Below are 57,671 nucleotides of genomic sequence, written 5' to 3'. Positions count from 1 at the left end.
ATGAGACATTTCCCTGTATACTTAACTTATCACTGATTGTATAAGTGGGTCTTAAGTTCACTGTACTTCTATCATGCAAAGCATGCCATTCTCCACCACGATTCATGCTAGCCACTGGGTTCAAGTTATCGTGGAGAATATAATGGTCCTCAAGATCCGAATCATATTCTACCGCCTGAGTTGGATTCATCTTCCAGGCTTCGTTATAAAGACCATGTCCATTTGTAGCCGCATATAAGCGGTCTACCTGTAACTGATGCGCATAAAAATCCGCTAAGAGTTCGAAATTATCACTAATCTGGATATTGGTATTAAAACGCGCACTGAATTTTTCAGAACCTTCTAATTCATTCATACCCGCTTCTTCCATATAGCCAACCATCAGGTTAAAAGTCCCAATACCTCCTCCACCTGAAATACTTGCGGAAGTATTGTGGGAATAGGAGGTTCGCTCCATTATTTCCTCCAACCAGTCAGTTTCGGTATATTCCCCAGCCTCAGCCAAACTGATTTCTTCCTCGGTAAACCTCAAAGATTCACCCTGGTAGCTTCTTGCTTCATTATTAAGACGCATATAATCCGCAGACCCAACTAAATCCGGTAAATCAATAGGATCATTTACTGCAAACCAAGAATGGAGATCTACTTTAAACTCTCCAGTTCCTCCACGTTTTGTTTCAATGATTATTACCCCATTAGCACCCCGCGATCCATACATGGAGGCAGAAGCCGCATCCTTTAAAACTGTAATACTGGCAACCTGGTTAGGGTCTACATCCGTTAAGGATTGTTCCATTCCATCTATAATAACCAATGGATCAGAATTTCCTAATGTTGCTATACCTCGGATGTTAATATCTCCAGGAACAGAACCTGGTAAATTATTACCTTGTAACATTGTCACTCCGGGGATTGTCCCGCTGAAGGCTTCCTGTAGTTTCGATATAGGGCGCTTATTGATTACGTCCATATCCAACTCTGCCACAGAGGAGGCAATATGCTCCCTATTCACTGTGTTATACCCTACCAGTACCACTTCGTCCAATTCAGAAGCCTGAGGTTGCAGGGCGACTTCGATCTGAGTTTCACCATCAACTTCTATTTCAGCAGTAGCATAACCAATAAAGCTAATTTCTAAAACGGCATCTGGAGAAACACTAAGAGTGAATTCTCCATCAAAGTTGGATTGAACCCCATTGGGTTTTCCCTTTTCAATAATATTTGCCCCGGGAACAGGAATGCCAGATTCAGCATCGATAATCTTTCCGTTGACCGTTATCCGTTGCTCTGGTATACCCTGACCTTTTACTGGTAAAACCAGAAAAAAGCCCAGAATAAATAAAAAATATTTAAAAAGTAATTTTGTCTCCATTTTCTATTTTTTCATTAATAAATTATTAACACTCCCAAATGTAAAAATATAATAGAAGGAAACAAATAAAAAGCAAAAAAAATTAAATGAAACATTGATATTTTAATAATACCAACAAAAACAATAAAGAATAAATCTAACGGAAGAGAAGCCCTTAATATCATTTCTTACCTTTAAAGGGATCGGGGGAAAGAAAAATTCCAAGAGAAATCATATCTTAATTAATGATCTAATAGTGTTGAATCCAAGGCATAAGAGGCTGGCATTAACCCCAAAAAAATCATTGAAAGCTTCTTCTAGTTAGCATGCACTCGATTTAATCTGCCTCTTTCTAAATTATTAGAACTTCTTTTCTTCGAAAGGTTAACACCTTAGGACTCTCAGAAAGGTTCAGGAATAAATTAAGCATAGAAATCTTATATCCATTGTATTCGACCTGTAGGAAATCTAAAATTTGAGTTATCTTCTCTGGTAAAGCCGCTATTATTCCTATTATTTCCCTAAAAAAGAAAACATAAAAATGCTTTAAAAAATAAAAAAAGCACATCTTTGAAATTCAGTAAAGATTTAAACAATGGGGACCATAGAAAGACATCAAAAAATTATAGAACAAATCAATCAACATGGTCAGGTAAAAGTACAGGACCTATGTAATGAATTTGAAGTTTCGTCAGTTACGATACGAAAGGATCTGAAACTCTTGGAGGACAAGGGAATCCTTTATCGCATGCATGGGGGAGCAACCAAAAATAATCCCTATACGACAGACAGACACATTAAGGATAAGGAAAAATTGCATTTTTCCGAAAAAAACCAGATTGCAAGGATTGCTGCTGATATGGTTACCGCCAATGATTCTATATTAATTGGTTCGGGTACTACGGTCCTGGCATTGGCTAAATTGATTGAGCCCCAGGAGAATTTAACGGTTATTACCTCGGCCTTAAATGTAGCCCTGGAATTAAATAAGCATCTTGAAATAGAGGTAATTCAACTGGGAGGAATCTTACGTAAAAGATCTTCTTCAGTAACCGGATTATATGCTGAAAATAATTTATCAGATTTCTCCTGTTCCAAATTATTCCTGGGAGTAGACGGTATCGATCTCGAGTTTGGACTTACTACAGCCAATATCATGGAAGCCCGTCTTAACAGAGAGATGATAAAGATTTCTCAGAAAACCATTGTATTGGTGGACTCCACAAAATTCGGAAAAAGAGGCTTTGGCCGCATATGCGGTTTTGAGCAGGTAGACCAAATAATTACAGATAATGGAATTTCAGAATTTACCAAGGCTGAATTGGAAGAGCATGGTATTAAAGTTACAGTGGTGTAATTGATTTACTGCTTCTATGGTTCCTAAACATCAGTTTTCCCCCAGCACAGTTTGCAACTGACCAAAAATACATTTTACAAGTTTTATTACCTCCAAAAAAAAATAAACAAAAAAACTGGAAAACCCCACTATGAGATCTTCCAGTTTCTAATCTTCTTAATTTAAAAAATGGTTATTTAAAGGAAATTATTCCTTAGCTACCCCCGTACTCTTGGTATTTTGTCCTTTCATTGGCCATGCGGAATCCGCCGGACCTTCACCTTTGTTAATAGCAATTTTATAAAGCTTTATAGCGTTCGAATCAAAAGCTTCGACAAAAACAGTTCCGTCACTTGCAATGGTCGGAGAGTTCACTGATTTATCTCCTAATTGAAGTTCGATTTCAAGTTCTCCATCTGGATCCACAATTACCAATCTTCCATCTTCTGTACCTACATATATATATCCATTGGCATCTACTGCTGGTACACTCTCGGAAACAACCGCATTTAAATAGGTCCATTTAATGCTGCCGTCTTCAGGGTTTAATGCGATCAATCCTCCTGTTGTTCCGACATAAAGATCACCTTCAGGCCCAACGACCACACCGGACTGAGCGGCATTGGCTTCATATTGCCATTTAACAGACCCGGATTCCCCCTCATCAGTTATGGCTACAATATAAGCTTCATTTGTATAATAAATCGTACCATCGGCATCAATAGATAAGGAAGAACCATGTCTCCGACCTCCTGGTCCGACCGGCGCGTCCCATTTATCTGTTCCGTCTTCAGTATTAATTGCGCGTACCTGTCCACTACCAGTATTCAAATAATATACAGTTTGTTCATCTGCACTGATGACCGGGGCAGAATACATGGAATTATTACCATTGATTTCCCAACGAAGATTACCATCGGAATCCCAGGAATACATTCCTCCTACTCCTCTAGTCAATCTTGTAGAGTGGTATACATTCCCTTGTGAATCAACAGCCGGGGTACTATTAGATTGATCTGCACCTGTAGCTCCACTCCACATTAAGGAACCATCGGCAGAATTCAATTTATTAATAGCCCTGTCTTTGCTCCATGCATTAATTAAGATATTTCCATCAGGAGCAATTGAAGGAGAATTCGGAAGGTCGGCACCAACTGCATTGGATGCCCATTGTAATGAAGGACTGTCCCCTTCATCTTTAATAGCTATTACTTTACTTTCTTCATTTGCCCGTGATTCTAAGTAATAAATGATGCCATCATCACCAATAACAGGAGCACTAGACCCGTCGTTAACCCCCTTAACTTCAGTTCCAGTAGTGTGCTCCCAGATTATTGATGCCATATCAGGTTCCCCTAAAACCGTTACGGATTTTGAGGTGCTGTATTCCTGGGTACCATCTGAAACGACAAGTGTAACTTCATAGGATCCTTCTCTTTCGTACACAAAAGTAGGATCCATCTCCGTTGAGGTACTGCTATTGTCATCTCCAAAATTCCAATTCCAGGAAACTATTTCAGTGGAGCCCGTTAATTGTTCTCCATAGAAGTTCATTTCCTCTTCAATAATTGGTTCCTCCGGGGAATAAGTAATCTCGGCTAATGGACCAATGTCGGTATCAAGAGGAAAATCATCATTTTCGCATGCTAAAAAGCCGATGGCTATTATAAAACTTAACAGTAAAATTTTTCCATTTTTCATTCTATTATGGTTTTGGTTGAAAAATCATTTTGATGAAAATCAAAAAGGTTTCTTAATTTTTTTAAGACTTACAGCCAAATATAAAAACAAAAACCAATAATATGAAATAAAATGAAATAAATAAAGGGAATGTTTTTATTACAATGACTTCTATATTAATTTGGTTTTGTTTTACTTTTTATAAAGGCAGGCAAATAAAGGAAATGTTACAGCTGTAAACTTTTCTTAGAAGAATGGTAGTGAATATTATTTAAAATCTCTTTGTCGCATGAAAGGTATCCGGAAAAGCCATATTATTCCGATAACTTTTCACCATTAGAAAGGAACAAAGGTTCTCGGAGGTATTTAATAGGAGGCAAAAAATTTAACCGACCAATTTTAATTCAAAAGGGAGGTCTATAGAATGCTATAGTACGGCCCCGAAAATTACCGGGGACTTTTTATTTTCAGGGTTTTTCGATCACTCGTTCCGGGTAATCGGTAATAATACCGTCTACTTTTAGCTCGAGCATCCTTTCTATATCCTCCTCTTTATTTACCGTCCAGGGAATCAGTCGCATCTCCAGGGCTTTTACAGAATCCACAACTTCCTGGTTTTTAAGAAGTTTAAAATTAGGGCTGTAAATTTCAGGAATGAATTCAAGTTTTTCCAGGTTTTCCGCTATTCCTTCTTTAGATACCAGGTAGGCAACTTCAATATCCGGATAAGACTCATTCAATTCATTTAAAATATTGACATCAAAGGACTGCACGTTAGCCCTGTCCTTTATCCCTTTTTCTTCGATGAGCTCAACTACGAGTTCAACAAACTCTGCCGGTTCAGGCTGGTAGGTCCCGTATTTACTGGCTGTGGACTTGATCTCGATATTATACTTAATCTTATCCAAATTATTGGCTTGAATATAATTTTCTACCGTATCGATAAGCTCGCTCAGTAAAGGTTTGTAGGTCTTCTGGGTTTTTTGATCCGGGAACCTACGGTTTCCGCGAGACCCGCTGTCATACTGCTTGATACTATCATAATCCATCGTATACAGATTATACTTATCCTGGTCCTTTTTGGAGATGCTGTCTCCTGAAGGGGTGAGCATATAAAGACTCAACATGATTGGTTCGTGGGAAACTACAATTTTTTTATCCCGGGAGACCACTACATCCAGCTCAAGCACATCAGCTCCCTTTTTAACGGCACTCAAAAAGGCGGGGATGGAGTTTTCAGGAAAATTCCCCCGGTCTCCTCGGTGTCCCTGAACTTCCACCCTATTATTAGATATCATGTCCTGATCGGATGTGGATTTCTCATCGGATTTCTCATTTTCCTTACATCCAATGACGGAAACAAGAGCTATACATAAAAGTGATTTCAAGAAATTCATTTTCAAATTGTTTTTGTGTTTTGTTTGGAAATAGTCTTAATGATTTTTAAAATACAAGGTCTGCAAAGGAATCGCTTAATATTATATTATCATAACCATAAGATGCTCCTGAGGTCCAGGTATTACCAATCCTAATTCTATTGAAACCATATTTACCATCCGGCCATTCGATCGAAACATCAGCATCCTCAATATCAGGTGTCCCCTGTGGATCAGGGTTTCTCCATACGTGTAAATATGGATTTTGATCAGGGCCTTTCATTTCAATTTTAGCCACAAACCAGGTTTTATCGGTATCTTTGCTATCCTCAATGATCACCCTCCCTTCAGACATTCCACCAATTCCTTGTTTTTGTGTTTTGTATGGTGTACCAATAATTAGCAGCTCATTACCATCTTTATAGAGGCCCAAGCCCGCCCAGGTCCCTACTTGTTTTGGGGAAAATTGAAAACCTAACCAATAGGAAGCATTTGCTGTATTTTCCCAGGTACCTGCTAGCATTCTGTAATAGTTAATATTTTTATCGTCACCCGCTTGAATGGTATAAGCATGCTTAGCATTTTCCGAATCATCTTCAGGCAGGTTACCTTCTGCGATCAAAAACTTACCGGAGCTTTGTTCCCATGGGCCTCCCCAGCCATTTGAATTTCCTCCTAACCCGTCAATATCCATTGTTTCCCCATTGAGGGTATAACTGTCAAAATCTTCTATAGCATAGGTACTGTCAGCTATGTTTTCCTCACCGCTACAGCAAATTACCGGAAACTCTTTTAGACTTTCAAAATAATCGTTGTATTGATCATATACCTGGGGATCTTCAAGAATCAAACTGGTCTCGTTATTGTATTTGTAGGCATTATTGGTAAAATTCTGGCTCCCAGTCCATACAAATTTCGAATCTGTACCTTTCCAGGCCCCCTCTATGAGCATAAATTTAGAATGAATATTTGCCCTCTGAGACATGTCAAATATAAATATATCCACATTATCTCTCTTGGCAAAAGTCGCCAGACGGTCCTGGATTGATGAAGCAATATTGCTTTTAGTAACGATTTGTATCTTAGCTCCAGCAGCTTCGAGTTCCTGTAGTTTATCTATAATAGAGGATCGAGAGGCGGACCAACCGGACATACCTATTTTTATTATAGCATTACCCAGGTCATCAATTTCATCCAGAAGATCAATCACGTTATCACTTCCTATTTCACCTCCATTTCGACGAGGATAAAAATAGGCATGAACCCCTTGAGCTTCATCATGAAATTCCCGGTATTCATAATTCTCCATCCCCCCTGCAGCATATTTTTTCATATCCTCCCAGTACTCTTTATAAGCTTCATAAAGCCCAGTATGGGTAAGGGTAACTGCATCCTGAACTTTTCGAGTTCCAAAAGCGGTATAGTTATGAGAAGATTGATGGACCACATTTTCGACCAATCCTCCAATAGTTTCAATTTCACTAAACAACATGAACTTATTATGATTGATTGCAATGGCCCCTGCTGTATTATTAACTTTTACTAACTCAACATTTTCTACATTGACCAAAGCGTCAGCATATTCACTATTATTTTCAATAAGGTCCGTCCCATGATCGCTGAAATCCATCATTAGTTTAATTTGCACTCCTCTTGCGGCTGTTCGTTTCAAGGTTGAAAAAAAACCGGGTAAATCATGAAAAGCAAACACTGCTATATGAACCGTTGATCCTTCTGTAGCGGCATTTAAGAGTGAAGTCATATGGTCTACAATTTCATAAGAATCTTCTCCATTCAAAATTTTGTCTACATTGTTAAAGGTAACATCGGGAGATTCAAAATCAATCGCTTCCACCTCTGATGGAACTTCCTTATCAGGAATTTCTGTTTCCGAAGGTTCATCTTTACTACAGCTTAGGCTGAGGGTAAGTAAAAATGTAAAAAAAAGACTCTTAAATATTGGTGACTTCATCATTCCTAAAAAAGTTTAACTGTTTAGTTTTGAAACTGAATCAAATAAACAAACAAAATTAAAGATAATCAAAAATAATATAAAAAAAGTTCATTTTATTTGTTTTAGTTTCAATTAATAATATATTTGAATAGGAGGCCATAGTTGTAAAGGTCTCTGATCGAATAATTAATAAATAGGCAACACTTAAAACATCCATTGAAAATGAAACACTTCCTCCCATTATTCTGCATTTTATTTTTAAGTACATCAGTTATGGTATCCCAGAATACTGAAATTGATAGTTTACATAGACCCAGAAATTATCACATTAAAGTAAATCAGTTTAAAGGTTATCCAGATTCGAATGAGGATGTGATATTTCTTGGTAATAGTATAACTGCTGGCACTAATTGGAATGAACTGCTGGGCTTGGAAAACGCCAGAAACCGAGGAATTTCAGGAGACACTACATTCGGGATTCTAGAAAGACTTGATGAAGTAACCCAGGGAAAACCTTCAAAGGTCTTTATCCTTATAGGGATCAACGATATTGCAAGAAATTATCCTGATGAGACCATTATCCGAAATTATAAAAGAATATTAAGCAGGATAAAAAAAGAAAGCCCGGATACCGAAATCTTCATCCAAAGCATCCTTCCGGTCAACAATACCTTTACCAGGTATAAAAACCATTATAACAAGGATAATCATATATTGGCAGTGAACAATGCCCTGGAAGAAATGTCCAAAACGTATAATGTTCACTTTATTGATATACATCCCCACTTTTTGGATGAGGAAGATCGTTTGGACAGGAAGTTCACCGAAGAAGGTTTACACCTAAATGCTCTGGCCTATAAAACCTGGGCTAAAATTTTAAAACCCTATCTTCAATAACGCAAAAAGGCCCCGAAAATTCCCGGGGCCTTTTTATTTTCAGTGTTCTTCGATCACTCGTTCCGGGTAATCGGTAATAATACCGTCTACTTTTAGCTCGAGCATCCTTTCTATATCCTCCTCTTTATTTACCGTCCAGGGAATCAGTCGCATCTCCAGGGCTTTTACAGAATCCACAACTTCCTGGTTTTTAAGAAGTTTAAAATTAGGGCTGTAAATTTCAGGAATGAACTCCAATTTCTCCAGGTTTTCCGCTATTCCTTCTTTAGATACCAGGTAGGCAACTTCAATATCCGGATAAGACTCATTCAATTCATTTAAAATATTGACATCAAAGGACTGCACGTTAGCCCTGTCCTTTATCCCTTTTTCTTCGATGAGCTCAACTACGAGTTCAACAAACTCCGCTGGTTCAGGCTGGTAGGTCCCGTATTTACTGGCTGTGGACTTGATCTCGATATTATACTTAATCTTATCCAAATTATTGGCTTGAATATAATTTTCTACCGTATCGATAAGCTCGCTCAGTAAAGGTTTGTAGGTCTTCTGGGTTTTTTGGTCCGGGAACCTACGGTTTCCGCGAGACCCGCTGTCATACTGCTTGATACTATCATAATCCATCGTATACAGATTGTACTTATCCTGGTCCTTTTTAGAGATGCTGTCTCCTGACGGGGTGAGCATATAAAGACCCAACATGATAGGTTCGTGGGAAACCACAATTTTTTTATCCCGGGAGACCACTACATCCAGTTCAAGCACATCAGCTCCCTTTTTAAGGGCACTCAAAAAGGCGGGGATGGAGTTTTCAGGAAAATTACCCCGGTCTCCTCGGTGTCCCTGAACTTCCACCCTATTATTAGATATCATGTCCTGATCGGATGTGGATTTCTCATTTTCCTTACATCCAATGACGAAAACAAGAGCTATACATAAAAGTGATTCCAAGAATTTCATTTTCAATTTGTTTTTGTTTTTTTTTGGAAATAGAATCGCCGAAACATAATGCTTCGGCGAATCCTGGCTAATCAAAACATTTAAAATTTATTTTGGCGGTACAAGGGTATATTTTCTGGTTTGTTGAAAGGTTTTACCGAACATGTCTTCCGCTTTAACCTCTATAATGTGCACTCCTGGAGCCAAATTGGTAGGAATACTTCCCCGCCAGAGGTGGGTGCTTTCAATAGGATTGGAAGAACGTCTTCCCTGCAGCAATTCATCAGCAAGATCCCACTCAAAAATATCCTTTACAAAGGATGGATCGTAATCAACCAAATAGCTCATTGGCTTCCACTCCCCGTCATCTACCCGGTACATTACCTTATCGTACTGGCTTCCTATGAAGAAATTCACATGGATGCCAGCTTTGGTTCTACGACCTTGGGCCACAACTTTGGGAGCAAAAATTTCCATTCGGTAATCCTCCGGTTTTCCCGCTACCTTATAATCCAGGCTATAGGAATTTCCTTTAAAATTTAATTTGGCATAACCCTTAGGAGTTCCATCACGCATGGTGGATATTGGTATTCCATTTTTGTCAAGGGTACCCGAGTACCAGTCACCACTAGTTGTTCCTACATTAAAATGATGATGTGGTTCATCTTTGTCCCATCCATACTCCTTTCCTAAAAATTCCTGCCTTTGAATATGGGTATGTGCCGACAATGAAAGGGTATGTGGATATTCCTCCAATAATTCAAACAGTCTCTCCCTATCTTCATCCCTAAAGTTATCAGCATTGGGCTCGGTAAGTGGAATATGGAAGGCCAGAACGATCAGATGATCCTTAGGAACATGTTTAAGATCATTTTCAATAAAATCCAATTGATCCTCTCTAAAACCTCCCCAGTATCCCTTATTATCCCTAGGGTCAGGATAAAGAATATCATCCAAAATAATGAAATGTACTTTCCCCTCATTAAAAGCATAAGTTGCAGGGCCAAAATGACCTTCAAAGGTTTCATCTGAAAGATGATCGCTTTGGGCATCAAAGTTAAGATCATGGTTACCCATTACATTGTACCATGGAACGCCAATACTTCGGACGGCATCTATATATGGTTGAAATAAGTCCAGGTCATTTCCTACAAGATCTCCCAGGCTGATACCAAATTCGAATCCCTCGACTCCTTTGAGTTCGACTACGATTCCCCTGGCAAAGTAATCAACCTCTTTTTCATTATAGGGTTGAGGATCACCAAAGACCAATATGGAGAACTCCTCTTTTACTTCCTTGGGAATTAAACCAAAATTCACCTTTCCAGGTAACTTTCCGGTTGGCGATACCCCCGGGAATTTCATTTGCGGGGAACCATTAGGTTTATGGATGTAATAGAATTGTGGTAAATTATACTGATTCACCGGAAATTCATAACCTGCAGGTTTTATTACAGAAATTATATGATCATCCCCAACCGGTAATACATAATTACCCTTATCATCTGTGGTCACCACTTCTTTCCCGTTGGAGATGGCTACCTTAGATAGGCCTTTTTCTCCTTGATCAAGAATTCCATTCTCATTGTCATCGAGATATACTACCCCAGTGACTTCCTGGGAGATAACACTGAATGAAAGCAGTCCAAAAAGAATTAAAAAATAGTTTTTCATTGATCTTTAATTTTAATATCCTAAATCCAATTGAGATTTCACCGGCTCCAGGCTAAGCTGATGCTCCTTATATATCCTTTTTATTTCTTCAATCTTTTCCGGAAATTTCGCCCCAACTTCATATTTTTCAGAGGGGTCTTCATCAATATTATACAATAAAGGTGGATCATGAGCCTTCGGTGCTTCCTTTGAATAGGAGGCTTTTGTAATAAAATGGGCTTTCCAACTTCCCTTTCTAATAGCATATAATTTATCCCTTAAGTAGTAATAAATTACGTCATTAGCCTGCTTTTTTTCGCCCTTTAATAAGGGCATGATATTTACTCCATCCAATCTTCGATCCTTGGGCAATGGACTTCCTGCAAGTTTCATTATTGTAGGGAAAAAATCCATTGTGCTTGTCAGGGCATCTGTGATCTGATTGTCTGGAATTTCACCAGGCCATCGAACAACGGCGGGTACACGGAATCCCCCTTCGTAAGTGGAGGCCTTTCCTTCATATAATAAACCGGCAGATCCTCCATTTTTTCTTCTCTTAAGCCACGGACCGTTATCACTGGTAAAAACCACTAAAGTGTTTTTATCAATTTCCAATTGCTTGAGAGTTTTAAGAATCTCCCCGACACTCCAGTCGATTTCCTGGACAACATCGCCGTATAAACCTCTTTTACTGCTATTTTCAAATTTATTGGAAGCGTGTAAAGGTGTGTGAGGAAAATTATTAGGATAATACAGAAAAAAAGGCTGATCCTTATTCTCTTTTATAAATTCAATAGCTTTTTCTGTATATCTTCGGGTCAGTAAATTCTGGTCAGGATCGCTTTCAATGATCTTGTGATTTTCATACAGTGGTAATTCAGGAGCTTTTTTGTACCTGGGAGGAACCATATCATTAGAGTATGGGATGCCAAAGTAATAATCAAAACCGTGATTAAGCGGTAAGAATTCAGGTAGGTGTCCTAAATGCCATTTTCCGATTATTCCTGTGGTATAACCTTGTTCCCGGACCGCTTCAGCAAGGGTGATCTCTGATTGTGGCAAACCACCGGTGGAACGAGGATAAAGGACATTACCGCTGTTTTCGGACCCAGCCATACCACTTCTAACGGGCAATCTTCCTGTAAGCAAGGCAGCCCGACTGGGAGTACAAATACTGGCTCCCACATAAAACTGGGTTAGCTTTACACCTTCCTGAGCCATCTTATCTATATTAGGCGTTTTAATAGTAGGGTGCCCAAATGAGCTCAAGTCCCCATATCCCAGATCATCTACAAATATTATGATCACATTGGGCTGAATTTGATCGGCTTCTTTGCTTTGCGCACTGGAATCCATCCCAAAAAGAAGGATTAACCATAATAAAAGAAAGAGTCTATTTGGTCTCATAAAAATCATAAGTTTTTTCTCTTTAAACATGCCCGAAATTTTAATCAGGAAATTTCTCCTGAAAGCAATCCAAAATAAGGATTAGTGCCTTCAAGCCTGATTCAGGGAGTATGAACAATCGGTCTTCCATGAGTGTTGCATTAAACCTGGAAAGCTATACTGTCCTATTTGCTTCCCTGAATACATCACAAAAACCAAGGGGTTTTAATTTAATACCAGGACATTAATTCGAAATGTCCTGGTACCAAAGTTTAATTTAAATCCAAAGGCTATTTACCATCCAGGATTCTGTTCAAGATTGTCATTAAGTTCCAGATCCTCAATTGGGATTGGATAATAATAATCCCTTGGCTCTTCAAAGGAACCGCCGGGGAACAATAATAGGTTTCCAGAGGTGCCATTGGTAAGTGGTCGCTCATTGATGTCAATAGTCGAAGTGACCTCTCCTGGTGCTCCAGAGGCATCTCCATCATGTACATATACATCATAGACCCCATCATTGTTGAAATCATGAGCACCTAATTCTGAGAAATATAATCCCTCGATGGGTTGTTCCACTTTCTTCCCTTCTTTCCATCGCATTAAATCATCCCAACGGAAGCCTTCGTTAAACAATTCGATCCTGCGTTCACGCCGAATTTCAAGGATAACTCCTTTATTAGGCCCCTGATCCACATTGGCATACAAGGCTTCCTGATAAGGGTCTGGATTGGCATTGGCTTCAGCCAAGTTCAAATGAGGCATTCCAACGCGGTCTCTAAGCTTGTTAATCGACATATCCAAATCAGCCTGAGTGATCGTTCCGAGTTCCGCCTTTGCTTCCGCATAAATCAATAATGCCTCAGCATAACGAAAAAGGATAATATCATTAAAAGAACCACCAGCACCCCATTGAGGCCCTTTAGGAGGCAGGGCTTTTATCACCCTGTAACCTGTTCTGGTGATATCCAGATCTACAGGTTCACGATCCTCCGCACCATAAGTCTTAAATTCAGGTCCAGCCGTAGTTTGTGTTAACCTTGGGTCCCTATTTTGCATTTCCTCATAGAATTCCATGGTATCATAACCAGCCTGTGCTGTAAAGGGAGTACCATCCTCCATGAGATAACTATTCACAAGATCTTTCGTAAGTCCCCATCTTCCCAGAGTAGGGGCGGTCATTCTATAAGCTAAATCATGCGTTCTTAAGCCAAATTCATAATCTACTGCCAAAATAGTTTCCGTCATATCCTGATTACTTCTTGCAAAGAGATCCCGATATGCTTCATCCTCACCTCCAGCTACATATAGCGAATAGGCTCCGGAATCCATAAGTTCCCGAGAGGCGGAGACTGCTTCCTCTAGAAATCTTTCATAATCTGCTATACCGTGATATTTTCTAAAAGTTCCTTCAAACAGGGCAATACGAGCTTTTAATAAAAGAGCGGTATATTTTGTAATTCGGTTAAGTTCCTTTTCAGCTGGAATATTTTCAATTGCATAATCTATGTCAGCAAGTACTGAATCCATAACTACCTCTCTTGGGTCCCGGGCTTTATTCAATAATTCTTCATCATCCTGTTCAATGACTTCACCATACCACGGTACATCACCAAATCGCTTTACCTTATCGAAATAAAAATAGGCTCTAAAAAATCTGGCTATTCCAGAATATTTGGCTTTGGCCTGTTCATCATCAACTTTATCATAATGTTCCAGGAAATAGTTGATTCTACGCAGATGGCCCCAAGACCATCCTCCACTGCCCCGGTCTGTGGGAACAATACGGACTCCCCTTAGTCTTTCGGCAGCACTCACTCCCAAAATATTATCCGAGGCGGCATCGTCGGTATATACCGATTCTGTTTCCAATACTGCATACAGGTCATTGGTATAGGCTTCCAGGTCAGCACCTGTATTAAAAAATTCATCTGCCGTTATAGCGTCCCCCGGCTGTTGATCAAGTATATCGGGTTCGCAGCTGGTAACTATTAAGGACAAAATTACTATCGTTGAAATTTGAATTATCCTTCTCATTGTTATACTTATTTTTTTCATTTTTTTCATTGTTAATTAAAGTAAAGGCGGTGGATTTGCTTCGAAATTCAAGCGGAAAACCTAAAGGTTAATTTCCACACCTGCTGAATATGTCTTACCCATAGGGTATAGCTGTGTATTTCTTGCAGGTCTTGCACTTACCCCATTGGGGTTCGAAAAACTAACATGCGCCCCTACCTCTTCTGGATCCAGATAATCTGTTAAACCTCCAAAAGACCAAGTGAATATATTTTCTCCACTTAGAAACACTCTTAACCTTTTCACATTGACTTTCTCCGTAAGGCTGGTTGGAAGTGTATAACCAACAGTGAGGTTTTTTATTCTCAAGTAACCAATATTGGTTAAAAAGTGATCATTAAGATTGTATGACATCCGCCCTGAACTCAGCGCATTATACGCTCTTTGTCGTTGTGGGAAGATTCGTTCCGGATCATTAGGATGTGCCGGGTCCCAAACCTTATTCAAAAGATCTTTCCTTAGGAATGATACATAAGGTCTATGAAAAGTACCCCAGTACAAGGGACCTGATGGGTACCAATCCTGTTTAGCTACTCCCTGTCCAATTAAAGAAAGGTCGAAATTTTTCCAGTTAGCATTAATGTTGAAACCAAATGGAAATTGTGGCATTGCATTCCCGATAGGCACCAAATCTCCGTGGTCTGCCAGGGTATTATTACCATTGTTAATTTCACCATCTCCATCAACATCAACGTATTTGAGATCTCCCCCTTTTAGGTAGTTCCAATCAGAATTTGATCCATAGTCAAGAATTCCTCTATATACCCTGACAAGATTCTCCCTTCCAAATTGGTTCTGAAATGCAGCTGCTTCCTCATCGGACTGAAATTGTCCATCGATACGATATCCCCAAATCTCACCAACTTCCTGACCTTCCCAGAAAGTACTTAGTAGCCCATTCGGGTTGTCAAATTTGGTAATTACAGCCTTGTTATTGGATACATTGGCCTGGATACTTAAAGAAAGATCAGATCCCAATACATTGAATTGGTCATTATATCCGGCGGTTACCTCAAAACCTCTATTACGCATAGCAGCATAGTTTCTGCGAGGCTCAGATGCACCAAATACAGCCGGAAGCGGTCTTCCTGGAAGATACATATCACGGGTATGACGCTCATATACATCCAATGAGGTCGTTATTCTATCCTGGAGGAAACCAAGGTCAACCCCCACATTGGTAGAGGTGATTTTTTCCCAACCAATATTTGCCGGAAGTGGTGAGGGCACTCTTGCATAATTTGCCTGCTCTCCATTAAACAACCAGGAGGTTCTGCCCATTCCTATTAACTGTCGGAAGGTATTTACGCCAACATTTTGATTTCCGAGTTTACCGTAAGACCCCCTTAATTTAAAGGAAGAAACAACGCTTTCAAGGGATGAGTCCCAGAAATTCTCCTTATCTACAATCCAACCGGCTCCCACCGAAGGAAACAGTCCCCATCGATTCCCCTCAGGAAACCGTGAAGACGCATCATATCGCGCATTAATCTCTAACAGGTATTTTCCGGCAAAATCATAATTAAAACGTCCGAAATAACCCTGGATGGCCCATTCTAAAGTAGAACCTTCCATATCTAGCATTTCGGTTCCAAAGGCGATATTACCCTTGGTTCTTGTCAATAAATCCTCAATTCGCATTCCCACTCTATCACGGTCAAAAACTTCCTGGTTAAAACCGAGCATAACCTTAAAATTATGGTCATCTCCTAGCCTTTCATCATAGGTTCCATAGATATTCCAGGCGGTATAATAATCCTTCCAGCGGTACTCATTATGCCGATTAAGCCCCGCGTTCTCAACCAATTCTAACTCATCTCCCGCCAGGTAACTAAAAGGTTTATAGGAAAAAGTACGATCTGTTCTATCGATACTATAACTATAATCCATATTAAGGACAACTTCTTCAATGGGGCTAATTTCAGCCCGTAAAGTATTGGTTTGTTTTTCGTACTGCCATTCCCGATGAGCCGCTCCTTCTTTTAAAGCGCCTAATCGGCCTACGTATCCGTTTCTGGTTCGGCCCACACTCACACCATAACCATCGACAAAGGCAGGATGATTAGGAAAAAGATCACGCCATTTACTCACTCCAAATTCATCACCCCAACCGTTCTTAGTTCCGGCATATTGCTCATCAAACCTGCTACTGAATCTACTGATAGCTGTAAGCTTCAACCAATCATATGGGGTAGCACTCAGGTTTAACTGAAGATTGTAACGTTTCATTTCCGCATCCTGGATATTCTGAATTTTTTCCCTTTCATAAATTCTCCCGGATATGGACCCGGTTAATTTGTCCGATCCTCCAGAAACAGAAATATTATTGATCTGATGCGAACGACGGTCCTTAAACAGAACGTCATAGAAATCAGTACTTTCATAGAATTTATATGTTCCATCAGGTTGTTGTTCGTAGAAAGGTTCTCTTTCTCCATTACCTACTTGCCTGGCAATCTCCCAATCCTCATCATCATAACACACATAACAACCACTATGATAGGAACCAATAGCACCATCTACCCACTGGGCATAGGTGTAAGGGTTAGTAACAAAATCGGTACGGGCCGTATTGGTAGTAAAGCCGGTATTATTGGTATATCGGACATTGAACTGCCCGGCTTTTCCGGATTTGGTCGTGATCAGAACCACCCCGAAGGCACCACGGGCCCCATAAATAGCCGCAGCCCCAGCATCCTTTAAAACGGTAACGCTTTCAATATCATTAGGATTGACATTGGCAATATCTTCTTCAATACCATCAACCAAAACCAATGGAGAACCGCCATTGATAGAATTAAAACCACGAATATTTATCTCAGGTGTAGTAGAGGGATCACCACCGGATGCCGAACGAATATTCAAACCAGGTACGGCTCCTTGTAAAGAACTCGCTATATCCGCTGAAGGACGTGTGGCAATATCGCCGAGCTCAGCAGTACTGACTGCACCAACGAGATTCTCAGCTTTCTGAGTACCATAACCTACAACTACAATTTCATCTAAACTCTCGGAATCCGCCTCCATTTGTATGTCAAAATTAGACTGATTTCCAATAGAAATTTCCTGAGTTTTATACCCTAAAAAGGATAATACTAAAGAGGTAGCAGCATTATCAGAAACAGACAAGCTAAACTCCCCGTCAAAATTAGTGACTGTCCCATTAGAAGTTCCTTTTTCCTGTACAGTGACTCCAGGCAGAGGCATCCCTTGCTCATCAGAGATCACCCCCGACACCTGGCGTTCCTGTGCCTGAAAGGAGAAGGACAGGAAAGAAAATACTATTAAAAAAATTTTTGTCATTGTTTTTTTCATAATGATTAGTTTAAAGTTGAAAGTTAGGTTTGCAAATATTTTTATAAGTTTTCAATTCCTTCGCTAATTTAAAGTTGTCCTATTATTATATTAAGGTTACCAAAGTTCCTATAAAGCCTCGTTTTTTCGGACGAAATCGATATAGTCACACAGTAAAAAATCTGCACAGATATCTTCTTTGCATTAATTTAACAGTTCCAAATGTAAAAAATAATAATAAAAGAAAACAAAAAATAACAAAAAAAACCCTTTTTACCTTTTTATTTATTACATTTAATATTAATTTTGACCCATAAGCAGGATAATAATGAACAAAAAAACTAGTCAAAATACCTTTAAAAGGGAAAAGTCGTTAACAAAACTTAAAGATGCTGGAAAGGTTTGGGATGTACTTGTTATCGGTGGTGGAGCTACCGGTTTAGGGGTTGCCCTGGATTCCAGTTCCCGGGGCTTAAAAACATTACTCATAGAACAAGCCGATTTCGCTAACGGCACATCAAGCAGAAGCACGAAGTTAGCCCATGGAGGAGTAAGATATCTGGCCCAGGGTAATATAAGCCTGGTATTTGAGGCCTTGAAAGAAAGGGGACGCATGATCAAGAATGCACCTCATCTGGTAAAAATGCTTCCTTTTATTATTCCGGGATATTCATGGTATCAGAAATATTTTTACGGAATAGGATTGAAAATATACGATTGGATGGCCCGTAGCAGGAGACTGCAAAAAACGAAAATTCTAGGCGCCCAATCTGTCAGGAGGCTGCTTCCCAATTTAAAGGAAGAAGGCTTACAAGGAGGGATCCTCTATTTCGATGGTCAATTTGACGATACCCGCTTGGCCATCAATATGGCGCAAACCGCCTCAGAACAAGGGGCTACCTTAATCAACTATATGAAGGCCCTGGATTTAATAGAAGATAAAAAGGGTAAAATTGCAGGAGTTAAAGCGAAAGATATCGAAACCGATCAGGTTTTTGATCTTCAAGCAAAAACTGTAATTAATGCTACCGGAGTTTTTGTTGACGATATCTTAAAAATGGACGAGATCAAGAAAAACCCTCTGGTCAAAGCCAGTCAGGGAATTCATATCGTGCTGGACAAATCCTTTATGGATGGTGAAAATGCCTTGATGATACCCTCCACCTCTGATGGCCGCGTTTTATTTGCCGTCCCTTGGCATGATCATTTACTCGTGGGGACAACGGACACACCTGTTGAAACCCATAACCTTGAGCCTGTTGCCCTACAAAGTGAAATCGACTTCATTCTGGAAACTCTTCAAGGTTATTTAAAGAAAAAGCCTTCCAAAAATGATATTTTGAGCATTTTTGCTGGTCTGCGACCGCTAGTGCAGCCAGATAAAGAAAAAGGCACTAAGGAGATCTCACGGGATCATAAATTAAGTATAAGCGCCTCAAATCTTATTACCATAACCGGTGGGAAATGGACGACATACAGGAAAATGGCAGAAGATGTAGTCGATGCAGCTATTGAGACGGGTAATTTAACCAGGTCTTCCTGTAGAACCCAGGATTTAAAAATTCACGGGTACACCACTGATATTCAAAATGATGCTTTGAGTATTTATGGAAGTGATGCCGGTCATATTACTGATTTAACAAAAAACAACCCGAAACTAAAGGAAAGAATTCACCCAAAATTTCCTAATATTAAGGCGGAAATTGTCTGGGCTGCCAGAAATGAAATGGCCAGAAATGTGGAAGATATCCTGGCACGAAGACTTCGGATGTTGTTTTTGGATGCTCGTGCCGCTATCGATTCCGTGGAAACTGTAGCAGGTATTCTGGCCGTAGAACTTAACAAGGATAAAACCTGGGAAAAAGAACAAATTAAAAAATTCACCACAATGGCTCAGCGTTACCTTGCCCAGGAGTATGTCCCAAAGCAAAATAAAAGTAAAAAATTAGAATTAAAATAAACCTACAATATGGAAGAATACATCCTTGCCCTGGATCAGGGAACCACAAGTTCAAGAGCAATAATCTATGATAAAAATGGAAAGTCTGTTTCTGTGGCACAAAAAGAGTTCACCCAACATTTTCCAAAACCAGGCTGGGTGGAACATGATCCCGAAGAGATTTGGTCCTCACAAATAGGGGTTGCCGCCGAGGCGGTTTCTAAAGCCAAACTGAAATCGGATAATTTAAGAGCCATCGGGATTACCAATCAACGGGAAACCACTGTGGTTTGGGACCGCACCACTGGGGAGCCTATATACAATGCCATTGTATGGCAGGATAGGCGAACTTCTGATTACTGTGATCAGTTACGCAATGAGGGGCATGAGAAAATGGTGCAAGAGAAAACAGGCCTGGTACTGGATTCTTATTTCGTAGCCACTAAAGTCAGGTGGATACTCGAAAACGTTGTAGGGGCTAAAGAAAAAGCAGAGGCAGGTCAACTTGCCTTGGGGACTATCGATTCTTGGTTGATATGGAACCTCACTGATGGTCAAAAGCACATTACCGATGTTACTAATGCCTCCAGAAGTTTAATTTATAACATTCATAGCCTTGACTGGGATGAAGAATTATTAGCTCTTTTCGGGATACCAAAAAGCATGCTACCCGAGGTTTGTGATTCAAGCGGAGAACTTGCTTTAACTTCAGGAGCTATTTTTTCTAAACACATTCCTATTACAGGAATCGCAGGTGATCAGCAAGCGGCTTTATTTGGCCAAATGTGTATTGAAAAAGGAATGGCTAAGAATACTTACGGGACAGGCTGTTTTATGTTGATGAACATCGGAGAAAAACCAATTATTTCGGAAAACAAGCTGGTAACCACCATTGCCTGGAAAATCGGGGATCAGGTGCACTATGCCCTGGAAGGAAGTATTTTTATCGCAGGTGCTGTAGTACAGTGGTTACGCGATGGCCTGGAAATAATTAGCTCTGCAGCGCAGGTAGAAACCCTTGCTGCCCAGGTCGATAGTAGTGATGGCGTATATGTGGTTCCGGCCTTTGCAGGGTTAGGTGCTCCTCACTGGGATCAACATGCAAGGGGTACTATTGTAGGGGTAACCAGGGGCAGCAACCGAAGTCACATCGCACGTGCAGCCCTTGAAAGCATTGCCTATCAAACCCTGGATGTAGTCAGGGCTATGGAAGCAGATAGCGGCGTGGAAATTAAGGAACTCCGTGTTGACGGAGGAGCCACGGCAAATGCCCTCCTTATGCAAATACAATCCGATATTCTTAATACACGAATAATCAAATCTGAAAACAGTGAAGTGACCGCCCTGGGTGCGGCTTATTTAGCCGGGCTTGGAAGTGGAATATGGAAAGATATTGAAGAGATTAACAAAAAATGGGAAACCAAAGAGTGCTTCTATCCCGATTCCTCCACCCCTACCAAGGAAATGATAAAAGGCTGGGAACGGGCTGTAAAAGCAACAAAAAATTGGTCTGAAAACTAAATAGATAAATCGATATGACGGAATTTACAGCCGAATTTTTAGGCACGATGTTTTTAATATTAATGGGAAACGGTGTAGTAGCAAATGTTGTATTAAAGGGCACCAAAGGAAATAACGGGGGTTGGATGGTCATTACCACAGGTTGGGCGCTCGGTGTGTTTACCGGCGTTGTTATCGCAGCCCCATATAGCGGGGCCCATATCAATCCGGCGGTAACACTAGGTCTATCCATTGCAGGAGAATTTCCATGGGCTAAAGTACCAATATTTATCACCGCCCAAATGCTCGGAGCAATGGTCGGAAGTTTTCTGGTCTGGGCCATATACCGACACCACTTCAATTGCACCCAGGATTCCAACCTTCAATTGGCGGCATTCAGCACAGGACCAGCCATTAGAAATAAATTTTCAAATGTGTTAAGTGAACTCCTGGGAACTTTCACCCTGATCTTTGCGATCTTCTATGTGACAGAACCAGTAATGGCTAATGCCAGTGAAACTCCCATTGGCCTTGGATCATTAGGTGCAATCCCGGTATCTTTACTGGTTTTGGCCATCGGGCTTTCCCTGGGAGGGACAACCGGATACGCCATTAACCCGGCACGAGATCTGGGACCCAGAATTATTCATTCTTTTGTACCTATAAAAAATAAATGTAAAAGTGACTGGAGTTATGCCTGGATTCCTATTGTGGGTCCATTAATTGGTGCAGGCCTTGCAGCAATAGCTTATCTAGCCCTACACTCCTAAAAGGCGCCCCTATGATGAAGAAATTACCGCTATTGATGGTTATCCTGTTCCTTACCGGATGCCAGTCCCTTGACCAGGAAGAGAATAGCCCTGCTCCACCCCAAGGAGAAATAAAAAAGGTAGTGCCCTTAACAGAGTCCCCCGATTTACCCGGGGTGATTTTTACAGATATCTCCAAGATCAAGGAAGCTGAAAAATCCACGGTCATTATGGACGAGTTAATTAAATTTGTCCACGCTACCCCGGAGAACGAATCGATTTATATCTCTATTTATTTATTTGAGTATGCTCCTTTGATTACTGCGCTAAAAGAAGCCTATTCACGGGGAGTAGATATCCATATAAGCCTTGACAGGAGTGACCGGAGCAACAATCAGGCGACTATTACGGATTTAGCAAGCCTTGGTGAAAACATAGAAATAATACCGGTCAATAACAATGCTAGTTCCATTGCTATCAATCACAATAAATTCGTGCTCTTTTCCAGTGTTGAAACTGCGGAGGGAGCCTTGAATGAGGTGGTTTTTCAAACCTCTCATAATTTTACCAACAGCGGAACAAAGAAGATCCAGGACGCCCTCCTCTTTTCCCATTCAGCACTCTATAATGCCTATTTGAATTATTGGGAACAGATCAAAAATCATGCTTCAGATTCGATGGACCAGTTTACCTTTACCGAATATAAAAATGAATCCGGTAATATTCATGTTCAGTTCTACCCTAAAAGAAAGGATGGTGAACCCCTTGGTGAAGATAGCATCCTTGAAATATTAGATAAGGTTACTAACCCTGGACAAAGTACTATTACTGTCGGGATGTCCGATTGGTCTGATTCCAGAGTCTCTATTCTAAACAAATTGGAAGAATTATTAGAAAAAGGCTCAAAAATAGAAATCATCACAAAAACCGGAAAAGGTCCTCAGGTCACTGATATGCTAAAAAAGTTGGAAGCCAAAGGGGCATTGATCAAGGTTTTTAACATGAACAGAGACGCCCAGATCCCCGTGATCAATATTCATACAAAAATACTTCTGATTGATGGGGAGTATGAAAATAAGGACCAAAAGGTTCTCATTACCGGCACCCAGAATTTTACCAATAATGCGCTCTGGAACAATAATGAAGTCACTTTAATTCTAAAAGACGAAAATATTTTTAATGATTACCAGGAATACTTTCAACAATTAAAGAAGCTTCCAGGAATTGATTTAACCCAATAAATTACCAATTGATGAAACTAAGATATTTAATAGCTATTTCTCTGCTTTTAACGCTTAAAACTTACGGACAGGACAACCCATTAAAAGAAAATCCAAAACTTGTTGTGGGCATTGTAGTAGACCAGATGCGGTATGATTATTTAACCAGGTTCTGGGACCGTTTCGGTGAAGATGGTTTTAAAAGACTGATAAACAACGGGTTTAATTTTAAAAACAATCACTTTAATTACATCCCTACCTATACCGGCCCCGGACATGCTTCGGTTTGGACTGGTACTAGTCCGATGAACCATGGGATTATTGGAAACAACTGGTTCAATAAAACTCAAGGACAGTCTATTTATTGTACTGATGATGCTTCTGTTGAGCCCGTTGGGACCAATTCAAAAGCTGGCAAAATGTCCCCTAATTTACTTAAAACCACCACCCTGGCTGATCAAAATAGGTTACACACCCAGATGCAGGGAAAAACCATAGGAGTTGCTCTTAAAGACAGGGGGTCTATCCTTCCTGCCGGGCATACTGCCAATGCTGCTTACTGGTTCTATGGAGGCCAGGAAGGAAAATTCATTACCAGTTCCTTCTATAAAAATGAGCTCCCCCAATGGGTTAAAGAATTCAATAATTCAGGACAAGCAGCATCTTATTTTAAAACCTGGAACACGCTTTACCCGATCGAATCATATACAGAAAGCGGTACGGACCATAACAATTTTGAAAGAGGTTTTAGCGGAAAATCAAAAGCCACTTTGCCATATGATCTTGAAAAATTAAAATCAGAAAACGGGAATTTTAGTCTATTAAGTCAAACTCCTTTTGGGAATGACCTGACTACTGATTTTGCCATGGCTGCTATCAAAGGTGAAGCCCTTGGTCAGGATGAGATCACTGATATTCTCACCTTGAGTTATTCAAGTACGGATTATATAGGCCATAATTTTGGGGTGAATTCAAAAGAAGTACAGGATGCCTACCTGAGATTGGATAAAAATCTGGCAAGTCTCCTCCAATACCTTGATAAGAATATAGGTGAAGGTGAATATACCATCTTTTTGACAGCAGATCATGGAGCAGTCGATGTTCCGGCATACCTCCAATCTGTAAAGATACCCGGAGGGTATTTTAATGATGAAGCATTCACCGAATCACTAAAAGCTTTTGTTAAAAATCAATACGGTAGTGATGATCTGATCCAGGACGTATCCAATGCTCAAATCTTTTTTAATTACCAAAGCCTTTTGGAGGAAGGAATCGATGCAAAAGAATTAGAGGATGCTGTAGCCAGCTATGTCCTGCAGTATAACCAAATGGATAAGGTTTATACCCGACACGATATGATGAGTACAGGCTTTACCGAAGGACTCCCCTATTTATTGCAAAATGGATTTAACCAGCGTCGCAGCGGGGATGTACTCTTTGTTTTAGATCCCGCCACAATCATCTATCCAAAAACAGGCTCTACCCACGGAAGCGGATTGAATTATGACACCCATGCACCATTGATTTTCTATGGTGCCGGGATAAAGAAAGGAAGTACCACTAAACGTTCTGAAATTATCGATATCGCCCCCACTATGGCAGCCTTATTAGGTATTCAGTTTCCTAATGGAACAACAGGAAGGCCCTTATATATCATGCTCGATAAATAGTTCCAGCAATGTTATTAAAAAGAAGGCTAATTGTGATCCTGTTTTTCTTGATCACTTTTTCTGGAAAATCCCAGGATATAGTGGACATGGAATTTGGGAACGGGCTTGTAAATACTGTCGCCAGGGATAGCTCCTTTAGTGTAAAGTTTGGAGCAAGATTTCAGAGCTTGTTCACTTCAGCCTGGAGCCTTTCTGATCCTCAAACCTCCGGATCGCCACAAACCAATTTTCTTATAAGAAGATCGAGGTTAAAATTCAGTGGTTTTGCTCTTTCCCCGGCCTTGCGCTATAAATTAGAACTGGGCTTATCCAACCGGGATATCTCGGGAGCTAATCCCTTTACGGGAAAGGCTCCTCGCTATATACTGGACGCCGTATTAAAGTGGAATTTCCATGAAAATTTTGTCTTATGGGCCGGGCAGACCAAACTTCCGGGGAACAGAGAAAGGGTTATTTCTTCTGGTGATCTTCAACTGGTCGATCGGTCTATTCTAAACAAGCACTTTAATATCGATCGGGATATGGGCATCCAACTCCATCATTACTTTATCCTTGGCAAGGAATTTACCGTCAAAGAGATTGTTAGTTTGGCCCAGGGGGAAGGTCGGAATATTATGACAGGAAATCTGGGAGGCTTTCAATATACAGGCAGGCTTGAAATACTTCCATGGGGTGAATTCCAGGATTACCAACCAGTAGATTTTGAAAGACTCAATTCCCCGAAACTTGCTTTAGGCTTGAGTTACGATTACAATAATAATTCGGTGAGAACCCGGTCAAACAGCGGAAGTTTTATGCAAACCGATTCCGGGTTCTTTGAAACAGATATTAAGACAATTTTTGTTGATGCGATGTTCAAGTACTCCGGAATTTCTTTTATGGGGGAATATGCCAAGAGAAAGGCGAAAAATCCTATTGCAGTAAATTCAGATGGTAGTCCAACCGGCGATGTTGTAAGTAGCGGAGAAGGTTTAAATCTGCAAATGGGATACCTCTTCAAAAATAATTATGAAATCGTTGGCCGGTACTCCCAATTAAATCCTAAATTCGATACCTATAAGGGAATCGAACAACAGTATACCCTTGGCTTTTCCAAATATGTTGTAGGTCATAATCTCAAAATACAAACGGATATCAGTTTAAATGATTTATATAATAAGCCTTCTGATCAATTGATGTATCGACTTCAAATTGATTTTCACCTTTAATTTTATGTTATGATAAGAATAAATATTTCCTTTTTTCTTCTCCTGTTTTGTGCTACAAGTCTTGTCGCTCAGCATTCTGATAAGCAGGATGAACAAAAAAAAGAAAGACCCAATATCGTTTTTATAATGTCCGATGATCACGCCTATCAGGCGATAAGCGCCTATGATAGTACGCTGATCAAAACGCCGAATATTGATAGAATAGCCGAAGAAGGAATTTTATTTACCAATGCCAGTGTGACCAATTCCATATGCGCTCCATCGAGAGCGGTGATCCTAACTGGCAAGCATTCCCATCTAAATGGTAAGATCGATAACAGAAGGCCCTTTGACACCACCAATGTAACTTTCCCCCAACTCTTCCAGCAGGCCGGTTATCAAACTGCGATGTTCGGTAAACTCCATTTTGGAAACAACCCCAAGGGAGTCGATGAATTTAAAATATTGCCAGGCCAGGGAAGTTATTACAATCCCCGGTTTATTACCAAAGAAGGCGATACCATTATTGAAGGCCATGTCACTGATATCATCACTGACCTAACCATAGACTGGCTTGAGCAAAAAAGGGATCCCGAAAAGCCATTTATGTTAATGTATCTTCATAAAGCGCCTCATCGTTCCTGGATTCCTGCTGAAAGACATTATAAGGAATTCACTCAAAACAAGTATGAACTACCGGCCACACTTTATGATAATTACAAAAGAAATCCAACGGGAAGAAATACCGGTAATGAACTCAATAAAAGAGTGAATATGAATCCTTATAGCACAGCAGCGAGAACTGCTGAAATGAATATCAGGAAACATATGACTCTGGGCTATGATAATAAAATAGATACCACGACCCTAAGGAAGTTAGGCATTAAGGAACCCTATATGAAAAATACCCCGGTAAAACGGATGACTGAGGAGCAAAGAAAGGCCTGGGAGAAGGTTTATAATCCCATATCTGAGGATTTCGAACAAAGGTATCCTACTATGAATGATTCTACACTTATGGCCTATAAATATCAGCGATATATGCAGGATTACCTGGCCACTATTGCCGGGGTGGATGAAAATGTGGGCCGTTTAATGGATTACCTGGAGAAAAAGGATCTTGACAAAAATACAGTAGTGGTCTATACTTCAGATCAGGGCTTTTATCTGGGAGAACATGGTTGGTTTGATAAGCGTTTCATGTATAATGAATCCTTTAAAACGCCTCTTTTGATCAAATGGCCCAATGAAATAACCCCGGGAACCACTGAAGATGAAATGGTACAAAACCTTGATTTTGCACAGACCTTTCTAGAGATGGCCAGCATCGATGCTCCCGAAGATATGCAAGGGAAAAGTCTCGTTCCCCTTTTAAAAGGTGAGAAAGAAGCCTGGGACCGAGATGCAGTTTATTACCACTATTATGAATATCCTGGAATCCATGCGGTTAAACGTCATTATGGTATTGCGACCAAACGGTATAAACTAATTCATTTTTACTATGATATCGATGAGTGGGAACTGTATGATCAATACGAAGATCCCCAGGAAATGAATAATGTTTACCATGACCCTGAATATGCCGAGGTAAGAGAAATGATGAAGGAGAAATTAAAAGAAATTAGAAAAAAGTATAAAGACTCTGAGGAATTGGACAACTATTATATCGAATTATATAATAAGGATAAAAAGTAAATCGGAGCGAATCCAAAAATTGATTTAAGCAGAAAATATCGGGAAGTAAACCTCCCGATATTTTTTTAATACCCTATCTGAAATGTCCTGGAATAATGCCTGCGATTTAAATCTCGAGGAAGGGTTTTCAAAGCAGGATTAGCTTAAGAAGTAACCCAAAAATTTATTCATAATACCAGTGGGGATGCTAGGCCTTGGAACTTAAAAAACCAGCCAAAGACCTTATGATAAATCAAACGGGTATTTTATAATTAATTTACCGGTAATCTTTTATACCGCTTAATTACCTTCAAGAAAGTTATTGCTAAACAACGGTGACTTTAATGCCGTATTCTTCCAGCGTTTCACGGGTAAAATCAGAGATCCCGGTATCGGTGATGATCTCATCTATACTCTCGAACCCACATATTCTTCCAAAACCTCTTTTTCCAAATTTGGTCGAATCGGCAAGGACAATGGTTTTCTGAGACACTTTAATCATTTCTCGGTTGAGACGTGCTTCCATAACATTTGCCGTGGTAAGTCCGAATTCTAGATCAATCCCGTCTACCCCAAGAAAAAGTTTGGAACAGGAAAAATCCGAAAGATTATTCTCGGCATACATGCCGGTTACTGAAGAAGATCTTTTTCGAAGGATTCCTCCCAGCTGAATAACATCGATTTCCAAATGTTGATTTAATTCAAGGGCCACATTTAATGCTGAAGTAATCACCGTTAAGTTTTCCTGAGGTTTAATATGCTTGGCCAAGGATAATACTGTGGTCCCCGAAGCAATAAGAATAGAATCATTTGCAGTAACCATACTCGCAGCTACTTCCCCTATTCCCATCTTTTCTGAAAAATGGATTTTTTCTTTCTCACTTAAATGCCTGTCCGTTGCATAGGGATTGGTCAGGGTAGCGCCGCCATGCATGCGGTAAAGCATACCTTTTTCTTCCAAAAACTTCAGATCCTTCCTAACAGTGACCGAGGACACGTCAAATTCATCACAGAGATCCTGGACTTTTACCTGCCCGTCTTTTTGAACTTTTTCAATAATTACCTGATGCCTTTCAACTGTGTTCATCCAAGTTTTTTTGGTGGGTATATGCTTTGATTATCATACAAAATACAATAAAATCCCTTAATAAACCAAATTAAGGAATTCGGCTTACTTGTATAATTATCTAGGATCTAGGTTTAGAAATAAGGTAATCAGGCCCGTAAGGATGGAACTATTTTTCTGCTACCGGCCTTGGAAAACTATAAAAAGAAGAGTCAAAGGCGTATAAACAATTGAAAAATTACCTTAAAAGTAAAAGGGAAGAAAAAGGAAGTTGGGTAAATTCATTAAAACCTTCTTTCCAAAGAGAAGGGTTCCAGCTTAACATTGGGTCTTTTCGAGGCTATAATTTGACTGACTAATTTCCCGGTGATGGGGCCCAGGCTCCAACCAATCATCGCATGACCAGTGGCAATGGTCATATTTGCGTATTTATTAGGCCTGCCAATATAAGGTAATCCATCAGGAGACACAGGCCGAAGCCCTGAGCGAGCATTGCTCATCTCCTTATCGCTAATCTCTACGTCTTTATAATAAGTTTTAGCGGCCTTTCTAATGGCGGATACCCTTTCAGACCGTATAATTTCATTCTGACCGGAAAACTCCATGGTTCCAGCAAAACGCGTAAAACCCTTCATAGGTGTTACGGCTACTTTTGCTTCACTTAAGATAGTAGGAATACTTATCCCGTTGGATTTAAATGCATCAATACTGTATCCTTTCCCGCCCTGTAAAATAATATTTAAGTTTAGTTTCTTCGCTAAATCCGAGGTCCATGTTCCTGCGCACAAAAGGAATTCTTCACCGGAATAAAATGCTTTTGATGTTTGCACTCCCACAACCCTATCCTTTTCAGTCTTTATTCCTGTTACTTCTTCCTCAAGTTTAAATTCGACCCCCTGATCGAGCAACCAACTGTAAAAGTTTTTCATAAACTGATTTGGCGTGGAATGCGAGTTATTTACATAATGAACAGCCCCAGTGATGTGATCTGATAGGGAAGGCTGTAAATCCAGGATCTCCTGGCGTGAGAGAATATCCACTTGAATTCCTTCCATTTGTAGTTTTTTTGCTTTCTCTATTTCTTCCCTGGCTGATTTTTCAGTAGTATATACCGATAAAAGCCCTTTTTTTTCATAATGGGTCTCCAGGCCAACTGATTTGAGTAATTCTTCATAAAGGAATTGGCTTTTGGAAAGCATCTCTTTTAGGATAGGAATGGATCGCTCTACCCTTGGGGGTGTTGCAGATTTTTTAAATTTCCAGGCCCACTCAAAAAATTCCAGATCCCACCTTGGTTTGATATAAAATGGGCTGGATTTATTCCACATCATTTTTAATCCTTTGTTTATCATTCCTGGAGATGCCAGAGATAGTATATGACTGGGTGCGATGAAACCTGCATTAATATTCGATGCTCCTTTGGTAAGGTCTTCTTTTTCTATTACAGTAACTGCATAACCTTCTTTTATAAGATAATAGGCTGAAGAGAGTCCAATAATTCCTCCACCAATTACTATTACTCTTTTCATATGTTTGAGTCTTTTCGTGAATTTAAAAAAATTATTCTAATCCTATAGCTCAGCCCCTAGTTTGGCCACTGTCGAGCAGGCATCTTTCCTTTAAGAGCAATTTCTATATGGCTTAACAAACATACCTTATCTTAAATTTAACTTCAAAATGGATTTAATGTAGAGGTTGGTTTCAAGTTTCAAAACCTAGAAAAAATAAGTATCATCGAAAAGCTAAGAAACTCTCAGCATTTTTTCGCCGGACCTTCGTCCATTTATTTCTAATTTATTATCTTTAAGTTACTTAATTGGTTTTAGACTTTCTCCAATTATTTCAATTTGACTTTCTATCCGTTGGAGGTTCATGATGACCTCGAATTATTGATGTGTAAATTAAATCAAACCTACAGGCCACTGTTAGATTCACTGAATTTTCTAACAAGATGTAACCCTGGTTAAATAATCATCAATCCCATAATGCTGGAGTCTTTTTACATATGGATGGTTTTCCACCTCTGTCAGAGCCTTTTACTTGGCCTTGTGATCTACTTTTCCCGACAGGGATTCTGGTGGAACCTACTTTTTATTGCCTATGTATGCTGGATCCTTGCTGGATACCTCCCTGCTCAGGTGAGCCTTTACGAATTATGGTTAAAAATAGCCTTACCGGCCTCGGGTATCAATATTTTACTATTCGCATTCGTACCTGAACCACATCCCCCAATTACCGACCATACCTTTAATTTAAAACTCAAGTTGCAAAACAGAAATTTAAACTTGGAAAATATAAGAAAAGGGATTTCTGTGATCGGTGCTGCAGGCAGTGGAAAAACACAATCGGTGGTTTACAATACCTTGCAGCATTTTAGAAAACATTCCTTTTCAGGGCTAATCCATGATTATAAAGATTTTGAACTCACTGAACTTGCCTATCCACTTTTTAAATCCGGAGAGCTACCTTTCTACATTATCTCCTTCGATAAGTGTATTCACCGGGTAAATCCTATTGCGCCCCATTATATGAGCGATCAGGAAAGTGTCAATGAAATGGCTCGTGTTCTTTTGATTAACCTCACAGAACAAAGAGACATTGTAGCCTCCGGAACGCTACGGTTCTTTCATGATGTGGCCGAAGGCATAATAGGTGGTATGATCTGGAAGCTTAAAACTGAAGATCCTCAGAATTGTAACCTTCCTTATCTGATTAATTATTACCAGAAAATGGATAACAAAGGCCTGGCCGACTATCTTATCTCCGATCCCATCTCCCGGAACATGGCTGCTGCCTACATCAATGGTTTGGAATCCGAGCGGCAAACCGCCGCTGCCAGAAGTACCCTGTCCAATGCCTTCAAGAAAATAACTTCCTCGAGGATCTTCGATGTCCTCTCAAAGGATGAAATCCCTCTAGATATTAATAATCCGGAAAACCCTGCAGTGGTCTGTATAGTGAATAACCCAAAGTTTGAGACCGCATATACCCCGGTAATATCTTCCATCATCCATACGATAATCAAGCAAATGAGTGTTCGCAAGCGTTGTCCCTCCTTTCTATTAATGGAGGAAGCTCCTACCATTAGGTTACTGCATATGCACCGGGTTCCAGCAACCCTGCGTAGTTTTAATATTTGTACCGTCTATGTCATGCAGGATCGCTCCCAAATAGATCTGATCTATGGTGAAAAGGCGAGCAGGGCAATTTTAAGTAATTTATCGTATCAATTTTTTGGAAAGGTCAATGACCCTCTCACCGCTAAATACTTTGAACGCTTCTTTGAACTGATCGAAAAAGAAAACATCAGTATAAGTGAGGGATTAAATCTGGATTTTGACGCCAGAATAACGCGCAGTAAAAGAGAAGTTTCACAAATAAGGGCAGACCTTTTTTTCAGGTTAAAACCAGGGGAGTTTGTTTGTTATGCCGACGGAAAAGCCTACCCGGTTGTATTTGAGCAGTCCAGGCCGGTATTAGAAAGACCACTTTTAAATAATGACAAAGACTAAGTTAATCCTTAAAATCTATTTAAATAATGATTTTCTTATTTTTAACCGGATTGTTCTAGAAGTGGTTTTCTCCTGGATCTCCACGGACAAGCGATGGTTTTTGCCGGGAATATACTTGGGTAATATCACGACAAATCGCTCCTTTTGATCCGTTAAAATTGAAGGATCGATCTCAGAAATATACCAGGGGACAAGACTCCTTTTTTGATAAGAAGCTTTCTTTTTTTGATTACCTAATTCTGCAAAAACCCTGAGCTTTCCAGGTTCAAATATTATGGGGGACTGATTTTCAAGTTCCATGATAAGGATCAGATAATCACTGTAAAATAATACTTTATTTACGGCAAGCCGGATACCATCAGACCTTTTGTATTGCAATGTTCTATAGGGGGATTGAAGCAATTGTCCGGCCATCTTTTCAAATTTAGTATGATCACCCCCAGGCTTTTTATCTTTTAATTCAAGGCTATCTGCCTTTTTCAATCTTTTTCCTGAACTGGCTTGGATAAAGTAATTCCAGGTATGAAGACTATCCGCATATTTTAGATGAAAGGTGTAGAGCCGGTTATCTGTAGTAATGACCAGTAGGTTACTATCCCTTCCCGGTTGGGCTTTTAATAGTCCAAGCCTATGAGGATTCTCCTGGCTGTAACCAAAAGCAAAATTATCATTTCCCACAATTGCCTGACGGATAGGCTCAGAAAATATAACGGCGACATTTTCGCGGTTATTCCCATAAAGCTTAGCATATTCTTGTGCGCTCATCAAAGAAGTCATACAGAAGAACAATAGTGTTAAGAGCGTTTTCATGATTTTGATTTTAATAGCAGTTGATAATTATTTAAAACAAGAACTTTTATATTACGATTATTCCGCCTGAAGATATTCCTCAGGCCTCTGACCTGAGGAATTCCACTGATATTGATGTCATTTACAAGATCCCCGACTAGCTGGTTGGAAGCCTCAACCCGGAAACTGTTTTCAATGTATATCCCTTTTTGCTTATCCTGAAGATCAAAAGCTTCAAGGCTTACCTCAAACGCCCCTATCCTTTCCACCGTTACCATCACTCTGTTTTGCTGCATGGACACCTGCCCATAAACCAGGGTCTTTTTTGGAATTTTTTGATTCCCCATCATAACCCCTTCCATTAATTCAAGAATAATGCGCATTCCCGTTTTGATAACCTGGTTTCCATAGACCCGGCTTTTAAGAACCAGCCCATTTTGCGTTTCCGCAACTTTTGCTCCTAGAAAGAATTCTGTGTGGCCGTCTGAAAGGTCCTCAAACACTTCTTTCCTCTTTGGGTCCTCTGTTTTCAAAGTAATGAGGGAATCCTCAATGGCACGCTGGATGATCTTCTGGCTACTATCAGCCTTCCAATATTCCATTTCCTCTTCCTGATATAACTTATTTTCCCGTTCCAGCTCCTCCTTCTGCGGTGGTTCATACAATTCTGGAATTCGGCGCTGCTTTTCGGGTTCGATGTCATCAATGGCTTCCAGTTTTGATTCATACTCCTTTTCAGTGACCTCTAATAACGGCAGTTCGGGGTTTTTAAAGGTTTCCTTCGGTTGTTTCTCCGTTCCAAACACATAGAGGGAATACAGGACAATGAAGCCTATTACACATATGATTACCCCACCAAACACAACCTTCTTCTTATCTATCCTCATCAGTTACTTTTTTTAATTGTTTTTCATAATAATCCGTAATCAAAAGTCCATGTGGATTTTCAGGGAATTTCCTATCGACCTGAATCAACTTACCGGTTACCGTTAAATGGTACCGATCAATATTTTCTCCGCGACTGATCTTTAAAATAAGGACTGCAGTAAAAAGAATTTTACCCTCTTCTAGAGTCACCCTGAAATCCGAATTCTCAATCTCTTGTATCAAAGAATACTGAAGGATTCTATTATAAAGACCATCCTCCTTTTTTTGTTTATATAACTGATCCACGGAATGATCTCCAAGCCATAAGGCCTTACTCAATCGCTCTCTATAATTGATACTGTTTAGCTCATAGAAAAGTAAAAGAAAGCGTTCCAGGTGTGCCCTGGATTCAACCTCTAAATATCGTTTATGATATACCTCCTTTAACGGAAGTACAGCTCCCTTAGCATCGATCACGAAGGCTTTATTGAGTGCTTCTTTATGAACTTCCCTGACCTGATAAAGCGAAAAAAGGGATATCAGTGTGGCTGAGCCTACCATACAGATGGTAATCAACCGATTGATCCTCAGGCTCTCAAAAATGTTTTTATAAGGTAGCATAGTATTTGATTATTGAAATAGTTTAAAGGTAAAAGTGATGGCCCTTTTATATAATTTGAACTTCAAAAGGACGATAAAAGCAATCGAACCTAATTCCAGAACCGGTTCGAGCACTCCGGGTTCCTCGCCGGTTAAATTTGGCCAGAATTCTGCATTGATAGCCCTGTAAAGAGTATTGATAAAGATATTAACCAGGAAAAAAGCAGGTACGATCATATATACCGCTGCATAGGTCTTAAAGAAATTATAACCGGTTTGCCTGAATTTTTCAAATACCGAAAGGCTCATAATAAGAGGAAAGAACACCTGCATCAGGCCGAGAATAAAAAACCGCTCTGCCAGAAATAAGGGGTATATAAACAAGTCCAGTATCCAAAGAAATAGACCGATGATAAAGGCCACAAGCTTCATGGGATAAAAAGGGGTAACAAGGTATTCATATAATATACCCAGGGCTTTACCCCCGGCCTCCAGGAACCCGGTATCCTGCTCGATTTCAATATCCTGGAGTTGTAAGGGAACAAGAGCCGGCGCAGTATCTACAAATCCCGCCTCTATGGCAACAAGGAGCTGGTCAAAGGCGGAAAGAATTTGGGTGGAATAAATGACCAGCAGAACGATAGCCAGGTTCTTAATCAAATCCGCTGGAGAAAGCCCCCAGGTTTCTCCCTCCCGTTCTACAGCGCCCTCCAGGTATTTCATAATTATATTAACCAAAAAGAGTACCACGGCCAAGATCTTGATCCCAGTAATAGTGTACTGGGAGAACTTTGCCTCCTTGATGGTCGTATAAATTGAGTCGATATATTCCAGTCCAAGATCCATCCTAATAACCGGTTTCCCTTTGATTGATTTTCTGATGTACTTTTCTGAATTCTATGACCTGATCATAGCGCCTTTTTTTCCTTTTAAGTTCATCGACCATCTGACGAGACCTGATCTTCTGTTCCTCTAATAGAAGGATTCGCTCGGCATCGGTCATATTTAAAAAGTTGCTGGTTAGAATACCCTGCATAAAGTTTAAATCTTCAAGCGCAATTTCGATCAGACTATTAAAGGAATCCGATACCTTATCGACTTCATCGGCCTTAATGAAAGGGGAATTGATAATTTCGGCCAGATCATCCCGAACCATATCAAATAGCTCTTGATTGTTCTGGGTAATCTCCCTTACCATCTTAAGTTGCTTTAATACTGAATTGACCTGCTCGACTTTTTCCTTTTGTTCCTTGAGGAACTTTACGGTTTTAAGAAGTTCTGAAGTCTGCTTGGCAGACTCTATTAGGGATTTACCCAGGGCTATGAAATTGGTGTTGTCATACACAGGCATCCCCTGGGACCGCATGGATGAAATTCCAAGAGTAACCAATAAAATAAACGTTAGTGTTGTTTTCATGATTGTTGATTTAAAAATTGTTCAATGGCTTTCTCCATATTTCCGGATCGTTTATGGAGTTCTAAAATTTGTTGATGGTCTTTTCCATCAGTCAGATAAGCGGCATAAACCTCTGGAGGGACTTCGAGACGATAGATATTGCTTTGACTCCCGATCTTGATGAAGACCTCGGTATATTTTCTGGATCCCACCAGGTTATTTCGAATGGTCCTGAGCAGTTGGTGATCATGCTTACTCAGATGCAATCTTCTGACTAAAAGATCATAACCTTTTTCATTTCTCAGGCTGTAAATTATCTGAGTATTCTCCAGGATACTTGCGGCCACCGAGTCTTCGGGCAATTGATTGATCGATTGAAGAACGATCCCAATGGCAGCGTTTTGCTTCCTTATGGCCTGGTAATAAAATTCGACACTTTCCAGGACATCTCCGAACTTTAATTGCTTGGCAAATTCATCAAACAGGATCACCCCGCGCTCTCCAGGGTTCTGCCAAATACTTTTTTGCACCGCTGTTTTTATAAGCTTCAGCATCACGGCAAGAAGCTCCTGGTTGTCCTTGACTTCATCAAGTTCAAAAATGATAAACCGCTTATCTTCCAGTCTGAAGCGCTCCTGTTGGTCTTCCTGCGAAAACAAAAAACGATATAACCCCTGACCGGTATATTCGGATAACTGGAGAATAAATTGCTCCAGATTCAGGTGGTGATCTCCCTGGTAGATCGAGCCATGATCCTTCTTTATGGCTAACAGGTAGTTGTAAAATTTCTCGAGATCAGCTTCATTTTCACGCTCATAGAATTCCTGCAAAATCTTTTTGAGTAATACCTTATGAGATTTGGAAACCGGTCTTTTCCAGGCCGTTAATTCAAATAAAAAATCAGCGAGTTCTTCCAACTGATCCGGAGTGGGATCACCCTGAATAAAATAGAAAGGGTTAATACCCAATGGCTCACCGTGCTGATACCTGATTATAATATGATCCTTCGGATAAAGCCGGGCGAGTTTTCCATAGGATCCCCCCAGATCAATGATCACCAGGCGGGTTCCTGACTCAAAAAATTGCCTTAGTATATTGTTAGCTAAAAAAGATTTTCCCTCACCGGTAGGTGCAAAAATGGCAAAGTTCCTTGCTTTAATCCGTTTCTTTTCTTCATCCCAGAGGTCTTTGCGGATCGGTATATTTTCAAGACGGTCATTAAAATATATGCCGGAGGGATCCTCCTTAAAATTACCGGAATTCATATACAGGCATAAGCAATGCTTAAGATCGGTAATGTAAAAATCCTCGGTTTCCAGACTATTGAGATTTCCAGGATAGCCGGTGATAAAGTATCTCATGTTTTCCGAAGGTCCGGGAAGATAGGCTTCGATATCCAAAGCTCTAAAAGCACTGTTTATCTGGGAAATATTCTTTTGAAGGGCCTGCCGGGAATCCTCCCATAAAATAACCTGCATATGTCCTCTTACAATTCGCGCCTGGTCATCCCTGTTAATCCTTTGCATAAGGTCTTCAACGCGTTCCAGGTTGACCTGGTTTAAACTTCCAAAACGGACACTTTTCTTCAGAGCTTCCCTTTGCTTTTCCAAAGACTTCATCCAAAGACGATTGGAATCCAGAAATATGCACTGGATAAGCATATGATCGAAAAAAGCTTTTAGCCCTAGTCCATCTAAAAATCCCTGGGGAAAACTAAAATCATGTGTACTAAATGAAGCATTCGACTTATGGGTTTTAACCGGACCATTAAAGCACTTTTCATTGTTAATAATGACTGACCTTAAGTTTTTCTGGCCCACTTTTACAAATCCTTTTCCGGATTCCACATCAGTAGGGTTTTTCTGAAATAGGTTGAAATAAGCTTTTGTAAAGGTTTGCCAGTTAAGCAAGGAAAATGGGCGGAGTTTCATTGGCCCGGAATTATTCAAGAATAACTCGCAATCTTTTACGCTCTCTTTAAAGCTTTCGGCACCTTCTTGAAGGTTTTCAACTTCTTTAATGGATAGGGTCTTGAAAGGATTCTTCCATCGGTCAACCGGAAATTGGCCAGGGCCTGGCTGAATAAAAAACAGGTAACTGGTTTGTTTCAAATAGCTCCTGCCGGTAAAATATTTTTCCGTCGCCTCTGAGAGATAGGTCGTAGCCTTTCCTGGGTCATTAAAATGGAAGGGCGTTTTTTCGAACCGATCGATCCGTTGGATAATGATCCCAGGATTAAAAACCTTAAAGGCCTGAAACCAGGTTTCAAACAGTTCCTCAAAATTTTTCTCATCAAGGCCAAAGATCTCCGGAAGGTCCAACTGATAGCCCATCATAATATTCCCATTGGAAGATATTGCGAAATTTCCATTGATATAACACAATGGAGGCTGAGCATTTAAATTAATTTTCTTCATAATAAATACCTGTTATTTTTTTACCGGAATAAACCCTTTGATGATGTGAAGAGAATCCATTTAATCTGGAATGAGTTAAGAAGTATCTTAAGACCAGGTAAAGACCAGTGTTCAGCAATGGTAAAACTACAAGCAGATCCAGCCTAAAGGAAAAGATCAGAATCAGTAAACTCAAAAGAAGCGCGAGCATTTGAAGAGCAAAGAGATTAATGGTTAATCCAAAAATCAAAGCTTTCTGGCGTATATGACGGTATATTTCAAAAGCTGCCATTATACTACAATGCCTATGAGATAAGTAAAAATACCTACAACAGCCCCGGCAATAAGCACGAAGACTAAAACCCGGGTTATACCTTTCTTCATATCGCTGTTTTCTCCAAAAAAATGACCAGCATTAAAAAGAAAGCCAATCAAAAAGATCACTCCAAGGAGAATGGGGAAAACTGCTCTTACCGTATCGGCCATATCAGCTACAGAAGTTTCTATCCCACCAATTTGTGCAAATAGTGGGATAGCCTTCAGGGACAAAAAAAGTGTGAGATAGTTTAATTTCTTCATCAGATTTAATTTTTGGTTCTGAGAAGAAATTTATCTGAATATCAGATGTTTAGACTAAAAACTAGGTGGCTTTAACCCAACTTCAGCCGCATTTTTATGGATTCTTTTATTAAAATTAAATTTTAAGAAATTATTTCAGTAGAATTACGAAATTCGCAACCAAAGCAAGGGATGACTACTTGCCTGATTCTTTTTCTCCTGGATAGTTTCATAAGAAAATAACCTGTTTTCTTCACTATATACGCCTTTTCTATTGATACCTGAAGCCTCGATCCGGGAAAAACAGCAGGAGTTCACAATGGCATACATGGTTTGTTGCAAGTTCACCCCACGGGTATAAGCTCCCAGGGATTGGTAACTGCTATCCCTTTCACTACGAAATCCCGAATGTTTAAAAATTGAGGTGTATCCCCGTAATTGCGTAATTGGTTTTAGTGAATCGCAATACCTTGGTGCCTGCAGACATCCGAAAAACATCACTGGAATTTCGGGGTTCTCCATTTCCAAAGATCTTGCAATCTGACTAGCCTGGTTTTCCCTTGCTCTAAAGGTCTGAGACTTCTTCTCGAAATGAGAAGTGAAATCTGTATTATATATAAGGAGGGGACCGAAGGAAGTCTGCAGTTCATAGCGCTGAAGATCGTTCTCAAATACATTGAAAAGACCCTCTTTTTGATCCAGATAGGTTTGAAAAGACTTCAAACGAACATGGTCCCTTAATATGAGGCCAAAACCTAAATCCTTTGTGGTATTAGTATTAAAATGATATACCCCGGAATATCTATGGTCAGGAAGATAATTGTCTACCAAATCCTTTAAATGCTCCCTGTTTTCTACTTGTTGGAGAATTAATATATCCGGGTTTTCTTCCCTGATCAATCTGACTTTGTGAACAATTGCAGTATGATCGAGGGCGGAATTCTGAACGCTGGTCCAATCCTGGTCGTTAAAGTTACCATCCATCCCCGAGAAGGTTTTTCGCTGGAATGATTTTATAAATTCTTGCCCACCCCATCGTAACATTCGAGCATAAGGCCGGGAAGTAACTCTGTTGATTCCCATTAGAAATGAGAGCTCCCTTAACCGGCAGATTTGTTTATCCGACTTATTTTCCGTGCTTAAGATTCTTTCAAATTCCCGGATCCACATTTGCAAGCTCCGGGTCCAATCCTTCTTTAACAGGTCAATATGCCTGTAATATATATTTTCGATGTTCCAGGTGGCTATTTTCATGACTTAAATTATTTTTTTGTACTAGCCCCGGAAAAAACGTTAGGATGACCGGCCCCTTTAACGGAAGTTTTGCTCATTTCCCGGTGCTCTCTTTTTAATGATACCGTAAATGACATCATCTGAAATTTTTAATAAAGGATCCTGTTACGGTTATTTCTTTTTATGCAACAGGATCCTTCTGGTTTGACTTTCTGATATCAAAGCTTGAAAGAATCCAGGAATTATTTTCGGTATATGAACCGGACTACGATTAATTTAAATCTGGGCCGCATTCTGAACACTCCAGTGTACCTGGTGATCTAAAATTATAGCATCTTTATCTCGGACCGCAGTTGGAATGACGGCCAGATGACCAAGCGTACTGTTTTTAGTAATTATAATGGGTGCCTTGTAAATTTTTTCAAGTAAGGATTCCAATTCGGAATAAAGAGGATGACTAATATAGGTTTTCGAAAGTGGGAATTGGGTTCCGTAGTTTTTGATAGCGGCTATTGCAGCTTCCTTTAACCGGGGATCATGTCCCAGCCCTAAATAACTGGTCGTGCCGAATTGAAATAACTTTCTTCCATTTATACTGATATACCTACCTTCAAATTCCTTATCATCTGCATGTAGATGAAGTAAACCTTCATCGGTGGCATCCTGAATAATTTCATCTATCGTGTCTAGTGGATTGTTGTGTTTGATCTTAGCCATAGCCCCAACATTAGATTTTCAGCATTAAACTAAATAATTTTTTCCAAGTCAGTCCTTCCAGGGAAATACAAAATCTTCCAAATGACCTTAATAGTAAAATATTGCTCTTTAAAGACAAAAATTAACATGACATTCTTCACTGGTTAAAACTAAAATGGACGTATGGTTAAAATCATTTTTATTTAAATAAAATCGAAATTCTTAAATTACACTATCCTTTAGCAATTTCAACAATGTTAATTAAGAGGGCTCAAAATAAATTTGCTGAAGTCTGGATTGAAAATGGTATCCTATACTTCGCTTATGCCCCAATTGAAAACCTGAATCTCAGCATTGCAAAAAAGCTTTTCAGACTTCGTCTCTCTATTCAGAACAATAAGTCCTACCCTATTCTCTGTGACCTTCGACAGGTAATTCAGGCAGATAAACAAGCTATGGATTACCTGGCTAAAGAAGGTTCTGATCAGGCCACAGCCGTTGCCCTATTAGTTTCCTACCCCCATTCTAAATTTACCGCCGAATTCTACCTCCATACCAGCCTGCCAAAAATTCCTACCCAGGTTTTCCAAGACAAATTAAAAGCGTTGACTTTTTTAAAGAATTATCCAAAGGCCCATTAATATGTATTTTTCAAGTGACAAACAATTAGATCAAATAGCAGGCCTGATCACTGCTCTTGCCAAGGGCAACTATGAGAAAAGAATAAATATCAGTAAGCTTAATGACCAATACCTTACTATCGCAGCGCTATTAAATATGCTTGCAGATCAACTTAAATATGCTTATCCCGGACTTTCAGCGGAAACTAACAACACATACCTCAACCACCTTATCATTTTCTTTGATAGGGAATTGAATATCCTCGACTTTAATACTGATTTTAAAGCTATGAGGAATTCCGCCCAGCCATCCAAAATTCCTTCCATTATCGATAATCCCTCCCTCAGGGCGTTAGACGAAAGCATCAAGTCTGAGAACTTTGAATCACCGTTGAATCTTAACTTCATTATAGAGGGAGATTTAATTACCGGTATGAATTCAAAGGTGACAAAGCTGACAAAAAATACCGATGATATTTATATACTTTCTGCGGTGAAAACGGTCAGTTTTAGCGCTTGGGATAAAAAGAATTTGCAAAAAGAAGCTCAAAAGGAAAAAACACTTTTTAATATTTCCAAAAACAAACATCTTATTGATCGTCTGCTCCATTACCTCTTAGATAACCTAGATTCCCCCTTACCTCCTATTGCCGAAATCGCGATAAACCTGAATACAAACCCTACCTTACTTAAAAGAGGATTTAAATTAATGTACGGGACCACGATCGCAAAATTCCACCGTGAAAAGCGACTGGAAAAAGCACGTGACCTGATTTCAGATAATGATGAAACCATTATGGCAATAGCAGATCAATGTGGTTTTAAAAGTATTTCACACTTCTCAAGAGCCTTTAAAAAACATTTTGGCGTAAACCCTTCCAAAACGAGATAATCCTTCCCCTTGGTAAAATGTTCCAGTTTAATAATCAAATTTGATTGCTGAATTTTATGGTATAGCAAAATACAGCTTATGCAATCAGAAATGAAATACAGAAGTAAAAACCTTAATCATTATATGAAAGGTTTCCGTAATGTAATCATTTTTTATTTGGTAATGTTATTTACGTATTCCAGTATTACAAAATTATTAGACGCATCACTTGTGCCCATAATTACCAATGAACCTTTATTATTTGATACAAATCTGGCTGATATAATGGCCAAAATAATTCCGGGAATTGAGCTTCTGATTGCGTTGTTATTAGGACTGCAAAAAACCAAAACGATCGGATTATTAGGTGCTACTTTTATATTGATTTCCTATAGCATTTTTGTATCCTGGAACCTTATCCATGGCTATGAAATGCCGTGTTCCTGTTCCGGGCCTATCTCCTACTTATCCTGGACCCAATATCTATATTTTAATATAATTAACCTTACCCTGATTTTTTCAGGATTATATCTACTAAAAAGAAATTAAAACTTTATCGCGATGAAAGCAGGATATTAAGCCAACACCTGTATAAAAAAGTAGGCATTTATTAATCTTTAAAATTTATTATTATGAAACTTAAAAATGTAATGTTACCGATGATGGCGATTCTTTTTGCCATAGGAATGTCCTTCGCTACCGTAGGACTGGAAGTTGATCCCCAGAATGATTATATCCAGCGCAACGGAAACTGGGAAGCCCTTCCAGAACAGGAATGTGGTCAAGGAACTGAGAATTGTAGAGTCATTGTTGATGGTCAGGGACCATTCTTACTTTACGACTCGCAAAGCCTTTCTTCTTTGAAGAAAAGTGACGGGGATATTATAATTATTCCTTAATCAATGAAAATTCGGGCACTCCTATGGCAAGAGTGCCCGCTTTTTTTACTATATCATTTTAAACTCGAAAAGATGATCTTCACTTAAAAAAGATTTTACGAATCTGTGGAATTCCGCTTTTTTTAGTTCCTTTAAAAATTCAATTCTATCATCTTCATATACTGGGGGAATTCCATACCGATAATAATTATAAATTACGCCCACTTTATCCGCTTTTATTCCATTTTTCCCATAGTAGCGCTTTATTTTGTTTAAAGCTAAAGCATATTCGTTTGCATCTACTTTTCCTTCCTTGATTTCTCGAAATAACCGTTTAGAGGCACTTTGTACCCTATCTAAGTGATCTTCCGGAACATCAAAACCTAATTTAGTAGAAAGATAAAAAGGATTTTTATTGAAGTTACCTCCTACATAGATATAATATGAGGCGACTCCAGCGTTAGCCCTTAATTTTAATGCTTTTTCCCAAATTATTTGTGATAATAATTCAAGCATTAGGTGCTTTCTCCAATCATAATGATCAATCTTCTCTACAAATCTTATGGAATATTTTCCGTTCCCCATTGAATTATATTCCGGTAGATCTAATGCTACCTGCTGAGGCCCACTTGGAAACTCTGTACCAAGGTCTTTTCGGGATTTCCTTATTATGGGCCCTTCATTGGTATTTAAATTTCCCAAATATTTTTTAATATAGGGTAAGATATTATTTACTGTAATAGGTCCTTTGATAATAAAGGTATAATTACTAAAATCTGAAAACAATCTTCGGTAAGCGTTAAACCCTTCCTCAAAATTCACCTTTTGCACACCATCATAATGTGCGGTACCTGAAAAAAAATTCGACTTTGAGTCTCCAAAAAACTGATCTATAGCATTATTAAAATCTTTATTTTGAAGATTATAGGGCGGTCGCAAAGAGGTTTTTAGCTCAGATTTCCGCCAGTGCTCAAAAGCTATTTCATCCATGCGGGGAGCAGTGAAATATAGATACATCATTTGAAATAATAACTCCATATTCCTAAGATCAGCGTGACCCTTTATTCCGCTTTCATAAGTACTAATATAGGGTACTAACTTAATGTCTCCTCCAATAGATTTTAAATACCGTTCAACCTCGAACTTATTATATTTTCCCAAACCTGAATGTCGGATAACTCTAGGAATTTTAGTAGCAGAAAATAAATTATTAATTTTTATATCTGCAGCACCAATAGAATCAAAACCCCATACACTTAACTCTCCCTTATTATCTGATTCCTCCAATAAGATTATTCGTATTCCGTTTTCTAATAAATATTCCCGAGTACCATTAATTTTCCCACCTTCAAACATTATCGAAGTCGCCTTTAGATCATTCATTTGTTGATCAGTCATAAGTGATGCTGGAATTACAGGGATATTTTGGGAAACAGGTTTATTTAAATTATTATAAATTAATGACCTGATCTCCGATTCTGAAATTAGTCAATCGCTATTTTTAGGCTTTATTATTCCAATATCTTGGGGCAATGGATTAATTAAACTCGCAATTAATTGGTTAATATCTTTTGTATTGAATTGTGTTAACCAGGATATTAACCTTTTATTTTGATCGGAATTTAATAGAGGTAGGTTATAAAGGAAATTTTCACCTATATTATTAGCCCAGACCTTTGCACCTCGATCTCTTTCGTTAAGATTATTATTTAAATAGTCTAAATATTTCTTTTTAAGCTTAGACCATTCTTCTGCTGACAGCCCGTAGGTTTTTAATTCATTTATTTTGGTGTAGACTTCTGAAATTCCCCCTTCTATATGAAGGGAATCTCCTTCAATTATAATTGAACTTGCTGCTGGTTTACTATTATCAAGTTTAATCATATTAACAACGCCAATATCGAAGTTGGTAGTATAAGAATGCGTTAATTCTTGAAGCTTTTTATCTAATACTTCATTGGTAATTTCCCACAAAAGTTGACGCTTAGAACTTTCAATACCCCTAGTAGATCTTAATAAAGAATCCCGATAAAATAAATTAATTTCAATTTTATTATTAACAATCGGAATGTTATCCTCTGTAGGTCTTTCAATAATTTTAAATTGATTGGAACGGGAAAAATAAATAGCATCACAATCCGGCAATTCGTTTGTGTTTTTTTTATTCTGAAATTTTAAAAACCCTTGTTTAATTTTATTTTCAAGGACTCTTACATCTGGTATATTACCAACAATGACAATCCCGACATTTTTTGGTTGATACCAGTCTTTATAATAAGCTCTTAAACTATCTTCAGCAAAATTTTTGATTTTTTCTTTATATCCCTGTTTACTCCTGTTACACGGAAATATTCCTGCATACATTTCACTTCGAATAACAGCATGTTTTCTTCTCACCTGATTATTACTATATCTCTCTTGAATTAGACGTTCTCTTTCAATTTCTATATCTTCTGAAGTTAAAGATAGACCACCTAAAATATCCTGAAACCAGCGAATACCTAGTTCCATTCCTTTGAGATTATATGAATTTGTGTCAAAATGATATACCGTCCCATCTTGACCATTAAAAGCATACATATCCCTACCCCTGCCTTCCATTCCGGATTCTTCCAGTAGTTTTGGATAACTTGAAATACCTAATGGAAAATTTTTGGTGGCAGCAAATGCTAAATGCTCTATAGCATGTGCCACATCAGGTTGACCGGAAGTGGCAACCCTATTTCCTGCATTTACATAAAATCGCATAAAAACCTTATCTCCAGCATCAGGTAAATGTTTGATATAATAGGTTAATCCATTCGGGAGTACCCTTTTTATAAGAGTAGAGTCGACTTTATCCGAAGCATACAAATTGGTTATGGCAATAACAGCTAGGATAATGAAGATACTTAAACATTTTTTTTTATTTTGAATTTTCATTGTTATACGTTTTAGTAGCCAAGGTTTTGGGTGAGATTAGGATTTTTGAATCGTTCCTGATCAGGAATGGGATACCAAATATCTGTAGCCTCCCATAAAGACCTGGAACTTAAGACCTCGGAGGCTTTACCAGTACGTTTTAGATCAAACCAACGGTGGCCCCATTCCGAAAACAGTTCCTTTCTTCGTTCCTGCATAATTATTTCAAAAACTTTTTCCGGATCAGAATAGACTTCTTCGGATAACTGCCCAATTCCTGCCCTATTTCTTAAAAGATTTATATCTGATATTGCACCATCTAAATCATCCTGTCTTGCTCTTGCCTCTGAACGGATAAGATATTGTTCGGCTAATCGCATAACCATAGAATATTCTGTAATATTATTAATACTGTACCTGTCTTTGTATTTATAGGGGTAATGAATATCCAACTCTTGGTTATGACCAATCCATGATGACAGCCTGAAATCCTCTGGGTCATATAATGTGATCAATGACTCATTTATTCTAAAATCCAGGGATGCGGGAGCGCTAGGATTTAATATAAATATGGAACCTTCATTGGTCTGAGTCAGACTATTCCCTCTACCTATTGGAGAAATTTGCCATAGGGCCTCTCTGCTATTAGGTAAAAAAACCTGGTCCAAACTGTCTAAAATTTCATAATGCTCCGTATTTGCAATAACATTAGAGCTTAAAATTTCTGCTTGACTCCAGTTTTCCTGAAATAATTGCACCCTGGCAAGTAAGGCCATAGCCGTAAATCTGTTTACATTAATACGTTCCCCGTTTCTGTACTCATGCGGTAAGAGTTCAATAGCTTCTTCCAGATCTAGTATTATCTGCTGATATATTTCGTTTTGTGAATTCCGAGACGCTTTGGAATTCTGAATATAATCGGTGGTTAAAAGTAAAGGAACATCGTTATATAAATTAGTAAGGTAGAAATAGGTAAAAGCCCTTAAAAATTTGGCTTCTCCCAACAAATTATTTTTTATTTCCATTTTGATCTCAGCCTCCTGTAGCCCTTCAATTACTGAGTTTGCCATATAAATTAAATTATAGGCACTCGACCATAATCCAAGATTTCTTGAATTATCAGGGAGAATTTCATGTTGATCGAATTCCAAATAAGTAATATTTGAAGGCCTTAGCGCTCCCAAATTATCCCCTGACAAACCTCCAAGCGCGCTAACACTGTTTTGCCAACCTCCACTAAAATCCAATCTTTCCAATTGATTATATATACCCCGTATCACACTTTGTGCAGACTCAGGATCATTAAATACCTCTTTCCCAACAATTTTATGCCTTGGAGTATCTATTTCTACAAAGTCCTCGCATGAAAACATTAACATTAAGCAGAAGACAACCAGTATTTTATTTAAATATTTAATTTTCATATCAATAGTTTAAAAGTTGAGTTTAATACCACCAGTAAGTGACCGAAGTGCACCAAATGAGTTTCCCGAGGTAGCTATCTCTGGATCCACCCCATCATACCCTGTAATAGTGATTAAATTTTGTCCATGTAATGACAAAGTGGCCTTTTCCAGTCCTATATTTTTCAATGTTTGCATTGGTAAATCATAGCCAACTGAGACCGTTCGAAGTCTTAAAAAAGAGGCGTCAGTATAAAAAAGTGGAGTGGCTTGAGCTTTTATATAACCAAGTAATGCCTGAATAGATTGCGAGGGTATTTGATATCTACTGCTATTATCAAGAGTTTTCAAAGCCTCAATCCTTTGGTTTCCAATTCGGCCAGCATCCATATTTAATAATCTTCCTTCTTGCTTTACAAATTCCCAATGAAAATCCAATCTGAAATTTTTATGGCTCAAAGAGTTATTAATCCCTCCAAAATACTGACGACCCAAATCTTTTATATCCACTCGATCACTGAAATCAATCCTTCCATCTTCATTTATATCTTCCATCGCATAAAATCCTGTGTCAGGATCTAAGCCTCTTAACCTATAAAGTAGTTTGATATTGAGGGGTTCTCCGACCCTATATCTATTTGCATAAGGTGAATTTTCTAAATCGGGATAATTAATTAACCTATTTTCAGGAATACTTAAATTAAATGAAGTTCTCCAACGAAAATTTTTCCTCTTCATCCATAGGGAGGTCAATTCTATTTCCCAACCAGCATTTTCTACAGTAGCCGGAAGATTAGCTTGAACAGATGTAAAACCCGTCATGCCAGGTAAGGGAAAGCCAACCAATTGATTGGAAGATCTATTGCGGTACCAACTAGCTCCTAAGCTCATTCGGTCATTGAAAAAGCCTATTTGAATTCCTGCTTCTAGCTTTTTATTAATTTCCCAGGAATATTGTGGATTAAACAGCTGAGTTGGATATAATCCTCCTGGACCTGGTGTAACATCATAGGCCTCTAAATAACCATAATCCCCAATTTGATCACTTCCTGTAGTTCCATAACTTCCCCTTAATTTCCCGAAACTTAAAAACGGTAAGATGTTTTCAATAAGCGGCTCTTCAGTAAAAATCCATGCGGCACCTATAGCTCCGAAATTGGCAAATTGTTTTCCTGGACCAAAACGTGAAGACCCGTCTCGGCGACCCGTTAGATTTATAAAATACTTGCTTCTCCAATTATAAGCCAGACGTCCAAAAAATGCATTATAATTATATTGAGAATTTATATGCATCATGCTTTTAACACTTTCGGCAGCATTCAAATTCCCTAACACTGCTTCGGAAACATAACCTGTGCCAAGCAATTCGAGATTGGTATCCCGGTTTTGCTGAAAAGTTGCTCCTATTATTGCATCCAATTCACCCTCCCATAGCGTAGTGTGGTAAGTTAATTGGGGCTCAATAAGCCAGGATCTCCTTTCTATATCTAAATGTTGTGATTGATCTTCAAAATTCCAGGCTGGATTAAAGGATCGCTGCGGAATTTTTACCAGCTCCTTACTGTTCAAATTTGTGAAACCCCCGTTGAGCTTAATATTTAATCCATCGCTTAATTGATAGTTTAATGCCAAACTACTAATCAGGCTTTTAATTTGGGTCTCACTATGATTAAAAAATCCAGCCATAGGATTATTTTGGCCTGCGTCATTCCATTCGTCCCAATGTAAACTACCGTCAGGATTAAAAATCCGGGGGGCATTTGGCGGTAAACTAAAGGGAGCTGATGATACATCTGTACTACCGGCAAGAATGTTTTTGTCTATTCCGTAATTTACCGAGAGGTTTATTCCAAAACGTTCATCATTTGTATGGTGATTTAGGTTTAAATTAGTAGTTAGCTTATTATAGTTGTAATCTCCCGGGTAAATTGAACCTTGATTATGATAGCCCCCGCCAATCCTAAAACTTGTAGTAGCATTACCCCCCGAGGCATTTAAATTAACATCTGTAATGGGTGCGGTTCCTCCATAATAAAAATCCTGCCAGTCGGTATACCTATCCTGATCCCATAGTACCAAATCGTATGCATTAAATTGAGAAGGTTCTACTCCATCATTATCAAATGCCTGTCTTCTAATTTGCAAATACTCTTCGGTATTGAGCATTTCCATTTTATTAGGTATTCTGGATGCACCGGTATATACTGAAGTTTCAAGGCTCATTCCTTTTTGAATTCCAGATTTAGTAGTGATTAAAACTACCCCATTTGCCCCCCTGGATCCATAAATTGCTGTAGCATCGGCATCTTTTAAAACTTCTATACTTTCAATATTGGAAAGATTAAGAGAATTTAAAGGATCAAATCCATCAATTCCCGACCCAACTATAGATCTACTCCCTATTGGTGTAGAACTTATTGGTACACCATCTATAATATATAAAGGATAATTACCTTCAGTTCTTAGACTATTAGTCCCTCTGATACGTATGGTTGAAGCCTGGCCGGGCAAGTTTCCTCTAGCTGAAATCTCCACTCCAGCCATTCTTCCCTGCAAGGCCTGTAAAGGACTTACAACAGGCTGTAATTCTATCTCCTCCCCTTTGACCTTGGAAATATTTCCAGTTCGTTCTCTTTCTGTGGTATTATAGTATCCTGCATTAATCTTTACTTCTCCAAGAGCATCCACATCTTCTTCCAGAATAATTTTGAGCTCTTTTTTATTTTCAATGGAGATTTTTTGGGTAGTATACCCTAAATAAGAAATTACCAGGACCGCATTCGAGGGGGCAAATAAGGTGAAATTACCATCCATATCGGTGATGGTGCCGCGGTTTAGACCTTCTAGTGCGATTGTTGCACCGCTTACAGGTACACCGTTTTCATCATCTACGGTCCCGGAAATTTCAATTTCCTTTTGGAGAGTATATTTAATTGGTGCCGCTTTGGCTTTAGCCGAAAAGGCTAGAATTGCCAATAAAACGGCAACAAATACATACGCCACCATTTTTAGGCGTTTGTAATTATTTTTCATAATTTCGTGTGGTTTTGAATGAAACATTGTTTTATTTAAGCTCAGGCCTTCCCCTCACGACGCCAATCATCGGGGAAGGCTTTTTAGCTTAACACCTATTTAGGCTAATTCAACTTTCTTTTCATAAGCAATTTCTTTTTTAATCTATCCACCGGCCCCTAAAACCGGCGGTAACCTAATTAACCAAAATAAAAAATACCCAAAGCCTCCATTTATTTCCCCACATGGGGTTAGAAGGCTTCCCACCCAAAAGCTGTTTAATATAAAGGGCTCAAAACAGCAACCCACGGGATTATTAATGTGATTTTCTTGTTCCCGCAAACAAGATTTGTGAATACACCCAGGCATGGGTGGCGACCACTTTGGTCTTTAAGTGTAATTAAAGGGCAAAAGAGCGAAACTTATAAATTGAAGAAGGTTACTTTGAAGTAAAGAAGAGTCAACAACACAAAAAAGGCGTGAAAGCTCAACTTATCGATTCGAGGTACTGGTATACCCTGCAACAATAAGCAAGCTCACGCCCGGGTCGTGAGCATTATGCTTATCATCTCGTTGCATAAAATTACCAGTTTTCGAATCGAGATTCAAAGCGAATGCTTCTAATATTTTTACAATATGAAGGTTCGCAAATATATTAAACTCTTCAAATATAAACATTTTTTTTAATCATTCTCTATCGAGAACAGTTTTTTTTGTCAAAATATCTTAATTGTGTTCAAATATTTCCATTTTGACTAAAAGATTGGGCCATCTTTATACAAATAAACAACGTAAGAGTATTAATAAACTCGTGTGTAATTATATCAATAAGAAGTACCTTAATTCACCAACTGACCAAGACGGAAATCCGATTAGTCAAAATAATTATGCATCCTTAATAGGTATTTCTTCTTCAGTTCTAACAAAGATGAAAGAGGATGAGGGTTATCGTATACCCCTATCCACTATATATAATATTTGCCAGAATGAAAATATAACCCTTACTGAGTTTTTCAGCGAATTTGAAAAAACCATTCAAAATAAATCCTGAAATTTATTTTTGTGATTCCTTAAGCTACTACTCAAGAAATGCCAAATCCTTTCATGCGAAGATTGTTGAACCCAGTGCTAATATTGGTAAGAGATTCAGATTTTGATTAATTGTAAAAAGCAGGAATTAATTCAACTTAGCAACCAATTCTTCCAGGCCTTATCACTAAGATTCCCTAGTCAGGCCTGGAATATCTTTCATAACTCCATTTTCAGACTTGCCTAAAACAGTCACATCTTTACTTTCTTTATATTCGTCAATGGCAAGGAGCAATTGCTTTTTAGTATCCCTTCTGATTTTAATACCGTTTCCTTTGTTTTTATTTCGGACTTCGATATAATATCCATCTCTTAAGTCTTTAGGTTTTGTTGAAGGTCTTCCCATAATTAAGGTTTAAAAATTAAGCAGTAGTTCAATGTAATTTCCAATGGCCTAAAATAAAAATAACAAGCCAAATCAAAAGGACATCCTTGAAATAAACCACAAAATTATTTATATAAGCTTACACCCATCAAAAAATTTCTTAAAATTTCCTGTAGCAGATGGAATTCTTGCACTTTTTGCTATAAAGGCTTGGTCACAGGGAAAGGTTCTCGAGCTTGCTTTATTCAGAAATCCTTAGGTCCTCCCTCCCCTGTGAATAACTATGTGAAGAACTAATTGACCTCTTTTAATTTATAATCAAATAATCCAATAGTTTTATACTGTAAAATATTTCAATAAAGTTTTTGTCTTTTAAGGCAATTAATAAGGGGAATCACGTGCGAATCGTGAGCTGTTGCGCAACTGTAAGTGCTTAGGCACAAGCCAGAATACCTTTCTTTATTGAATGACTTTTGCTTTCGCATAAAAAGTAAATGTCCATCCTGATTTTGTGTCTTTCCCTGCCACATTTCTTTCTGGTACATCATGCTTTTATGCTTTTGAATTTGTAACCAAAAACAAAAGTTATATGAGTATTTTCGACAAAAGATTAAATTACAAACCCTTTGAATATCCCGAGGTATTAGGATTTTCTGAAGCAATCAACCAGTCTTACTGGGTTCACTCCGAGGTGGATTTCACTGCGGATGTCCAGGACTTTCATTCACATCTCTCAGAAAATGAAAGGCTTATTATCAAACGAAGTTTACTGGCAATCTCTCAAATAGAAGTTTCGGTCAAATCCTTCTGGGGCGATTTATATCATCACTTTCCCAAACCGGAATTCAATGGCCTGGGCAGCACATTTGCCGAGTGCGAATTCAGGCATTCCGAAGCCTATTCCCGTCTCCTAGAAGTTCTGGGTCACAATAATGAATTTAAAGACCTGTTGGCCGTCCCGGTGATCAACAAAAGAATTGCCTATCTATCTGAGGCACTAGCGCACACCAAATCATCAGAAAAAGAAAAATATGTTAGCTCCCTCCTCTTATTCTCCATTCTTATAGAAAATGTCTCGTTGTTTAGTCAATTTGCGATCATTCTATCGTTTTCCAGGTTTAAAGGCGTGATGAAAAATGTCAGCAATATTATTGCCTGGACCTCTATTGATGAACAGGTACATGCCAACGCAGGAATCTACCTTATCAATCAAATCAGAGATGAATTCCCTGAATTGTTGGGGGAACCTTCAAAAGAAAGAATACGTAAAACTGTAATCCATTCCCTGGAGGTAGAAGCTGAAATCCTGGATTGGATCTTTGAATTTGGTGAATTGGAAAAACCCAATAAAAGAGACCTTCTTCATTTTATGAAGTTCCGGGTTAATACCAGTCTTGAAAAAATTGGAATGAAAGAAATTTTCCCGGAAGTGAGAAAATCAGTACAGCCCTTGCAATGGTTCGAAGAAGAGGTTTTTGCTAACAGCCTCGATGACTTCTTTGCAAAAAGACCGGTTGAATACACCAAACACGATAAAAGTATTACCGCCAGCGATTTATTTTAATCCGATATACTCATCTTCTAATTTTAATTTAATGATATCACAGCAATTACAAAAAAATGAGCTTGACACCAGACTATGGTGGCTTAATGAAGAAAGCAAGCAAATTTTAAACAGAGGTTACCTGCTTAAAGGAGAAACCCCTCAATGTGCCATTGACCGCATTGCCGGTGCTGCAGCGAAACGCCTGTTAAAACCAGAACTGAAAGAAGCCTTTAAAGAAATGATAGAACGGGGATGGATGAGCCTTAGCTCCCCGATCTGGGCCAATATGGGTACCGAGCGTGGCCTACCGATATCCTGTTTTAATGTGTATGTTCCGGATAACATTGAAGGAATTACCCATAAGCTTGGAGAAGTCATTATGCAAACTAAGATTGGTGGGGGAACTTCGGGCTATTTTGGAGAATTAAGAGGAAGAGGGAGCGCTGTAACGGATAATGGTAAAAGCAGTGGGTCCACCAGTTTTATGAGACTTTTTGATACGGCCATGGATACGATTTCCCAAGGAGGTGTACGTCGGGGAGCATTTGCAGCATATTTAGACATCGATCATCCGGATATCAATGAGTTCCTGGAAATTAAAAGTATAGGTAATCCCATTCAGAATTTATTCTATGGAGTCTGTGTTCCCGATTACTGGATGCAGGAAATGATTGATGGGGATATGGATAAAAGAGAAATATGGGCTAAGGTCCTGGAAAGCCGTCAGCAGAAGGGACTGCCCTACATCCTCTTTTCGGATAATATCAACAGGAATAAACCCCAGGTTTACCTGGATAAGAATCTGCGGATTCATTCCAGTAATCTTTGTTCTGAAATTGCCTTACCTTCTTCCAGAGAGGAATCCTTCATTTGTTGTCTCAGCTCTATGAACCTCGAATTATATGACCAGTGGAAGGATACAGAAGCGGTAAAACTTGCCATATACTTTCTTGATGCGGTCCTCCAGGAATTCATTGTCAAAACCAGAGATAACCATTACCTGAGATCAGCGCATCAATTTGCCAAACGCCATCGCGCTTTAGGACTAGGTGTTTTGGGCTGGCATTCTTATCTGCAAAAAAATATGATCCCTTTTGAAGGGATTGAAGCCAAAGGGCTTACTCATAAAATTTTTGCCGATATTAGTTTTAAAGCCAGAAAAGCTTCAAAAGAACTGGCAGAGATCTATGGAGAACCTGAATTATTAAAGGGCTATGGGCTTCGCAATACCACCACAATGGCTATTGCCCCCACCACCTCTTCCTCGGCTATTCTGGGTCAAACCTCTCCCGGAATTGAACCCTTCAGTAGCAATTACTACAAAGCAGGCTTAGCCAAAGGTAATTTTATGAGAAAAAACAAATACTTAAAAAGGCTTCTCCAGGATAGAGGTTTGGATAATGAAGAAATTTGGCGCAGCATTATGCTCCAGGGAGGTAGTGTACAACATCTGGAAGGCTTAAGTGACCAGGAAAAAGCAGTGTTTAAAACTTTCAAAGAAATAAGTCAACTGGAAATAATCCAGCAGGCATCTGTAAGGCAAAAATTCATTGACCAGGCCCAAAGCTTGAATCTGAATATACCTTACGATCTTCCAGTTAAGGAGGTTAACCGCTTAATTATTGAAGCCTGGAGGCTGGGAGTAAAAACCTTATACTACCAGAGAAGTCAAAGTATTTCCAAGGATCTGATCTCAGAGATGCTAACCTGCGCCAGTTGTGAATCTTAATAATGCTTGGACAAATAAGAGGTTTTTTATCAACCTCCTATTTGTCTTAAAGCAATTTTAAAAAAACGAGTTAAGCCACGTGGATTCTCAGTGGATATACTCCAATTAATAGCCGTATTTTCTTTGCTAAAAAGTATATAACCGTTTAATTAATAATTTAATCCTTTGGTTATTTACTGGACTCAATAAACCCTCTGTAATATTCAGCAAAGAGCGAGTCACCAATTAATCTTATTCCCTCTCATCCTATTTAAAATGTGATATCTTTGTAAAGGCAGGCTCGTTAAATTTCACAATCATATCTAAAATGTCTATTAATATCTCTGTTGAGGAAAAGCTGCAGGAACGAATAAAGGAACTCTCCTGCTTGTATAAGGTATCCTCTGCAATAAGGGCGCATAATGATTCCGTTGAAGAGACACTAAAAGCCATTATACAAATCCTTAAAAATGCCTGGAGATTTCCATCCCTGGCTAGCGTTGAAATTAAGATTGAGGGTAAGCAACAAAGTACAAATGAAATTCCAAAAGACTCTCATTTCCAGGAAAGTAAAATTAAAACCTTCAACAGGGAAATTGGATTTATTCGAGTACACTATCCCGCTACCGATCTCTCCCATGCCCATTTTTTAATTGAGGAACAACGCCTTCTGGACAAAGTTACTTATGAAATCAACTTATTTCTGGAAAGACAAAATACAAAGCACCAGGAAGAACTTATCAGGCAAACTGTCCGCAGAAACGATCGCTTAAGTATTCTTGGTGAAATTACCGCGGGTATCGCGCACGAACTCAATACCCCCCTAGGGAATATCCTGGGTTTTGCCGAATTTATAGCATCCAAGGCAGAAGACAAGCAAATAAAAAAAGATGCTGAAAAGATTATAAAAGCAGCAATTCATTCCCGAGAGGTCGTAAAAAAACTTATTTACTTTTCCTGTGAGATGCCCCAGAATATTCGACTCACCCTAATAAAACCTGTCGTAACCCAGGCGCTGGATTTGATGAAACCTAATTTCAAAAAGGCTAAAGTTCGCTATGAATTGACGATTGAAGATCCAAGCCTGGAAATAAAAATAGATCCGATTCAGCTCACGCAAGTTCTGTTTAACTTACTAATCAATGCTATTTATCATTCCCCAAAAGATTCGGTAATTACCATCAAGGTGAGTAACGATGATCAAAATGTGTTTTTAAAAATTACAGATCAAGGCCGAGGCATTCCTGCAGAAAACAAATCCCGAATTTTTGAACCATTTTTCACCACTAAACCCCTGGGTGACGGATCTGGACTGGGACTTAGTGTGGTTCACGGTATCATTAAAAGTCACCAGGGTGAAATTGAAGCCCTGGATAATCATCCCCAAGGAACTATTTTTAAAATTAGAATTCCCATTAAAAAATAATTATGCCTGGTTATAAAGAAAACATTCTGATAGTGGATGATGATTTTGATATGCTGGAAGTCCTTCAACGGAATCTAAAAGCGGAAGATTACCACGTATACAAAGCCTCTTCAGTCCTTGAAGCCATAGATATTCTAAGAAATAGTCAGGTAGAACTTCTCATTACCGATTTGCAAATGCCAGGGCTTAACGGAATGGAGCTCATAAGATTTGCCGGTGATCACTTCCCTGATCTTCCCAAATTGGTAATCACAGGTTTTCCCTCGGTAGATGGTGCTGTTCAAGCAGTTCAGGCCGGGGCGCTAGATTATCTCTCCAAACCATTTACTAAGAACGAACTTTTAAAGGCGGTTTCCACTTCGCTCTCACAATCCAAATCCCAGCCCCAAGTCTCCTCCTCCCCTACAAACTCAGAGGTTTATGCTGGAATGGTAGGCAAGTCCCAGGCTTTTAAAAAGATGATCGATCTCATAGAGCGGGTTAAAAATAATCGGGCTACAATTTTAATACAGGGCGAAAGTGGAACCGGAAAGGAACTCGTTGCCAGGGCTATTCATTATAAAGGTTCTTATGCTGCCAATCCATTTATCGCCGTCAACTGTGGCGCAATACCCGAAAATCTGCTCGAATCTGAACTTTTTGGATTTGTAAAGGGCAGTTTTACCGGGGCTAATGAAACCAGACCGGGATATTTCCAGGCGGCCAATGGTGGAACGATTTTTTTAGATGAGATAGGTACTGCTTCCCAGGCAGTCCAGGTTAGTTTGCTAAGGGTCCTTCAGGAAAAAGAGGTCCGGAAATTAGGAGCCAGGGAATCCGAAAAAGTAGCCTTGAGAATAATAGCAGCCACCAATAGTGATCTCTTTGATATGGTCCAAAAAGGGAGCTTCCGGGAAGATCT

Annotated in this window: 44 protein-coding genes and 1 riboswitch (2 of these 45 cut by a window edge); of the genes, 18 read left to right on the top strand and 26 right to left on the bottom strand. The window is 39.1% G+C overall.

Annotated features, from left to right (window positions below):
* Positions 1 to 1,372 carry the 5' end (the start) of a SusC/RagA family TonB-linked outer membrane protein gene (locus tag ACW6NC_RS12075; protein WP_457866361.1) on the bottom strand. 1,559 nt of this gene lie to the left of the window's left edge, so the window shows 1,372 of its 2,931 coding nt (coding positions 1-1,372); it begins with the start codon at positions 1,370 to 1,372; the stop codon falls past the left edge of the window.
* 574 nt (positions 1,373 to 1,946) lie between these two features.
* Here ACW6NC_RS12075 and agaR point away from each other — a divergent pair.
* Positions 1,947 to 2,708 (top strand): transcriptional repressor AgaR, encoded by a 762-nt coding sequence (gene agaR, locus ACW6NC_RS12070; protein WP_457866360.1) that lies wholly within the window; start codon positions 1,947 to 1,949, stop codon positions 2,706 to 2,708.
* A 186-nt stretch (positions 2,709 to 2,894) separates the two neighbouring features.
* Here agaR and ACW6NC_RS12065 read toward each other — a convergent pair whose 3' ends face one another.
* The 3 genes from ACW6NC_RS12065 to ACW6NC_RS12055 form a co-directional block, all read right to left on the bottom strand.
* The gene (locus ACW6NC_RS12065) at positions 2,895 to 4,388 is read right to left on the bottom strand and encodes an outer membrane protein assembly factor BamB family protein (protein WP_457866358.1); all 1,494 of its coding nucleotides are present in this window, start codon (positions 4,386 to 4,388) and stop codon (positions 2,895 to 2,897) included.
* 446 nt (positions 4,389 to 4,834) lie between these two features.
* Positions 4,835 to 5,764: a glycerophosphodiester phosphodiesterase family protein gene (locus tag ACW6NC_RS12060; RefSeq protein WP_457866357.1), complete on the bottom strand. Its 930-nt coding sequence runs from the start codon at positions 5,762 to 5,764 to the stop codon at positions 4,835 to 4,837.
* Positions 5,765 to 5,810: 46 nt separating this feature from the next.
* Complete coding sequence (locus tag ACW6NC_RS12055; RefSeq protein ID WP_457866355.1) at positions 5,811 to 7,718, bottom strand: phospholipase D-like domain-containing protein; 1,908 nt, start codon at positions 7,716 to 7,718, stop codon at positions 5,811 to 5,813.
* A gap of 201 nt (positions 7,719 to 7,919) precedes the next feature.
* Here ACW6NC_RS12055 and ACW6NC_RS12050 point away from each other — a divergent pair, with 201 nt between their 5' ends.
* On the top strand, positions 7,920 to 8,594 hold the full coding sequence (locus ACW6NC_RS12050; protein ID WP_457866354.1) for a GDSL-type esterase/lipase family protein: 675 nt from the start codon (positions 7,920 to 7,922) through the stop codon (positions 8,592 to 8,594).
* 39 nt (positions 8,595 to 8,633) lie between these two features.
* On the opposite strand, the gene ACW6NC_RS12045 is transcribed toward ACW6NC_RS12050, so the two are convergent.
* The 5 genes from ACW6NC_RS12045 to ACW6NC_RS12025 form a co-directional block, all read right to left on the bottom strand.
* Positions 8,634 to 9,551, bottom strand: a complete 918-nt coding sequence (locus ACW6NC_RS12045; protein ID WP_457866352.1) for a glycerophosphodiester phosphodiesterase family protein — start codon at positions 9,549 to 9,551, stop codon at positions 8,634 to 8,636.
* An 87-nt stretch (positions 9,552 to 9,638) separates the two neighbouring features.
* On the bottom strand, positions 9,639 to 11,204 hold the full coding sequence (locus tag ACW6NC_RS12040) for a calcineurin-like phosphoesterase C-terminal domain-containing protein (RefSeq protein WP_457866351.1): 1,566 nt from the start codon (positions 11,202 to 11,204) through the stop codon (positions 9,639 to 9,641).
* A 12-nt stretch (positions 11,205 to 11,216) separates the two neighbouring features.
* Entirely contained in the window at positions 11,217 to 12,590 is a 1,374-nt protein-coding gene (locus tag ACW6NC_RS12035) for a sulfatase family protein (RefSeq protein ID WP_457866349.1), read from the bottom strand.
* Between the two features lie 273 nt (positions 12,591 to 12,863).
* A complete protein-coding gene (locus ACW6NC_RS12030) occupies positions 12,864 to 14,606 on the bottom strand; it encodes a RagB/SusD family nutrient uptake outer membrane protein (protein ID WP_457866348.1) in 1,743 nt (580 codons plus the stop codon).
* A gap of 81 nt (positions 14,607 to 14,687) precedes the next feature.
* Entirely contained in the window at positions 14,688 to 17,960 is a 3,273-nt protein-coding gene (locus tag ACW6NC_RS12025) for a SusC/RagA family TonB-linked outer membrane protein (protein ID WP_457866346.1), read from the bottom strand.
* 307 nt (positions 17,961 to 18,267) lie between these two features.
* Between ACW6NC_RS12025 and ACW6NC_RS12020 the strand changes: the two genes are divergently transcribed.
* From ACW6NC_RS12020 to ACW6NC_RS11990, 7 genes are read left to right on the top strand one after another with little or no spacing between them, the layout of a single operon-like run.
* Positions 18,268 to 19,899, top strand: coding sequence for an FAD-dependent oxidoreductase (locus tag ACW6NC_RS12020; RefSeq protein WP_457866344.1), 1,632 nt, complete (start codon positions 18,268 to 18,270; stop codon positions 19,897 to 19,899).
* Positions 19,900 to 19,908: 9 nt separating this feature from the next.
* On the top strand, positions 19,909 to 21,399 hold the full coding sequence (glpK, locus tag ACW6NC_RS12015) for a glycerol kinase GlpK (RefSeq protein ID WP_457866342.1): 1,491 nt from the start codon (positions 19,909 to 19,911) through the stop codon (positions 21,397 to 21,399).
* Positions 21,400 to 21,413: 14 nt separating this feature from the next.
* Positions 21,414 to 22,148: an MIP/aquaporin family protein gene (locus tag ACW6NC_RS12010; protein ID WP_457866341.1), complete on the top strand. Its 735-nt coding sequence runs from the start codon at positions 21,414 to 21,416 to the stop codon at positions 22,146 to 22,148.
* An 11-nt stretch (positions 22,149 to 22,159) separates the two neighbouring features.
* A complete protein-coding gene (locus ACW6NC_RS12005; protein WP_457866340.1) occupies positions 22,160 to 23,368 on the top strand; it encodes a phospholipase D-like domain-containing protein in 1,209 nt (402 codons plus the stop codon).
* 11 nt (positions 23,369 to 23,379) lie between these two features.
* Positions 23,380 to 25,017, top strand: coding sequence for an alkaline phosphatase PafA (gene pafA / locus ACW6NC_RS12000; protein ID WP_457866339.1), 1,638 nt, complete (start codon positions 23,380 to 23,382; stop codon positions 25,015 to 25,017).
* A gap of 8 nt (positions 25,018 to 25,025) precedes the next feature.
* Positions 25,026 to 26,225 (top strand): porin, encoded by a 1,200-nt coding sequence (locus tag ACW6NC_RS11995; RefSeq protein WP_457866338.1) that lies wholly within the window; start codon positions 25,026 to 25,028, stop codon positions 26,223 to 26,225.
* A 9-nt stretch (positions 26,226 to 26,234) separates the two neighbouring features.
* On the top strand, positions 26,235 to 27,899 hold the full coding sequence (locus ACW6NC_RS11990) for a sulfatase family protein (RefSeq protein ID WP_457866336.1): 1,665 nt from the start codon (positions 26,235 to 26,237) through the stop codon (positions 27,897 to 27,899).
* Between the two features lie 304 nt (positions 27,900 to 28,203).
* Here the strand turns inward: ACW6NC_RS11990 and ACW6NC_RS11985 are convergent, their stop codons facing one another.
* Together ACW6NC_RS11985 and ACW6NC_RS11980 are read right to left on the bottom strand one after the other, a co-directional pair.
* A complete protein-coding gene (locus ACW6NC_RS11985) occupies positions 28,204 to 28,965 on the bottom strand; it encodes a DeoR/GlpR family DNA-binding transcription regulator (protein WP_457866334.1) in 762 nt (253 codons plus the stop codon).
* A 263-nt stretch (positions 28,966 to 29,228) separates the two neighbouring features.
* Entirely contained in the window at positions 29,229 to 30,473 is a 1,245-nt protein-coding gene (locus ACW6NC_RS11980) for an NAD(P)/FAD-dependent oxidoreductase (protein ID WP_457866333.1), read from the bottom strand.
* 456 nt (positions 30,474 to 30,929) lie between these two features.
* On the opposite strand from ACW6NC_RS11980, the gene ACW6NC_RS11975 reads away from it, so the two are divergent.
* Positions 30,930 to 32,456 (top strand): type IV secretory system conjugative DNA transfer family protein, encoded by a 1,527-nt coding sequence (locus ACW6NC_RS11975; RefSeq protein ID WP_457866331.1) that lies wholly within the window; start codon positions 30,930 to 30,932, stop codon positions 32,454 to 32,456.
* A 15-nt stretch (positions 32,457 to 32,471) separates the two neighbouring features.
* On the opposite strand, the gene ACW6NC_RS11970 is transcribed toward ACW6NC_RS11975, so the two are convergent.
* The 9 genes from ACW6NC_RS11970 to ACW6NC_RS11930 all read right to left on the bottom strand — a co-directional run bounded on the left by ACW6NC_RS11970 (position 32,472) and on the right by ACW6NC_RS11930 (position 41,012).
* Positions 32,472 to 33,266 (bottom strand): DUF4138 domain-containing protein, encoded by a 795-nt coding sequence (locus ACW6NC_RS11970; RefSeq protein ID WP_457866330.1) that lies wholly within the window; start codon positions 33,264 to 33,266, stop codon positions 32,472 to 32,474.
* Complete coding sequence (gene traM, locus ACW6NC_RS11965) at positions 33,263 to 34,132, bottom strand: conjugative transposon protein TraM (protein WP_457866328.1); 870 nt, start codon at positions 34,130 to 34,132, stop codon at positions 33,263 to 33,265. The genes ACW6NC_RS11970 and traM overlap by 4 nt, the downstream gene beginning before the upstream one ends.
* Positions 34,119 to 34,733, bottom strand: coding sequence for a conjugal transfer protein TraK (locus ACW6NC_RS11960; RefSeq protein WP_457866327.1), 615 nt, complete (start codon positions 34,731 to 34,733; stop codon positions 34,119 to 34,121). The genes traM and ACW6NC_RS11960 overlap by 14 nt, the downstream gene beginning before the upstream one ends.
* Before the next feature lie 9 nt (positions 34,734 to 34,742).
* Positions 34,743 to 35,558 (bottom strand): hypothetical protein, encoded by an 816-nt coding sequence (locus tag ACW6NC_RS11955; protein ID WP_457866326.1) that lies wholly within the window; start codon positions 35,556 to 35,558, stop codon positions 34,743 to 34,745.
* A gap of 1 nt (position 35,559) precedes the next feature.
* Positions 35,560 to 36,129 carry a conjugal transfer protein gene (locus ACW6NC_RS11950; RefSeq protein WP_457866324.1) on the bottom strand — a complete coding sequence of 190 codons (570 nt, stop codon included), beginning with the start codon at positions 36,127 to 36,129 and terminating at the stop codon, positions 35,560 to 35,562.
* Positions 36,126 to 38,525, bottom strand: coding sequence for a TraG family conjugative transposon ATPase (locus ACW6NC_RS11945; RefSeq protein ID WP_457866322.1), 2,400 nt, complete (start codon positions 38,523 to 38,525; stop codon positions 36,126 to 36,128). The genes ACW6NC_RS11950 and ACW6NC_RS11945 overlap by 4 nt, the downstream gene beginning before the upstream one ends.
* 270 nt (positions 38,526 to 38,795) lie before the next feature.
* Positions 38,796 to 39,083 carry a hypothetical protein gene (locus ACW6NC_RS11940; RefSeq protein WP_457866321.1) on the bottom strand — a complete coding sequence of 96 codons (288 nt, stop codon included), beginning with the start codon at positions 39,081 to 39,083 and terminating at the stop codon, positions 38,796 to 38,798.
* A 144-nt stretch (positions 39,084 to 39,227) separates the two neighbouring features.
* Positions 39,228 to 40,316 (bottom strand): hypothetical protein, encoded by a 1,089-nt coding sequence (locus tag ACW6NC_RS11935; protein ID WP_457866319.1) that lies wholly within the window; start codon positions 40,314 to 40,316, stop codon positions 39,228 to 39,230.
* Positions 40,317 to 40,571: 255 nt separating this feature from the next.
* A complete protein-coding gene (locus tag ACW6NC_RS11930; protein ID WP_457866318.1) occupies positions 40,572 to 41,012 on the bottom strand; it encodes a hypothetical protein in 441 nt (146 codons plus the stop codon).
* Positions 41,013 to 41,245: 233 nt separating this feature from the next.
* Here ACW6NC_RS11930 and ACW6NC_RS11925 point away from each other — a divergent pair, with 233 nt between their 5' ends.
* From ACW6NC_RS11925 to ACW6NC_RS11910, 4 genes are all read left to right on the top strand, one after another.
* Positions 41,246 to 41,632 (top strand): DUF7793 family protein, encoded by a 387-nt coding sequence (locus ACW6NC_RS11925; RefSeq protein WP_457866316.1) that lies wholly within the window; start codon positions 41,246 to 41,248, stop codon positions 41,630 to 41,632.
* Between the two features lies 1 nt (position 41,633).
* Complete coding sequence (locus tag ACW6NC_RS11920; RefSeq protein WP_457866314.1) at positions 41,634 to 42,503, top strand: helix-turn-helix domain-containing protein; 870 nt, start codon at positions 41,634 to 41,636, stop codon at positions 42,501 to 42,503.
* 78 nt (positions 42,504 to 42,581) lie between these two features.
* A complete protein-coding gene (locus ACW6NC_RS11915) occupies positions 42,582 to 43,031 on the top strand; it encodes a MauE/DoxX family redox-associated membrane protein (protein WP_457866313.1) in 450 nt (149 codons plus the stop codon).
* An 83-nt stretch (positions 43,032 to 43,114) separates the two neighbouring features.
* Entirely contained in the window at positions 43,115 to 43,381 is a 267-nt protein-coding gene (locus ACW6NC_RS11910) for a DUF6520 family protein (RefSeq protein ID WP_457866311.1), read from the top strand.
* 48 nt (positions 43,382 to 43,429) lie between these two features.
* Here ACW6NC_RS11910 and ACW6NC_RS11905 read toward each other — a convergent pair whose 3' ends face one another.
* The 6 genes from ACW6NC_RS11905 to ACW6NC_RS11880 all read right to left on the bottom strand — a co-directional run bounded on the left by ACW6NC_RS11905 (position 43,430) and on the right by ACW6NC_RS11880 (position 52,111).
* Entirely contained in the window at positions 43,430 to 44,758 is a 1,329-nt protein-coding gene (locus ACW6NC_RS11905) for an insulinase family protein (RefSeq protein ID WP_457866309.1), read from the bottom strand.
* A 90-nt stretch (positions 44,759 to 44,848) separates the two neighbouring features.
* Positions 44,849 to 46,282 carry a M16 family metallopeptidase gene (locus ACW6NC_RS11900; RefSeq protein WP_457866307.1) on the bottom strand — a complete coding sequence of 478 codons (1,434 nt, stop codon included), beginning with the start codon at positions 46,280 to 46,282 and terminating at the stop codon, positions 44,849 to 44,851.
* 11 nt (positions 46,283 to 46,293) lie between these two features.
* Positions 46,294 to 47,685: a RagB/SusD family nutrient uptake outer membrane protein gene (locus ACW6NC_RS11895; RefSeq protein ID WP_457866305.1), complete on the bottom strand. Its 1,392-nt coding sequence runs from the start codon at positions 47,683 to 47,685 to the stop codon at positions 46,294 to 46,296.
* A gap of 9 nt (positions 47,686 to 47,694) precedes the next feature.
* Complete coding sequence (locus ACW6NC_RS11890; protein ID WP_457866303.1) at positions 47,695 to 50,697, bottom strand: SusC/RagA family TonB-linked outer membrane protein; 3,003 nt, start codon at positions 50,695 to 50,697, stop codon at positions 47,695 to 47,697.
* A gap of 471 nt (positions 50,698 to 51,168) precedes the next feature.
* The gene (locus ACW6NC_RS11885) at positions 51,169 to 51,354 is read right to left on the bottom strand and encodes a hypothetical protein (RefSeq protein WP_457866301.1); all 186 of its coding nucleotides are present in this window, start codon (positions 51,352 to 51,354) and stop codon (positions 51,169 to 51,171) included.
* 538 nt (positions 51,355 to 51,892) lie between these two features.
* The gene (locus ACW6NC_RS11880) at positions 51,893 to 52,111 is read right to left on the bottom strand and encodes a hypothetical protein (RefSeq protein WP_457866299.1); all 219 of its coding nucleotides are present in this window, start codon (positions 52,109 to 52,111) and stop codon (positions 51,893 to 51,895) included.
* 322 nt (positions 52,112 to 52,433) lie between these two features.
* Positions 52,434 to 52,565, top strand: a riboswitch (cobalamin riboswitch).
* Positions 52,566 to 52,679: 114 nt separating this feature from the next.
* Between ACW6NC_RS11880 and ACW6NC_RS11875 the strand changes: the two genes are divergently transcribed.
* The 4 genes from ACW6NC_RS11875 to ACW6NC_RS11860 form a co-directional block, all read left to right on the top strand.
* Positions 52,680 to 53,654 carry a ribonucleotide-diphosphate reductase subunit beta gene (locus ACW6NC_RS11875; RefSeq protein ID WP_457866297.1) on the top strand — a complete coding sequence of 325 codons (975 nt, stop codon included), beginning with the start codon at positions 52,680 to 52,682 and terminating at the stop codon, positions 53,652 to 53,654.
* 31 nt (positions 53,655 to 53,685) lie between these two features.
* Positions 53,686 to 55,365 carry a ribonucleoside-diphosphate reductase subunit alpha gene (locus tag ACW6NC_RS11870; RefSeq protein WP_457866296.1) on the top strand — a complete coding sequence of 560 codons (1,680 nt, stop codon included), beginning with the start codon at positions 53,686 to 53,688 and terminating at the stop codon, positions 55,363 to 55,365.
* A 307-nt stretch (positions 55,366 to 55,672) separates the two neighbouring features.
* Positions 55,673 to 56,770, top strand: a complete 1,098-nt coding sequence (locus tag ACW6NC_RS11865; RefSeq protein WP_457866294.1) for a sensor histidine kinase — start codon at positions 55,673 to 55,675, stop codon at positions 56,768 to 56,770.
* 2 nt (positions 56,771 to 56,772) lie between these two features.
* Positions 56,773 to 57,671, top strand: the 5' portion of a protein-coding gene (locus ACW6NC_RS11860) for a sigma-54-dependent transcriptional regulator (protein WP_457866292.1). 421 nt of this gene lie beyond the right edge of the window; the window shows 899 of its 1,320 coding nt (coding positions 1-899); it begins with the start codon at positions 56,773 to 56,775; the stop codon falls past the right edge of the window.

Source organism: Salegentibacter profundi (assembly GCF_054121475.1).
The sequence above is the reverse complement of the archived record's forward strand: the minus strand, read 5'-3'. Positions and strand labels throughout refer to the sequence as shown.

Coding starts and splice junctions, on each gene's coding strand:
- agaR (WP_457866360.1), top strand. CDS start 1,947: ATGGGGACCATAGAAAGACATCAAAAAATTATAGAACAAATCAATCAA.
- ACW6NC_RS12065 (WP_457866358.1), bottom strand. CDS start 4,388: ATGAAAAATGGAAAAATTTTACTGTTAAGTTTTATAATAGCCATCGGC.
- ACW6NC_RS12060 (WP_457866357.1), bottom strand. CDS start 5,764: ATGAATTTCTTGAAATCACTTTTATGTATAGCTCTTGTTTCCGTCATT.
- ACW6NC_RS12055 (WP_457866355.1), bottom strand. CDS start 7,718: ATGATGAAGTCACCAATATTTAAGAGTCTTTTTTTTACATTTTTACTT.
- ACW6NC_RS12050 (WP_457866354.1), top strand. CDS start 7,920: ATGAAACACTTCCTCCCATTATTCTGCATTTTATTTTTAAGTACATCA.
- ACW6NC_RS12045 (WP_457866352.1), bottom strand. CDS start 9,551: ATGAAATTCTTGGAATCACTTTTATGTATAGCTCTTGTTTTCGTCATT.
- ACW6NC_RS12040 (WP_457866351.1), bottom strand. CDS start 11,204: ATGAAAAACTATTTTTTAATTCTTTTTGGACTGCTTTCATTCAGTGTT.
- ACW6NC_RS12035 (WP_457866349.1), bottom strand. CDS start 12,590: ATGAGACCAAATAGACTCTTTCTTTTATTATGGTTAATCCTTCTTTTT.
- ACW6NC_RS12030 (WP_457866348.1), bottom strand. CDS start 14,606: ATGAGAAGGATAATTCAAATTTCAACGATAGTAATTTTGTCCTTAATA.
- ACW6NC_RS12025 (WP_457866346.1), bottom strand. CDS start 17,960: ATGAAAAAAACAATGACAAAAATTTTTTTAATAGTATTTTCTTTCCTG.
- ACW6NC_RS12020 (WP_457866344.1), top strand. CDS start 18,268: ATGAACAAAAAAACTAGTCAAAATACCTTTAAAAGGGAAAAGTCGTTA.
- glpK (WP_457866342.1), top strand. CDS start 19,909: ATGGAAGAATACATCCTTGCCCTGGATCAGGGAACCACAAGTTCAAGA.
- ACW6NC_RS12010 (WP_457866341.1), top strand. CDS start 21,414: ATGACGGAATTTACAGCCGAATTTTTAGGCACGATGTTTTTAATATTA.
- ACW6NC_RS12005 (WP_457866340.1), top strand. CDS start 22,160: ATGATGAAGAAATTACCGCTATTGATGGTTATCCTGTTCCTTACCGGA.
- pafA (WP_457866339.1), top strand. CDS start 23,380: ATGAAACTAAGATATTTAATAGCTATTTCTCTGCTTTTAACGCTTAAA.
- ACW6NC_RS11995 (WP_457866338.1), top strand. CDS start 25,026: ATGTTATTAAAAAGAAGGCTAATTGTGATCCTGTTTTTCTTGATCACT.
- ACW6NC_RS11990 (WP_457866336.1), top strand. CDS start 26,235: ATGATAAGAATAAATATTTCCTTTTTTCTTCTCCTGTTTTGTGCTACA.
- ACW6NC_RS11985 (WP_457866334.1), bottom strand. CDS start 28,965: ATGAACACAGTTGAAAGGCATCAGGTAATTATTGAAAAAGTTCAAAAA.
- ACW6NC_RS11980 (WP_457866333.1), bottom strand. CDS start 30,473: ATGAAAAGAGTAATAGTAATTGGTGGAGGAATTATTGGACTCTCTTCA.
- ACW6NC_RS11975 (WP_457866331.1), top strand. CDS start 30,930: ATGCTGGAGTCTTTTTACATATGGATGGTTTTCCACCTCTGTCAGAGC.
- ACW6NC_RS11970 (WP_457866330.1), bottom strand. CDS start 33,266: ATGAAAACGCTCTTAACACTATTGTTCTTCTGTATGACTTCTTTGATG.
- traM (WP_457866328.1), bottom strand. CDS start 34,132: ATGAGGATAGATAAGAAGAAGGTTGTGTTTGGTGGGGTAATCATATGT.
- ACW6NC_RS11960 (WP_457866327.1), bottom strand. CDS start 34,733: ATGCTACCTTATAAAAACATTTTTGAGAGCCTGAGGATCAATCGGTTG.
- ACW6NC_RS11955 (WP_457866326.1), bottom strand. CDS start 35,558: ATGGATCTTGGACTGGAATATATCGACTCAATTTATACGACCATCAAG.
- ACW6NC_RS11950 (WP_457866324.1), bottom strand. CDS start 36,129: ATGAAAACAACACTAACGTTTATTTTATTGGTTACTCTTGGAATTTCA.
- ACW6NC_RS11945 (WP_457866322.1), bottom strand. CDS start 38,525: ATGAAGAAAATTAATTTAAATGCTCAGCCTCCATTGTGTTATATCAAT.
- ACW6NC_RS11940 (WP_457866321.1), bottom strand. CDS start 39,083: ATGAAGAAATTAAACTATCTCACACTTTTTTTGTCCCTGAAGGCTATC.
- ACW6NC_RS11935 (WP_457866319.1), bottom strand. CDS start 40,316: ATGAAAATAGCCACCTGGAACATCGAAAATATATATTACAGGCATATT.
- ACW6NC_RS11930 (WP_457866318.1), bottom strand. CDS start 41,012: ATGGCTAAGATCAAACACAACAATCCACTAGACACGATAGATGAAATT.
- ACW6NC_RS11925 (WP_457866316.1), top strand. CDS start 41,246: ATGTTAATTAAGAGGGCTCAAAATAAATTTGCTGAAGTCTGGATTGAA.
- ACW6NC_RS11920 (WP_457866314.1), top strand. CDS start 41,634: ATGTATTTTTCAAGTGACAAACAATTAGATCAAATAGCAGGCCTGATC.
- ACW6NC_RS11915 (WP_457866313.1), top strand. CDS start 42,582: ATGCAATCAGAAATGAAATACAGAAGTAAAAACCTTAATCATTATATG.
- ACW6NC_RS11910 (WP_457866311.1), top strand. CDS start 43,115: ATGAAACTTAAAAATGTAATGTTACCGATGATGGCGATTCTTTTTGCC.
- ACW6NC_RS11905 (WP_457866309.1), bottom strand. CDS start 44,758: ATGACTGATCAACAAATGAATGATCTAAAGGCGACTTCGATAATGTTT.
- ACW6NC_RS11900 (WP_457866307.1), bottom strand. CDS start 46,282: ATGAAAATTCAAAATAAAAAAAAATGTTTAAGTATCTTCATTATCCTA.
- ACW6NC_RS11895 (WP_457866305.1), bottom strand. CDS start 47,685: ATGAAAATTAAATATTTAAATAAAATACTGGTTGTCTTCTGCTTAATG.
- ACW6NC_RS11890 (WP_457866303.1), bottom strand. CDS start 50,697: ATGAAAAATAATTACAAACGCCTAAAAATGGTGGCGTATGTATTTGTT.
- ACW6NC_RS11885 (WP_457866301.1), bottom strand. CDS start 51,354: ATGTTTATATTTGAAGAGTTTAATATATTTGCGAACCTTCATATTGTA.
- ACW6NC_RS11880 (WP_457866299.1), bottom strand. CDS start 52,111: ATGGGAAGACCTTCAACAAAACCTAAAGACTTAAGAGATGGATATTAT.
- ACW6NC_RS11875 (WP_457866297.1), top strand. CDS start 52,680: ATGAGTATTTTCGACAAAAGATTAAATTACAAACCCTTTGAATATCCC.
- ACW6NC_RS11870 (WP_457866296.1), top strand. CDS start 53,686: ATGATATCACAGCAATTACAAAAAAATGAGCTTGACACCAGACTATGG.
- ACW6NC_RS11865 (WP_457866294.1), top strand. CDS start 55,673: ATGTCTATTAATATCTCTGTTGAGGAAAAGCTGCAGGAACGAATAAAG.